Consider the following 55,730-nt stretch of genomic DNA (forward strand, 5'->3'; position numbering starts at 1 on the left):
GTAGGACCCCAGGCCGCCGGATGCGCCCCAGACCAGAACGTTCTGACCGGGCTTCAGCTCATGCGGGTGGTGGCCGAACAGCATCCGGTAGGCGGTGGCCAGCGTCAGCGTGTAGCATGCGCTCTCTTCCCAGGTCAGGTGCTTGGGGCGCGGCATCAGCTGCTGCGCCTGCACATTGGTGAACTGCGCGAAGGAGCCATCGGGCGTCTCATAGCCCCAGATCCGCTGCGAGGTGGAGAACATCGGGTCGCCGCCGTTGCATTCCTCATCGTCGCCATCGTCCTGGTTGCAGTGGATCACGACCTCGTCGCCCACTTTCCAGCGGGTGACCTTGTCGCCCACGGCCCAGACAATGCCCGACGCATCGGACCCCGCGATGTGATAGGGCGCGCCATGTCCGTCGAAGGGGCTGATCGGAACGCCGAGACCCGCCCAGACCCCGTTGTAGTTTACGCCTGCGGCCATCACCAGAACCAGCACTTCCTGGCTGTCGAGCTTGGGCACATCGACGATCTCGACCTCAAAGGCCTTGTCCGGCTCGCCATGACGTTCCCGCCGGATGGTCCAGGCGTACATTTTCTTCGGTACGAACCCCATCGGGGGGATTTCGCCCATCTCGTACAGGTCTTTTTCGGGCGCGTCGTAGCTGGCGATCGCGGGGTTGCTGTCCAAGGCCATCAGCTCCTCCAGGATGTTTTTTCTGCGGCGCGGAATCATTCCGTGCTCATGCAGAAAGTCCTAATAAGGCCCGCGCAACTATGCAACCCGAAATTGGGGTGTTTGTGAAATATTATGTCGCGGAGGATTTTTGGGGCAGGATTTCCCCAGGAAACTCCCCCAGGATTGGGCTGACAGACCGCGCATAGAACGCCACCAACCGCTCGCCCTCGTCGGTCAGGGCAAAGCTGTCTCCCTGCAACTGCAGCACGCGACGCCCCTGAAGGGTCTTCAACGCCGCCTCGATCGTGTAGGGAAGATCGCGTTTCGGAAGGAACACCGGCGCCCCCGCGGCCAGCGCCCTTTCGAAGCGCTCCTCTATGGCCGGCAACAGCGCCTCCTGGCTGCGAATGCCGCTGGCCATGGCATGGGCGATCACCGGGAAGGGCACGACCGGCATCACCGACCCGATCCGGTCCATCAGATCCTGCCCAAGCGTTTCCGCATGACCTTCGTGGTCCTTAATGAACTGCGCAAGGCTCATCGGTTCGCCAAAGCTGACCGCCGCCATGCCGAAGCGGCTGGCCTGCCGGGTCAGTCTTTGCCAGATCAGCAGGCGCAGATAGCGAAAGATCGGCTTCAGCGAGAAACGGAAGCCGCGACCGCCCTCGGCATGGATCAGATTGCGGTCTTCCATGACGCGATCATAATTGATCGCCACCGGCACAAAGACCACATCGCGGCTTTCACCGGGGCGGAACCCGTCTATGATGTAGGACAAAAGACCCAGCTTGGGGTCGCGCAGCGCGCCGGTCCGGGTCAACCCGCCTTCGGGGAACACCGCCTGCGTCACCCCCGCCTCTGTCGCCATCTGGACATAGCGCGCCAGCACCTTGCGATAGAGCGGGTTGTTGTGACGGCGGCGAATGAAGTAGCCGCCAAGCATTCGGATCAGCGGCTGCAGGGGCCAGACCCGCGCCCATTCGCCTACGGCATAAGCCAGGGCGCTGCGGTCGGCGGCCAGCCATGTGACCAGCACGTAATCCATGTTCGACCGGTGATTCATCACGAAGATCACCGTCTTGTCCTTGCCGATCCCTTCCAGCGCGGCGGCATTCGCCGCCCCCACCCGCACCCGATACAGGGACCGGGACAGGAAACGCGCGGCGCGAATGGCGAAGGCGAAATAGGTGAAGGCCGAGAACGACGGCACAATCTCGCGCGCATAGCGTTCTGCGGTCTGTGCAGCCACGTCTTCGCGAATGCCCCTTTCCCGCGCATAGGCCAGCACCGCCTTGGCGACCTCCGGGTCATAACGCAGTCGCAGGATCGTGTCGCGGCGGCGGGCCAGCTTGAACGGTTGGATGGGATAGGACAGTTTCTGGTTCAGCCGTTCTACCGCGCGTTCCAGTCGGCGGCGCAGATACCAGCGAACCGATGGCATCAGGATCCGGTCCAACGCCGTGACCGCCGCAAAAAGCAGCACCAGAATCAGCAGCCACGCCGGAACTTGGATCATGTTCGTCATCAGGGGGACGGTGGCAGGAAACGCGGAGCGCTTCAATCGGGCTTGTGCAGGTCAGGGGGTTGACCGTGGCCCCGCGCCCTCAGCTAGACTGCCCTTGATCAGGAGGACAGATATGCCCAAACCCGACCTCGACAGCGCCTATGAGCTTGGTGGCAAGGAAGAGACCCGCGAATTCTACAAGGAATGGGCGGACAGCTATGATCAGACCTTCGCCGAGGACCGCGGCTATCGATCCCCGGGCGAGGTTGCGCGCCGGTTTCTTGCATCGGCAAAGGGGAATGAACCGGTGCTGGATGTGGGCGCGGGCACTGGTCTGATCGGTGAGGCCATGGCGGGTGTGCAGATCGACGCGCTGGATCTGTCGCCGGACATGCTGGCGGTTGCGGGCCGCAAGGGCGTCTATCGCAACCTGATCACCGCCGATCTGACCGGGCCGCTGGATATCGAGACTGCCAGCTATGGCGGCATCGTATCGTCCGGCACATTCACCCATGGCCATGTTGGGCCCGTCTGCCTGCCGGAACTGATGCGCATTGCGCGGCCCGGCGCGCTGTTCGTCTGCACCGTGATCCCTGAAGTCTATGACAGCGCCGGGTTCGGGTCCGCATTGGCTCAGCTTGTGGCGAATGGGCAAATCACGCCGATCCGCTTTCATGACTTCAGGATCTACGACAAGGCCGATGATGCCCATGGCGATGAACACGGGCTGATCATGGAGTTTCACCGGCTCTGACCAACCAATGCAGATGCAGAATAGCAGCGCAGCATCTTTTCCGGTCTCGCCGCAATGCAGCGAGTTGACGGCGCATTAAAATTCCCGATATACCCGGCCTGACGAAATAAGATTACCGATCCGGATTCGGAGGCCGCTCATGACCGCGACGCAAAAAGACCGCCCCTGGCTCATTCGCACCTATGCGGGCCACTCGACTGCCAAGGCCTCGAACGCGCTTTATCGCGGCAACCTTGCCAAGGGGCAGACGGGCCTGTCGGTGGCCTTCGACCTGCCCACCCAAACGGGGTATGACAGCGACCACGAACTGGCGCGCGGCGAGGTCGGCAAGGTCGGCGTTCCGGTCTGCCATCTGGGCGACATGCGGGCGCTCTTCGACCAGATCCCGCTGGAACAGATGAACACCTCGATGACGATCAACGCCACCGCGCCGTGGCTCTTGTCGCTCTATATCGCGGTGGCCGAGGAACAGGGCGCGGACATCTCTAAGCTTCAGGGCACCGTGCAGAACGACCTGATCAAGGAATACCTCAGCCGCGGCACCTATGTCTGCCCGCCTGCGCCAAGTCTGAAGATGATCGCGGATGTGGCGGAATACTGCTACACCAACGTGCCGAAATGGAACCCGATGAACGTGTGTTCCTATCACCTGCAGGAGGCCGGGGCGACGCCCGAGCAGGAGCTGGCCTTTGCGCTGGCGACCGGCATCGCGGTTTTGGACGCGCTGCAACCCCGTGTCCCAGCCGAAGATTTCCCGGCGCTCTGCGGGCGGATTTCCTTCTTCGTGAATGCGGGCATCCGCTTCGTGACCGAGATGTGCAAGATGCGCGCCTTCGTGGACCTGTGGGACGAGATTCTGCTGGAGCGCTATGGCGTCGAGGACGCCAAGTTCCGCCGCTTCCGCTATGGGGTGCAGGTGAACTCCCTCGGCCTGACCGAGCAACAGCCGGAAAACAACGTCTACCGTATTCTCATCGAGATGCTGGCAGTCACGCTGTCGAAAAAGGCCCGCGCCCGTGCTGTGCAGCTCCCTGCCTGGAACGAGGCGCTTGGCCTGCCGCGCCCTTGGGACCAGCAATGGTCGATGCGGATGCAGCAGATCATGGCGTTTGAAACCGACCTTTTGGAATATGGCGATCTGTTCGACGGCAACCCCGTGGTGGATGCCAAGGTCGAGGCTCTGAAAGACGGCGCGCGGGCGGAACTGGCCAATCTGGACAGCATGGGCGGGGCAATTGCCGCCATCGACTACATGAAGGGCCGGTTGGTCGAATCCAATGCCGATCGGGTGAACGGGATCGAGCGGGGAGATACCGTTGTTATCGGTGTGAATAAGTACACGGAAACCGAGCCGTCGCCGCTCATGGACGCGGATGGCGGGATCATGACCGTCGATCCCGGCGTGGAGGCCGACCAGATCGACCGCCTGAACGACTGGCGCTCCGACCGGGACAATGAGGCTGTCAACTCGGCACTGGACGCCCTACGGGCCGCCGCCTCTGCCGGAGACAACATCATGCCCGCCTCCATCGCCGCGGCAAAAGCCGGGGCCACCACCGGCGAATGGGCCGGCGTCATGCGCGTCGTCCATGGCGAATATCGCGGGCCCACAGGCGTATCCCGCGCCGTGTCGAACAAGACGGAAGGGCTGGAGGATATCCGCGATGCGGTGGATGCGGTTTCGGACAGCCTCGGGCGTCGTCTGAAATTCCTTGTCGGCAAACCGGGCCTCGATGGCCATTCCAATGGCGCGGAACAAATCGCATTCCGCGCCCGCGATTGCGGGATGGATATTTCTTACGAAGGCATTCGCCTGTCGCCGCAACAGATCGTGGATGCCGCCAAGGCCGAAGATCCGCATGTGATCGGTCTGTCGATCCTGTCGGGCAGCCATATTCCGCTGATCAGGGATGTGATGGCCAGATTGCAGGCCGAGGGGCTCGGGCATATTCCGGTAATGGTGGGCGGCATCATTCCGGAAGAGGATGAAAAGGCCCTGCTTTCCAGCGGCGTGGCACGGGTTTACACGCCCAAGGATTTCGAGCTGAACCGCATCATGATGGATATCGTACAGCTCGTCGCGCCCCCTGTTGCCGCTGCGGAATAAGCAGACCTGTCCAATTGGACAGTATGGCCTGCCCATTCAAAGGAATGGTTATTAACTATTGCCCCAGGGGCACCTGTACTTTTGGACAGGTGCCCCTATTTTATATTGAATACGCAGTTTCAGGTAATTAACACGGTAATTAGTCACACTCGGGAGAACTTAAAAATGGCAATCGACCTCGATTCGATGTCCAAAGAAGAATTGCAATCGCTCAAAAAGAATGTCGACAAGGCTCTGGCAAGCTTTGAAAAGCGGCAACGGGAAGCAGCCCTTGCCGCCGCCCAGAAAGCCGCGCAGGAACATGGCTTTTCGCTGGACGAGATCCTTGGCAAGAAAGCCGCCGGGAAAACCTCCGTCCCGAAATACCGCAACCCCGATGACGCATCCCAAACCTGGAGCGGCCGTGGACGCCAGCCGGCCTGGTACAAAAGCGCCATCAATGCTGGCACCGATCCGTCCGATCTGGAAATCTGAGTCACGGATCATTCCTGATTGATCAACACCCCGGGCCTTTCAATGAATTGGCCCGGGGTGTTGCGTTTCCAAGCCTGCGGAAAATGATCTTTCATCTTTCCTCACCCCTGGACCTCGGGCAAAGTGGCGTCAGTCACATACAGGGTTTCCAATGACCATTCATATCAGCGCCGCCCCCGGAGAGATCGCAGAAACCGTCCTGATGCCAGGGGACCCCTTGCGCGCCAAATGGGCAGCAGAAACATTTCTGGACGATCCGGTCTGCGTGAACGAAACGCGCGGGATGCTTGGCTTTACCGGTTATTGGAATGGCAACCGTGTCACCATTCAGGGATCAGGCATGGGCATGCCGAGCCTGTCGATCTACGCCAATGAACTGATCCGAGACTATGGGGCCAGGACGCTCATCCGGATCGGATCCGCAGGCGGAATGCAACCGCAGGTGAAACTGCGCGATGTTGTTCTTGCAATGACAAGCTCATCGCTTTCCACACCGTCACGCGGCATCTTCAAGGAATTGAACTACGCCCCCTGCGCGGATTACGGGCTGCTTCAGGCGGCCTATGCCGCCGCCCAGAAGCTGGATTGCGGGGTGCATGTGGGCGGGATCTATTCGTCGGATGTATTTTATGATGAACGGCCCGACCTGAACGAACAGATGACCCGCCACGGAATTCTGGCGGTCGAGATGGAAGCGGCGGAACTCTACGTGCTGGCTGCCCGCTACGGCTGCCGGGCGCTTGCGGTTCTGACGATTTCGGACCACCTGCAAACGCATGAGGCCCTGCCGGCGTCAGACCGGCAGTCGAGCTTTGCGGATATGGTGCAGATCGCTCTGGAAGCGGCCTTTGCCTGACGCACGAAGGCTTTCTTGACAAAAGCCTTCGGGTCCGGCGCGGACGGGGGCCGTGTTCACAACCCCCTGCCCGCGCTGATCAGATCACGACCACGTCGAGCGGCGGGAAGCCGTTGAAGCCGATCGAGGCGTAGGTCGAGGTATAGGCCCCACAATTGCGGATCACGATCCGGTCGCCCGATTGCAGGCTGAGCGGCAGGAAGACCGGGCGCTTTTCGTAAAGCACATCGGCGCTGTCACAGGAGGGGCCTGCCAGAATGCAGGGGCCCATGGCGTCATCGCCATCCCGTTCGGTGATGAACTGGTAGCGGATCGCTTCATCCATGGTCTCGGCAAGGCCCGAGAACTTGCCAATGTCGAGAAACACCCAACGGTGCAGGTCCGTGCGCGCCTTGCGCGACACCAGCAGCACTTCGGCCGCGATGGCACCGGCCTCGGCCACGAGACCGCGGCCCGGCTCCGCCATGATCTGAGCGACATCGCCGAAGCGGTCGGCAATCAGGCGGCGCACTTCTGCGCCATAGACTTCCGGCCCATCCACTTCTTCACCATAAAAGGCCGGGAAACCGCCGCCGATGTTCAGCACACGGGGCGAGAACCCGGCCTTCTGCAACGCGCGCCAGCTGCCAGCGACCTCATCGAGGATACCCGCCCACATAGAGGCCCGGCGGGTCTGGGACCCCACATGGAAGGACAGGCCAACCGGGTCGAGCCCCAGCATCACGGCATGTTGGAACAGATGCAGCAGGTTGGTCCGGGCACAGCCGAACTTGCGGGTCAGCGGCCAGTCGGCTTCGGAAAATTCAACGATCAGGCGGATATAGACCTGCGCGCCGGGGGCGTGGGCCGCGATCTTTTCCAGCTCTTCTTCCGCATCGGCTGCGAACAGGCGAATGCCCTGCGCGTAGGCATAGGCGATGTCGGCGGGTTTCTTGACGGTGTTACCGAAAGAGATGTGGTCCGGCGATGCCCCCTGGTCCAGGCACAGCTCCACCTCGGCGCGGCTTGCAGCATCAAAGCCAGAGCCAAGCGACACGAGACGCGCAATGATTTCCGGGGCCGGGTTGGCCTTTACAGCGTAGTGAATATGCGCATCGCCAAGCCCACGGGACAGGGCAGCATAGCGATCGGCCACCGCCTCGGTGTCGATCACGAGGGTCGGGCGCTCGAAGCGGTTCGCTGCAATGAAGGTCTCGGCACGGGATCGTGCGGCGACGGCAATAGAATCCGAGAAATCGGTCAACATAGCGGTCATGGTCATCTCCAACAGACCTGGCCCATCAAAGGGCGGCAAAGTTCCAGTTCGGAGACGTTACCGTCGCTACGTAACTGCGGCGGTCGAAACCACCCATGACAGAGGCGCGTGCGTTGGCGTCTTGTGACGGCGCATTTGGGGCTTTTGCCGAGTCATTGCAAGAAATTTATTGGTCACGGCAGAAGTTTTTTCGGCGCAGATCCGACGCAGTTTTGATCAAGTTTTCAAGGGCAGGCCGATCTCAGACCCCATGGCTTCGATCATAGCCGTTCACAGGCGGCGACACCCAATCGTCGGTCGCGTCCGTATCGAAGACCTCCACCAGCAGCGGATAACACGCCGCCGTGTCTGAAGAATGCTCCGAACTGCAATCGCCCCCCGGGCAGGCAGACAGCCCGCCAAGCAGGTCGATCTCTGCCACGAAGTCCAGATGATCGCCGGGGCGCACGGGGCTGGCCTTCATGAAGTACTGCCCGGTGTCGCGGGTGAAGCCAGTACACATGAAAACGTTTAAGACATCGTGAACAAGCGGCTCGGCCTCCGCCACGGTCATCCCGGTTTCGGCAGCCAAAGCCCGGGTCAGGTTGGAATGGCAGCAATGGTGATACTGCCCGCCCGCCAGCAGGTTATGCGTATAGGGATCGCAGCGGGTGCCGATCACGTCATGGACGGACCCGCCATAGGCATCCATGCCGTACCAGTTCAGGCTGTCTTCCAGGATCGTCGCCATCGGCCGAAGCCCCGGAAAAGACGACCAGAGCCGATCCCCCGTCGTCACATGCGTGCCATGCAAGGCCCTTGTTTTCCCTGAATAAAATCGCTCCGTCAGATCATGCATATTCCACAGGTTCAAATCCCCCACCTGCGGACCCTCGACCGAGGAAATCCGGAACGCCTGCCCCGCCTTCACCCGAAAACAGGCCCCGTCGCGCGGCGGCGTCAGAACCTCAGCCACTTTCTTCCAGCCCTGGGTCGCGCGGGTCGCCACAGCCGGGTCAAGACGGGGAAGGGTGTCATTGGGGTAGCAGATCACCGGGGCAATGGCCTTGCGGGCGTCGGCATCGGCGGGTGCGCTCATGGGTCTCTCCTGATCGTCGAAAACAGGGGGGTGCCCCCTGTACACCCTGCGTACACCCCCCGTGCACCCCCTGTACAGCCGCGACGCCCCGATCCGGACCGCGCCCGCTCTTTCATCTTGGCCCAAATACCTCGGGGGAGTCGCCGCAGGCGGCGGGGGCGGAGCCCCCATTCGCGGCCCGCAAGGGCCGCGCGGGTCGACGCCGAAGGCGGCGAAATCCCGGTCACGTCACAGCGCCTCGCCCACAACCTTGCCCGAAAAGATGCAGCCGCCCAGAAACGTCCCTTCCAGCGCGTTGTAGCCGTGATAGCCGCCACCGCCGAAGCCTGCCACCTCCCCCGCCGACCACAATCCCGGCAGCACCGTGCCATCGCTGCGCAGCACCCGGCCTGCAAGGTCGGTGTGAATCCCGCCAAGCGATTTCCGCGTCAGCACATTCAGCCGCACCCCGATCAGCGGCCCGGCTTTGGGGTCGAGGATGCGGTGCGGCTTTGCCGTGCGGATCAGCCTGTCGCCCAGATAACCGCGCGCGCCCCGGATCGCGGTCACCTGCGCATCCTTTGCGACCTTGTTCGCAATCTGCCGATCACGGTCCTCGATCTGCCTGCGAATATGATCAAACGACAACTCCGGGCCGGGATTGATGCGGTTCATCCCCGCCACCAGATCCTCCAACCCGCCCGCCACGACGAAATCTTCGCCCTTGTCCTTGAACGCCTCGACCGCCTGCGTCGCGCCTTTGCCGAGTCGTTCCCTTAAGACCGCCCGCCAACGGCCCGATGTCAGGTCGGGGTTCTGTTCCGACCCCGACAGGGCAAACTCCTTTTCGATGATCTTCTGGGTCAGGATGAACCAGCTATGGGACTGCCCCGTGGACAGGATGCGTTTCAGGGTGCCGAGCGTGTCGAAGCCGGGGAAGAATGGCGCCTGCATCCGGTCGCCATTGGCATCGAACCAGAGCGAGGAGGGCCCGGGCAGGATGCGGATGCCGTGGTTCGGCCAGATCGGATCCCAGTTTCGCAGCCCCTCGCAATAGTGCCACATGCGGTCCTTGTTGATGACGGCCGCGCCCGCGCGCTCGGCCACCAGTTGCATCTGCCCGTCCACGTAGTCCGGCACGCCGGACACCATCTGCTCGGGCGGCATCCCCAACCGGTCACGGGGCCAGTAATCCCGCACCAATTCGTGATTGCCGCCAATGCCGCCACTGGTCAGCACCACGGCCCCGGCGCGCAGGGTGAACTCTCCCTCCACCTGGCGATTGGTCGGGGCGCCGCGCGGGGCGTTGTCTTCAGCCAGCGTGACGCCATGAACGCCCTGTACCTCGTCGCCCTCGATGATCAGCCCGGTCACCCGGTGGCGGAACTGCAGCTTGATCCTGTCATGGGCGCGGATGCGGTCCGCGTAGGGCCTGACCACGCCCGTTCCCGTGCCCCATGTGATGTGAAACCGCGGAATGGAATTGCCATGCCCGCCCGCCAGCGCGCCGCCGCGTTCGGCCCATCCCACCACGGGAAACCAGCGCATCCCAAGCCCGTGCAGGTAAGACCGCATCGGGCCAGCGGCGAAATCCAGATAGGCCTCGGCCCATTGACGCGGCATGTCATCCACTGCCCGATCAAACTGCGCGGATCCCATCCAGTCGGCGCGGGCCAGATCGCGGCTGTCCCTCAGGCCAAGCCGGCGCTGTTCGGGGGTGTTCACCATGAAGAGCCCGCCAAGGCTCCACCAGGCCTGCCCGCCGAGCGATTGCGGCCCCTCCTGATCGAGCAGGATCACGCTGCGCCCACGCTCCGCCGCGTGCCAGGCCGCGACCATGCCAGCCAGCCCGCCGCCCACGACGATCACATCTGCGTCCATTCCCCGTCCTCCCGTCCGACACGCTACCCCGGACCTGCGGTTTCGCAAATCGCCAAGTTGCGTCAGGTTCGGTGCAGAACCTCCAGCCCCAGAACCGTGGGCAGGTGGCGGGCGATCTCGGACCAGGTTGCACCTTCGTCGAAACTGGCGAAGACGGACCCGGTATTGGTGCCGAAATAGACGCCTGCGGGATCGGCCCGGTCGGTGGACATGGACTGGCGCAGGACGGTGAAGAAACAGGCGGTTTGCGGCAGGCCCGCACGCATCGCCTGCCAACTGTCGCCCCCGTCGGAGGACCGCCATACAGCGGCGGCGGCATCGGGCGGGAAACGGCCCGCCATGTCGCCATTCAAGGGGATCGTCCAGATCATCGCCGGATCATGGGGATTGACGGCAATCGGAAAGCCGAAGGTCGAGGGCAGCCCTTCGGTGATATCGTCCCAGGATCGGCCCTCGTCCCGGCTGCGGAACACGCCGTGGTGGTTTTGCTGGTAGAGCGTCCCGTCACTGGCGCGTTGCATATTGTGAACACAATACCCGGTCTGCCCGTCACGCGGCGCGGCGGGGTGGTCGTGATGGCCGCAGCTTTCCGCGTTGGACAGGCGATTGCGCCGGTCCCAGCTTTGGCCGCCATCCTCGCTGACGAAGACCCCGGCGGCGGAAATGGCGATCCACAGCTTTGACGGATCCGTCGGATGCGAGACGATTGTGTGCAGCGTCAGCCCGGCTGCTCCCGGCCCCCAGCCTTCGCGGCTTTCGTGACTGGCGAGGCCTTCGTTCCGGGTCCAGCTCTGCCCGCCATCGCGGCTTTCCAGCAGGGTGCCGGGCTTCACGCCCGCAGAAAGCACCCCATGGGCCTGATGCAGCGACCAGACCGAGTGCAGATCCTTGCCGAAAGGCGGCGGCGTATCCGTCCAGCCGATAATCGCGGCGAATTCGGCGTCGTTGGCGGCCCATTCGTCCATCTGACCAGAGGACAGCTTGGCCAGGTCCCATGTCTCGCCCCCATCCTCCGACCGCCAGACGCCCGCTCCATGCCAGTCGCCGCCGCCGCCCGCCCAGATTGTGCCGGTGTCGGGATCGCCCACCATGTGGTTGATCGGCCAGCCGCCGCAATGGGGGCCGCTGACCTGCCAGCCGCTGCGATCTTCGCCGCCCGTGATCAGGAACGCACCCTTGGTGGTGCCGACGAGAACGGTAATGGATTGAGGCATGGGAAGACTCGCGCTTGGGTGGTGTATTCCAACAGAATAGCAGCTATTGCGCGAGTCCCCCAAGCCCCTTGGGGTCAGGCCGCGACGGGCAAGTCCTCGTAGTCCTGTGCAGTGGCTTTCGGAACCGGGATCGGGGTGAAGTAGGACAGGGACTCTTCCAACAGGCGCAAGGCCGTATCAGGGTCGAGTGTTTGGGTGGTTTCAGATTTGGACATATCGGGCCTCTTTGGCTTTGGATGTCCTCCCTGCGGATCAGAATAGGGTCTGTCATGCGCAGGCACATCTGCCAATTCGGCATAGGGAGATTGCGGTTTTCGCATATGGGGCAAGGGCTTACCCAAGGTCACCCGGTCATCAGCTGCCCCGCCAGCCCCAAAAGGAACCCGGCCACCGCCCCAAGCGGCGGGGCATGGCGATTGCGCAGGGCGGCTTGCGGGGCGATATCTTCGAAGATCAGATAGAGGATGCCACCCGCCGCAAAGAGCATGATCCCGCCAAGCACCGCGGGTGCGTCGGACAGAACGATGTGACCAGCGGCGGCGGAGGCGGGGCCAACCAGCACCAATGCACAGAAGAGCATCAGAACCCGGCCCGGAGCCATGCGCCCTTTGTGGATCAGCTCTCGGTAGGCGTTGAACCCCTCCGGGACGTTTTGCAGAAAGATGATCCCCGCCAGCAGCCACGCGGTCTGCGACCCGCTGGCCATCAGTGCCCCGAGGGCGAGCGACTCTGGCAGGAAGTCGAGCAGCATCGCCACCAGCTGCGGGCCGCCGCCGCCCTTGCGGTCCAGCTGGCTGTCGACCCAGGCAAAGGCCAGTCCACCAAGCGCAAAGAGCAGGATCGCCACTGGTGCGGCCACATGGGCCGTGCCTTCGGGCACCAGCACCAGAGCAACGGCAGAGAGCAGCGCCCCGCCGCCGAAGGCGATGACCGTGTGGCGCAGTTCGGTTTCCAGCCAACGGGGGCGGATATGTTCCATGCGGGCCAGCAGCCCGCCAAGCGGGATGGCCAGCCCGGCCAGTGTGGACAGGATAAGCGCGAGGATCAGGCTATCTGCGATCTGGGGCATGGGCGCGGCTACGGGTTGCGCATGCAGTATTGCGGGGGATGGGCGCCTTCTGTGAACTCCACCCCGCCGCAAGCGGCGCATCGCCAGCGGGCGCGACCCCAGGGGGCGGGGCGCGCGTCGGGTTCCCAGAGACAGTCGCGCGTGGGGCTGTCGGACTCGGGTGGGTGCCCGACATGTGTGCCTTTGCGTCTTGCACGCGCCATGCCCATCAGCAACGCCCCAATCCTGAGCCACAGGAAGATGGCCAGCAGCGTCAGCCCCGCCACCAGACCCGGATGGTCCTGAGGCAGATATTCGCGCAGCCAGGGCGGCAGGATGGCATCGAGATCGGTCATGTCCCGGTCAGGATAGCCCCGCCCGCCGTGGGGGCAAGGGGCGACGAACGTTGCAGCTGAGATTGACGGGTCGAACGGTCAAACCGGGTCGCCCGTCTGTCACCCCACCATGGGCCTGCGATCGGGGTAGATCACCTCGGACACGCCCTGTTCCTCAAGATCGAGACTGAACGTGTCGAGCCCGACATCGGCCTTGTGCTCCAACTCTGCCGGATAGAGATAGACCAGCCCCAGGATGGTCACCTTGTCCCCGTTCGGCAGATCAAAGCGCACGGCCTCGTCCGGCAGGATCGTCGGATAGCTGACCATGGCGGCACTCATCCCCGTATCGCCGGAATAGGGCGCCCCGTCCGGGGAGGACAGCGTGTGACCATCCGCCAAGAACGCCCCGGCGCTGTGCGGATAGCGGGCGTAGTGCTTGAGATACTTGATCGGCCACCAAGTCGCGGCATCGTCGTTCCAGCGCTGCTGCATGATCTCGACCACCTCGTCGCCCCAGTCTGCATGCAGCCCGATCATCAGCTCGGCCCGGCCCCAAATCGCGGGGTCGCCATTGTCCGGCACGGCCATGCGTTCGTTGCTCATGCCCAGGGTCACGAAGACCCAGTGGTCGCGGGTGCCTGTGGGGGCAAAGCACAGGATGTCGATCGGCACGACATCCGACACCAGTTCATGAAAGAGGATCGGCTGAACGCCAAACGCTTCGGCCAGCCTGTCCCGGATCACCTCATGACCTGGCAGGGCAAGGGGCTCAGGCCCGTGCGACGCGGAGGCGGTGTCTTTCGTCCGTGCGGGCTTTTGCGCGCCGCCGAAAATCTTCTTCAGGAATTTCATCGGGATGGAACCTTTCTTGGTGCAGAGGGGGCGAGGGTTTAGGCTCGTGCCGTCCGCGAGCGAAATTGCTCTCACGAGATCTTGAATGATGCGGCCCGACGGGGCTGCGGTTTGAAATGGCATTGGTCGGAGGGACGCGTGAAATGACGCTTGTCCGGGGGTGATCAGGCTGGCGAGCCGCGTCATGCATGGGCGAAACGGTCGGGGAGACAGGGATATGCCCCGCGCTCTTTCCGCCGTCCTTACCCTCGTTACGCAACATCAGAACCGATACTCGTGAACCCGATCGGCTGGATGGTCCTGCATTCGCGGGGCGGAGTAAACCCCCCTGACGAGAGTCGAAAAAGAAACGGGCCGGCGACGGGGATGTCACCGGCCCGAACTCGGAATGTCTTACGGATCAGAGCTGCCGCTCGACCATCATCTTCTTGATCGACGCGATGGCCTTGGCCGGGTTCAGGCCCTTGGGGCAGGTCTTGGTGCAGTTCATGATGGTGTGGCAGCGGTAGAGCTTGAAGGGATCCTCCAGCTCGTCCAGGCGCTCGCCCGTCGCCTCGTCGCGGCTGTCGATGATCCAGCGATAGGCATGGAGCAGCGCGGCGGGGCCAAGGTAGCGATCGCCGTTCCACCAATAGCTTGGGCAGGAGGTGGAGCAGCTGGCGCACATCACGCATTCATAAAGACCGTCGAGCTTCTTGCGGTCCTCGATGGACTGGCGCCACTCTTTCTCGGGCCGCTGCGTCTTGGTTTCCAGCCACGGCATGATGCTGGCATGCTGCGCGTAGAAATGCGTCAGGTCCGGGATCAGGTCCTTGACCACCGGCATATGCGGCAGCGGGTAGATCTTCACGTCGCCCTTGATCTCGTCCATGCCGTAGATACAGGCCAGCGTGTTGATCCCGTCGATATTCATCGCGCAGGATCCGCAGATGCCTTCGCGGCAGGAGCGACGGAAGGTCAGGGTCGGGTCGATCTCGTTCTTGATCTTGATCAGCGCGTCCAGAACCATCGGGCCGCAGGTGTCCATGTCGACGAAATAGGTGTCGACCTGCGGGTTTTTGCCGTCATCGGGGTTCCAGCGATAGATCTGGAACTTGCGGATATTGGTGCCGCCCGTGGGCTTGGGCCAGGTTTTGCCCGTGATGATCTTGGAGTTACGGGGAAGCGTGAATTGAACCATGTCCTCGTCTCCTTAGAAGGTCCGCGCCTTGGGCGCGATTTTCTTGAGCGAAATGCCGCCCTCGGTTTCGGTGGTCAGCGGGTCGGTGATGACCGGGCGGTAGTCCAGCGCGACGCTGTTGCCCTCGACACGGGACACCGTATGGACGCGCCATTTCTTGTCGTCGCGCTCGGGGAAATCCTCATGCGCATGGGCGCCACGGCTTTCCTGACGGGCCTCTGCGCCGACGATGGTGGCCAGGGCGTTCGGCATCAGGTTGGTCAGTTCCAGCGTTTCCATCAGGTCGCTGTTCCAGACCATGCTGCGGTCGGTGACTTTCAGATCGCCCATCTTGCCAGCGATGGCGGTCATTTTCTCGACGCCTTCGGACAATGTCTTGGAGGTGCGGAAGACGGCGGCGTCGGCCTGCATGGTCTTCTGCATCTCCAACCGCAGCTCGGCGGTCGGGGTGTCGCCATTGGCGTAGCGCAGCCCGTCGAAGCGGCCGATGGCCTTGTCGACGGAGGCCTGGTTCAACGCCTGCATCGTGGACTCGGGATCGACGACCTGACCGGCGCGGATCGCGGCGGCGCGGCCGAAGACCACGAGGTCGATGAGCGAGTTGGAACCAAGGCGGTTCGCCCCGTGAACGGAGGCGCAGCCCGCCTCGCCCACGGCCATCAGGCCGGGCACAATCGCCGTCGGATCCTTCTTGGTCGGGTTCAGAACCTCGCCCCAGTAGTTCGTGGGAATGCCGCCCATGTTGTAATGCACCGTCGGGATGACCGGGATCGGTTCCTTGGTGACGTCGACACCGGCGAAGATCTTGGCGCTTTCCGAGATGCCGGGCAGGCGTTCGGCCAGTGCCTCGGCAGGCAGGTGGGAAAGGTTCAGGTGGATATGGTCGCCCTCTGCGCCCACGCCACGGCCTTCACGGATTTCCATGGTCATGGAGCGGCTGACGTAATCGCGCGGGGCGAGGTCCTTGTACTGCGGCGCGTAGCGTTCCATGAACCGCTCGCCCTCGCTGTTGGTCAGGTAACCGCCTTCGCCGCGGGCACCTTCGGTGATCAGGCAGCCGGAGCCATAGATGCCGGTCGGGTGGAACTGCACGAATTCCATGTCTTGCAGCGGCAGGCCCGCGCGGGCCACCATGCCGCCGCCGTCGCCGGTGCAGGTATGGGCAGACGTGGCGGAGAAATAGGCACGGCCATAGCCGCCCGTTGCCAGCACCACCATCTTGGCGTTGAAGACATGCATGGTGCCGTCGTCGAGCTTCCAGGCCACGACGCCCTGACACTGCCCGTCCTCGGACATGATCAGGTCGGTTGCGAAATACTCGATATAGAATTCCGCATTGTGCTTCAGCGACTGACCGTAAAGCGTGTGCAGGATGGCGTGGCCGGTGCGGTCGGCGGCGGCGCAGGTACGCTGCACGGCGGGGCCTTCACCGAATTCGGTCGTGTGGCCGCCGAAGGGACGCTGGTAGATCTTGCCTTCCTCGGTGCGGCTGAACGGAACGCCGTAATGTTCTAGCTCATAGACCGCCTTGGGGGCTTCCCGCGCGAGGTATTCCATCGCGTCGGTATCGCCGAGCCAGTCGGAGCCCTTGACGGTGTCATACATGTGCCACTGCCAGTGGTCGGGGCCCATGTTGGAGAGCGACGCGGCGATGCCGCCCTGTGCCGCCACGGTGTGGCTGCGGGTCGGGAACACCTTGGACACGCAGGCGGTCTTCAGCCCCTGTTCGGCCATGCCGAGCGTTGCGCGCAGGCCGGAGCCCCCGGCACCGACGACAACGACGTCATAGGAGTGGTGATGGATTTCGTAGGACGCGGTCATTTTTCTTGATCTCCTGTCCCTGGATTACAGCGCAATCTGGGCGAGCGAAACGAGGCCGAAGGCCATCAGCCCGTAGCTGATGCAGGCCGAGACGATAATGGCGACTTTGCGGGCGAGGCCCTGCATGTAGTCTTCGATCACCATCTGGATCCCAAGGCGGAAGTGGTAGAAGCCGACGATCAGCATCAGGGCAGCCGATACGGCGGGGAAGGGGCGCGACAGGGCGGCCTGCACATCGGCATAGGGCTCCCCCAACAGCGGGCCGAAGCTGAACAGGAACATCGGTGTGATGATCAGCAGCGCCACGGCGGTTACGGTGGTCTTCCAGAAATGATCGGTGCCCGATTTGGCCGAGCCGAGGCCAATCACGCGTTTGCGGTCGGTCATAAGTGCCATGGATCAGCCCCTCAGATTGCGATGATTGTCAGGAAGGTCAGCGCGACGCTGCCGATGATCATGCCCCAGCCCATCTTGTCGCTGTCATCGGGATCAAGGCCATAGCCCATGTCCCAGACCAGATGGCGGACGCCGGCCAGCGCGTGATACCACAGCGCCAGAACGCAAAGCGTCATGAGGATGTCACCGAAGATGCAGGTCAGCAGCCCGTCCACAAACTCGAAATAGGCTTCGCTGGTTGCGGCGGCCATCAGCCACCAGACGACCAGAACCGCCCCGCCAAGAAGCGCGACACCGGTAATCCGGTTCAGGATCGAGGTCGCGGAGTTGAGTTGCTTGCGGTAGATCTGCAAGTGCGGGGACAGCGGACGGTTGCCGCGATTGACGTCAGCCATGGCGAACACCCTTTCAGGTTGTGCTAGGTGATTGCTTGTTCCCCTTATGCATAACGCCTTTTTTCAAGGAGTCACCTATCCGCGCGCAGATTTGCCCCGGTTTTTTTGCAGATTTTTGTGTCTTATCGCCGCAGAGCGGCATTTTGTGATCACGTCCTCAAATAGTGTGATCACAAAAAGGAAAGACCGAAGCCACCCATCAGCACGGCCAACAGAACCATAGAGACTCGCCAAGGCGTCTGCACGCCGGTCCTCTCTTCCAGCTGACGTGTATAGACCGTGATTGGCATGCCGATGATCAGGCCGACCAGCACCGGACGCAGCCGGATGATGAAGTTCGAGTCCGCCTCGATCATGTCCGCGAACAGGTAGATCGACACGCCCGAGGCCAGCAGCGCCGCCCCGAGCGCACGGCCATGAGACAGCAGGATCGTCTCCAGGATCTCGCTCATCTCGCCGCCCGCTTTTTCGACCATGTCCCGATGGTATTGCGTCGGCAGGCTGCCGAAGAGATAGCGCGCGGCCATGAAGATGGTGCCCAGTGAAGCGAGGTAATAAAGCGCGATAGCCAGCGAATGCATGAAGATCCCTTTCAGACCTGTCCTTTTGGGCAGGTTAACCGAAAGTTAACGTCAGAAATAGGGCATTGTCGCGCCGCAAACCGTGCAAAACTCGCACTTTTAAGGGGTTTACCGGATTTATCGGGGTTTATCGCGGGATTGTGCCTCAGACGGGAACAAGAACCCAATAATCCAGATCCAGTAGCACTTCGGGCAGGTATTTCCCGTCTTCACCCTTCAATTCCCCTGCCTGACCGCCCTTGGTTGCCACAAGCCGCAGCCGCAGCGCGCCGACGCCGGGGGCGGCGGTCTCTGCCCTGTCCAGCACCTCTGTCCAGGCTTTTACCGTATCGCCCGCGAAACAGGGGTTGGCATGGGCGCCCGCGTTGATGCCCGCGATCAGCTGCGCATTGGCCAGCCCGTTGAAACTGAGCGCGCGGGCCATCGAAATCACATGCCCGCCATAGATCAGCCGCTGACCATCCGGGCGGAACGTGGCGTCGAAATGCACCTTGGCGGTGTTCTGCCACAGGCGCGTGGCGATCATGTGCTCGGCTTCCTCGATGGTCACGCCATCAACATGGTCGATGATTTCACCGACCTCATAGTCGCCCCACCGATGCGGCTCACCTGCGAGGGTGAAGTCGTACCTGCTGAAATCCAGCCCCTCGGGGATGATCAGGCTATCGGCAGGAACCACCTTGGCCAGATCGGGGATCACCGTTTCCGGCGCGGGCGCGTCCAGATCGTTTTTACGCACCATGACCCAACGGACATAGTCCAGAACGACCTCGTCCCGCTGATTGAGCCCTTCCGTGCGCACATAGACCACGCCCGACTTGCCATTGGAGTTCTGCTTGAGCCCGATGACTTCAGAGACCGAGCGCAGCGTATCGCCGGGGTAAACCGGCTTTCTGAAACGCCCCTCGGCATAGCCAAGGTTCGCCACGGCGTTCAGTGAGACATCCGGCACGGTCTTGCCAAAGACCACATGAAACGCGGCCAGATCATCCAGCGGCGAGGCCGGCAACCCGCAGGCGCGCGCGAATTCATCGGAGGAATGCAGCGCGTGCCGGGCGGGATAGAGCGCGTGGTAAAGCGCCCGCTCACCCCCCGACACGGTGCGTGGCACCGCGTGGTGGATACGCTGGCCAAGCCTGTAATCCTCGAAGAAATTGCCGGGGTTCGTCTTGGCCATGTGCCTGTGTCTCTCTTATTATCGGGGCCTAGCCGAAGGGCCAGTATCCCAGCCAGAAGTGAATGTAGCCGATCACGCCCATCAGGATGACCGAAGCCACAAGGAACATGCCGTCCTTGGCGTAGGTTCCGGTCTGTGTGGGGTGCCAGCGGGGCTCTGCCCGGTTGATCACGACGACCTCGACAATGGCCCAGATCAGCAACCCGCCGAACAGGATCACCGACGCCAGATCGCCATTGACCAGCAGATGCGCCACGGCCCAGAGGCCGAAGCCCGTCAGCATCGGGTGGCGCATGTTGTTGAGCAGCTTGCCCTTCCGTGGGGCCGGGCTCATCATGAAGATCGCAATCAGCACCAGCAGGTTGTTTACATGCGTGGCCCAGACCGGCGGATACCAGACCTGCCCCACCTCTGCCCCGCGAAAGCCGATCACCATCAACACGATGCTGGCCAGAAGCGCCAGAGCAATCGGGCCCCTGCCCTTGTCGCCCATATTGGCGCGGGCAGCGGGGGCTGCGCGTTTGAACAGATGGGCACCGGCCCAAAGGACGATCCCGAGGATCATGAGGATGAGGTACATGTGCGTCTCCCGCTGGCTGACTGGTTTGTTGCGTCAGCCCGCCTGCATCGCAGCAATCGCTTCCGCCTTTGCCAAGGTGGCCTTGGCGGTGGCGACATGCAAGTTCTCGACGATCTTTCCGTCGACAACGGCCACACCCTGTCCGCTGGCCTCGGCCTCCTCAAAGGCCGCGATCTGGCGGCGGGCGAGGTCAACCTCGGCCTCGGAGGGCGCAAAGGCGGCGTTGGCGATATCGACCTGTGCGGGATGGATCAGCGTCTTGCCGTCAAAGCCCATGTCACGACCCTGGTCGCATTCGGCGCGCAGCCCCTCGTCATCCTTGAAGGCATTGTAGACCCCGTCGACAATCACGATCCCCTCGGCCTTGGCGGCCAGCAGGCTGAGGCTGAGCCCCGCCATCATCGGCAAGCGGTCGGCGCGAAAGCGGGTGTTCATTTCCTTGGCCAAGTCGTTGGTGCCCATGACGAAGCCCTGCATCTGCGGATGGGCGGCAATCTCGGGCGCATTGATCATGCCCCTTGGCGTTTCCATCATCGCCCAGATGGGTTTGTCACCGACAAGGGCGGCCAGCGCATCGACCTGCGCCGCGCTTTCCACCTTGGGCAGCAGCACCGCGTCGCAATCCATGGCGGCGGCGGCCTTGGCATCGGCCTCCCCCCACCCGGTATCGAGCCCGTTGATCCGCACGATCCGCATCCGGTTGCCATAGCCACCAGCGGCCAGGGCATTAGCCAGCGTGGCGCGGGCATTGACCTTTTCCTCGACCGCGACCGCGTCTTCCAGATCGAAGATGATCGCGTCTACAGGCAGGGTCTTGGCCTTCTCCAACGCCCGCTCTTTCGAGCCGGGGATATAGAGAACAGAGCGGAAGGGGCGTGCGGTCTGGGTCATGAAAACCGTCCTTTCGGGCAAGATCGGCGGCACAAAACACAAAGAATGCTGCGAATGCAAGTTGCTTTATGCCGCAACGTAGCGAAATTTTCTTTCGCGGCGCGACAGCTTGGATTAACCGAATCTTCGCGTTTCTGCGGCAGGCTTTCCCGATCTTTGAATGGGAGCTTCGGGCGGAACCGTCGCTTTCCCTGCATCTCTGCCCGTTCCCGCAACGAAAGGCAGACAGGATGACCCGCCTCGCTTCTCTCTTTATCGCGCCCTTCGCGCTGCTGGTGCTGCCCGCCATGGCAGACGCGCAAACCGCCCGGACGATCTGTGCCGAACGCGACCAGATCGTCGGCACCCTGACCGGCTATTTCGGCGAAACCGCCCGCAGTTGGGGCATGGGCCCGGCAGGCCGCATCGTCGAAATCTTCGCGTCTGACGAAACCGGCACCTGGACGATCACCGTCACCGCCCCCGATGGCACCACCTGCCTGGTCGCATCCGGGAATTCATGGGAGGATCTGGCCCGGGGTCCGGCTGGCGAGGCGACCTGAACGCAGGCACCTTTCCCGCCAAAATGCGGTTAATAGCCTCCCATTTCACATTGTGGCATACATTTGCATACATTTTGACCAGCCCGAGAACATGGATTTTTATTTTGATTCCAGCGCGTTATCCGCCTCATTCGCCGCAGTGCGGCAAGATGGGGCTTTCCGCCGCGCCGCAAGGCCCTTGCGCGACTCCCCTAGTGCGGCTAGGCCACTTGGCAACTTCAACTGAGCTCGGAGACGAATTCTCATGGCCAGACCCAAGATTGCCCTTATCGGCGCAGGCCAGATCGGCGGCACCCTTGCCCATCTCGCAGCAATCAAGGAACTCGGTGACGTCGTTCTGTTCGACATCGCCGACGGCGTGCCGCAGGGCAAGGCACTCGACATCGCGGAATCCGGCCCCTCGGAAGGGTTCGATGCCGCCATGTCCGGCACCACATCCTATGCCGACATTGCCGGTGCCGATGTCATCATCGTCACCGCAGGCGTGCCCCGTAAACCGGGCATGAGCCGCGACGACCTTCTGGGGATCAACCTCAAGGTCATGAAATCCGTAGGCGAGGGCATTCGCGACAATGCCCCCGACGCCTTCGTGATCTGCATCACCAACCCGCTGGATGCGATGGTCTGGGCGCTGCAGCAGTTCTCGGGCCTGCCCGCGAACAAGGTTGTCGGCATGGCAGGCGTGCTCGACTCCGCCCGCTTCCGCCATTTCCTGTCGGTGGAATTCGGCGTGTCCATGCGCGACGTCACCGCTTTCGTTCTGGGCGGCCACGGCGACACCATGGTGCCGTCGGTCCGCTACTCCACCGTTGGCGGCATCCCGCTGCCCGACCTGGTGGAGATGGGCTGGACCACGCAGGAGAAGCTGGACGCCATCGTGCAGCGCACCCGTGACGGCGGCGCGGAAATCGTCGGCCTGCTGAAAACCGGATCTGCCTATTACGCCCCCGCCACCTCGGCCATCGAAATGGCAGAGGCCTACCTGAAAGACCAGAATCGCCTGCTGCCCTGCGCGGCCTATTGCGACGGCGAATTTGGTTTGAACGGCATGTATGTGGGCGTGCCCACCATCATCGGCGCCGGCGGCATTGAAAAGATCGTGGACATCAAGCTGTCGAAGGACGAGCAAGCGATGTTCACCAAATCGGTCGATGCGGTCAAAGGTCTGGTCGAGGCCTGCAAGGCGATCGACGAAAGCCTCGCCTGAGCGAGTCCGATACGGTAAGCAAAGGGCAGCCTTCGGGCTGCCTTTTTCGTTTCGGGATCAGTAGGGGCCAGCACAGCATGTTCAAACCCGCCACCGGCATGCATTACCACCGGTTCCTGAGGAACCTGCACGAAACCACGCTGCTGGACTGGTACATGGAAATCGGCTGCCGGGACGGATCTTCCTTTGCGCCGGTCCGATCGAAAACCATCGCGGTTGACCCCTTCTTCCGGGTGGAGCGCAACGCGATCGGAGCCAAGCCCGCGCTGCATATCTTCCAGCAGACCAGCGACGATTTCTTCGCCAGCGGATTTCTGGACGCGCTCGACATTCGGCTGAGCCTGAGCTTTCTCGACGGGATGCACCTGTTCGAGTACCTGCTGCGCGATGTCATCGAGACCGAAAAGCGGTCACGCCCCGAAGGCGTGATCATGATGCATGATTGCTGCCCCTTCGATCACGAGATGACCACGCGCGATCTGGACAATATCCCCAAAGCGGCCTGGACCGGCGATGTGTGGAAACTGCTGCCGATCCTCCAGCAGTATCGCCCCGATCTGAAGATTGACGTGCTGGACTGCAAACCCACGGGCCTTGTGATGCTGTCCAACCTGGACCCGGACAATGCCGCCTTGTCGGAGGCCTATGATCAGATCCTCGCGGACTGGACGGATGTCACGCTGAAGGACCATGGCGCGGACCGCTTCTACGACAGTTTCGAGTATGTCAGCGCCCGCCGTCAGGCACGCGCTGGCCATCCGCTGTTGTCTGCGGTCAGACTGGATGACAGTGCCGGCTTTACCCCCGTCATGATGTCTTCCTGAGCGATCCCGATTGCCACCAATCCTGAGATATCAGTGATTCGTCGCAGCCAGCCCCTTGAGAACAAGGGACTTCCCATTTGTGATCACACCTTTTCCGACTGTGATCACAAATCCGGCTTTTTTCGGCAAATGCCCGCCGAAACGGCAAAATGGCGTTTCTTTGCACGCATGACTTGTGCTTAGACGGACGGGACCAAGTAGCAACATGGGACAGTTTCATGAACATTCATGAATACCAGGCGAAGGCTTTGCTTCGCAATTACGGCGCCCCGGTCAGCGATGGCCGCGTGGTCCTGAGAGCTGAAGACGCCAAAACCGCAGCCGGTGAACTCGATGGCCCGCTTTGGGTGGTCAAGGCACAGATCCACGCGGGCGGCCGCGGCAAGGGTTCGTTCAAGGAAGCCGATGCAGGCGAAAAGGGCGGCGTGCGTCTGGCCAAATCGGTGGAAGAAGCCGCCGATGAAGCCAAAAGGATGCTGGGCCGCACCCTTGTGACCCACCAGACCGGCCCCGCCGGGAAGCAGGTCAACCGCATCTATATCGAAGACGGATCGGGCATCGAGACCGAGATGTATCTGGCCCTGCTGGTGGACCGCCAGACCAGCCGCATTTCCTTCGTCTGCTCGACCGAGGGCGGCATGGATATCGAAGAGGTCGCCGCCGCGACGCCTGAAAAGATCCTGTCCTTCTCCGTCGATCCCGCAACCGGATATCAGCCGTTCCACGGCCGCCGCGTTGCCTTCTCTCTCGGGCTGAAGGGCCCGCAGGTCAAGCAGTGCGTGGCGCTGATGGGGCTGCTCTACAAGGCCTTCACCGAGAAGGACATGGAGATGCTGGAGATCAACCCGCTGATCGTGACCGACAAGGGTGATCTGAAGGTGCTGGACGCCAAGGTCGGTTTCGACGGCAACGCCATCTACCGCCACCGTGACATCGCCGAACTGCGCGACGAGACCGAGGAAGACCCCAAGGAACTCGCCGCCTCCAAGTATGACCTGAACTACATCGCGCTCGACGGCGAGATCGGCTGCATGGTGAACGGCGCGGGCCTCGCCATGGCGACGATGGACATCATCAAGCTCTACGGCTCGGAGCCTGCCAACTTCCTCGACGTGGGCGGCGGTGCGACCAAGGAAAAGGTGACCGAAGCCTTCAAGATCATCACCTCGGACCCCAACGTGAAGGGCATCCTGGTGAACATCTTCGGCGGCATCATGCGCTGTGACATCATCGCCGAGGGCGTGGTGTCGGCCGTGAAGGAAGTGGGCCTTCAGGTTCCGCTGGTCGTCCGACTGGAAGGCACCAATGTCGAAAAGGGCAAAGAGATCATCAACACCTCCGGCCTCAACGTGATCGCTGCCGACGACCTGAAGGACGGCGCGCAGAAGATCGTGGCGGCGGTCAAGGGGTGATCGCCCTGCGCGGCATAAACCGGGCTTCGGCCTCTTTGGCGTTGGTGGCGGTCTGTGCCGCCGCCGATGCCAAGGCTGATGGTGCGGTTGCGGACCGCGCCATCGCGGGCTTTGCCGCGCATTGCTTCGATCCCCGCCTCACGGCGGACCGGGTGTCAGACCTGCTTCACCCGACCGGAGCGCGGGTTGATTTCTATGACCTAGACCCATTCCTGACGGTTCCGGCCTCTCCGGTCATGGGACGCGCTGCGACAGAGGGCACCGACCGGCGCTGCGAGCTTGCCTTCGACGGCGACCATGCGGACCGTGCCGCCGAAGCCGCGCTTGCGGCACTGGCGGCGGAAGGCATCGACACCCCGGCAGATATCCCCGCCAGCCATGGCGCAACGCCCGGCACCGTCCTTCTGGGCGCACGCCAGCTGAACCCTGTCCGCGTGGCGGTTGTTCATGTGGGCACGCGCCCCGGCCCGAACGGGATCGAGACATTCCTGAACGTGGAGCGGCTGATGCCGTCCGCGAACTGAGGAAGGGGGAGCAGACGTGACCGATCAGCGGCCCATCTCCCATCCTTCGGGAAAGCGCGAGCGCTGTATCGTGCATATGGGCCTGAACAAGACCGGATCCACCACCTTGCAGGGCTGGTTGCAGATCAACCGGGCAGCGCTGCGCGATCAGGGCATCTGGTATGACAGCCTTGAACCCCATGGCGGCCCGCATCTGTCGACCGCCGTTGGTTGGACGATCTATGCCCATTCGCAACGCACCAACTACGTCCCGGGTGGCTGGCAGGCGCAGTCATACCGAATTCGGAGCCGCGCTGACCTGCAGGAACGGCTGGACCAGTTCCTAACCGGTGTCGAAGCCACCTTTCCTCCGCACGGCGAAGGCACTTATCTGACCTCGTCCGAACATATCGGGGCAGGTATTAAGAATGTGCCTGAGATGGAGAAGCTGCACAATTGGTTTGCCACACGCTTTAGTGAGGTGCGCTATGTGGTCTATATCCGCGAGCAGACCGATTGGGTTGCGAGCGCCTATGTGCAGGCGGTCAGGTCTGGCACGACGGACAGCCTTGATGCCTATATCGAACGCTTCGGGTTAAACGATTATCACGCGCTGATCAAAAAATGGCGCGGCGTCGCGGGGGACGAGAATGTCGATGTGCGGCTCTTCGACCGGGCGGCTTTCGAAGGCGGCGACCTGATTGACGATTTCGCCCATGCCATCGGCGCCGATGCCAGCCAGACCCGTCGCCCTTCGCGGCTCAACGACTCCATGCCGCTCTATCAGCTTCACCTGCTGCTCTGGACCAGCCGCCTTTTCGGTAAAGCCATCGAAAAGCTGGGACTGATCCGCGCCCAGCGCCGCTTCTACAGCCGCAACATGCCTTTCCTTTTCGGCAGCAAGCGCCTGCGTCTCAGCCCGGAACAGGCGGCGCGCGTGCGGGCGATGAATGCCGACAGCAACGAAGCGCTTCGCGCGCTTGCCTTTCCCGCAGCGGACAGCCTGTTTCCGGGCGCCTCTGCATCTCAATCACCCCGGTCCGCGCCAGGCGCGGCCGCAGCAATCCCGCAAGTGACAGGACAATAAAATGGCCGTACTCGTAGATGAAAACACCAAGGTGATCTGTCAGGGCTTTACCGGCTCGCAAGGCACCTTCCACTCTGAACAGGCCATCGCCTATGGCACCAAGATGGTCGGCGGCGTGACGCCCGGCAAAGGTGGCATGACCCATCTGGACCTGCCCGTGTTCGACAGCGTTCACGAAGCCAAGCATGTGACCGAGGCCAACGCGTCGGTGATCTACGTGCCGCCGCCCTTCGCCGCCGATTCGATCCTCGAAGCCATCGACGCCGAGATGGAGCTGATCATCTGCATCACCGAAGGCATCCCGGTTCTGGACATGATGCGCGTCAAGCGCGCGCTGGAAGGCTCCTCCTCCAAGCTGATCGGCCCCAACTGCCCCGGCATCATTACCCCCGACGCCTGCAAGATCGGCATCATGCCCGGCCATATCCACAAGCGTGGCTCCGTCGGTGTCGTGTCCCGCTCGGGCACCCTGACCTATGAGGCCGTGAAGCAGACCACCGATGTGGGTCTGGGCCAGTCCACCTGTGTGGGCATCGGCGGCGACCCGATCAAGGGGACCGAGCATATCGACGTGCTGGAATGGTTCCTGGCCGATGACGAGACCGAGTCGATCATCATGATCGGGGAAATCGGTGGCTCGGCCGAAGAAGACGCCGCCCAGTTCCTCGCCGATGAGAAGAAGCGCGGCCGCTGGAAGCCGACCGCAGGCTTCATCGCAGGCCGCACCGCGCCTCCGGGCCGCCGCATGGGCCATGCCGGCGCCATCGTCGCCGGTGGCAAGGGCGGCGCCGAAGACAAGATCGAAGCCATGCAGTCCGCCGGTATCGTCGTGGCCGAAAGCCCCGCCGGTCTGGGTGAGGCTGTGCTGAAGGCGATTGGATAAACACACTTTCGCGCAGGGCGGGGATGGCCCGCCTTGCGCCCGACCCACGGACAGCATGTTGAGATTTCCAGACAGCTACAATCCCGGTTTTTTCAAGGCGCCCTTTTCCAAGGGGCGGGCGTCATCGGTCTTGTATTGGCTGCGTCATCCGGCTGGTCACGCGCACCCGAATAGCGCCGCATGGGGGCACCGATGACCCCTGTCCAAGCCACAAAAACCTGCCTGCAAACCCCTTTCAGACTGACGGGCCGCGCCGCGCGGTCCGAGTTCTGGGGTTTCATGCTGATCCTTGTGGGGATGGGGGTGCTGGCCGTCGCCCTTGACCGGCTGTTCTTTACCCGTGTGCTGATCGACACCGTCAGCGATACCCGCCTGGGCACCACCAGCCGTCACCCGGTCCTGAAGCTCTGGTCGCTGGTGGCTTTGGTGCTGATGATCCCGGCCGCAGTGCGCCGCCTGCACGACATCGACTATCGCGGCTGGTGGCTGATGATGACCCCGCCGGTGTTTCTGGTGCTGGGAGTCACCTTCATTCTCGCCGTTTCCTCGGCGATGTCGACGATGCCCCGCTCTGCGGCCGCACGAATGGCCGAAACCCTGTTTCCGATTGCCGCAGCGGCCTTCCTCTTCGTCATTGCGCTGACCATCTTTCTGCTGGCCCGCAAGTCGACACCCGGCCCCAACCGCTTTGGCCCCAACCAGAAAGAGCGTGTCCAATGACTCCATTTCGCTCCGGCATTAAGACTCACGCGCCGCGCGCCGCTACCACTGGGTTTAGCCTGCTGCGCAGCGCCGTCGCGGCTTGGGCCATGCTGTGCTTTGCAAGCGCTGCGGCCGTGGCAGCGCCAGCAGAAACCGACCCGATCTACGCCCCTTGCCTGACAGGCCATACGGATATAGACGCCTATGCCGCCGAAATGGAGGGGCATGGCTGGGAACAGCTGGCAGCGGACAGCCCGGAAAGAGCCGAGGCTGTCGCAACGGTGGCCCAACCCGGACTTGCGGTGGCAAGGCTGACCCGCGCATTTGAAGGCATGGGCGATGTCAGCGTCTTCCTGGACCGGGCCGCAAGATGGGGCGCGCTCCAGTACCGGGCCCCGGCGCACGTGTTCCGTCGCGACGGCGTGTCGGCGAGTGTTCTTCTTCTGCCTGACAGCACAAATTCGGTCAGATTGTCGTGCGTTTTTGCGGCACCAAACCTGCCTGAAGCCACTGAAATTCTTGGCGACCGTGACGCGCTGCCCGGTTTCGCCTTCTCATCCGCACTCGTCGAACCGGACGGCACCGACGAGACTGACGGCCCTCGCGTCGCCGCCTTGCGGTTCGAAGGTCCAGCGCTTCTGACCGCCTTGCTGACCGGTCGGCACGCCATATTCGTAGATTGGAGCATTGAGGTATCCGAATGACACATCGCTTCCGTCCGCTCCCCTATTTCACCGCCGATTGAGGTTCAAATCTGATGACCGAGCAAAGCCCCAACGACCTATTCCAGGCCTCCAGCTTCATGCAGGGCCACAACGCGGAATATCTGGAACAGCTCTATGCCCAGTATGCCAACGATCCCAATGCGGTCGATGCGGCGTGGCAGGAGTTCTTCCGCGCCCTTGGCGATGCGGAACCCGATGTGAAGGCAGAGGCCGCTGGCCCCTCCTGGGCGCGCGCCGACTGGCCGCCTGCGCCCAATGATGATCTGACCGGGGCGCTGACCGGCGAATGGCCTGCACAGGCCGAGGCAAAGGGTGCCGAGAAGAAGATCCGCGAAAAGGCGGCGGAAAAGGGCATTGAGGTGACTGATGAGGTCATCAAGCGCGCGGTTCTGGATTCGATCCGCGCCCTGATGATCATCCGCGCCTACCGGATCCGGGGCCATCTGGTGGCCGATCTCGATCCGCTCGGCATGCGCAGCCAGACCCCGCACCCGGAACTGGACCCGAAATCCTACGGCTTCACCGAAGGTGACATGGATCGCCCGATCTTCATCGACAATGTGCTTGGCCTGCAGGTCGCGTCGATGCGCCAGATCGTGGACATCGTGAAGCGCACCTATTGCGGCACCTTCGCGCTGCAATACATGCATATCTCAAACCCCGAAGAAGCCGGCTGGCTGAAGGAGCGGATCGAGGGGTTCGGCAAGGAAATCGCCTTCACCCGCGAGGGCCGCAAGGCGATCCTGAACAAGCTGGTCGAGGCCGAGGGCTTCGAGAAATTCCTGCATGTCAAATACATGGGCACCAAGCGTTTCGGCCTTGATGGCGGCGAGGCGCTGATCCCCGCGATGGAACAGATCATCAAGCGCGGCGGCAATCTCGGACTGAAGGAAATCGTCATCGGCATGCCCCACCGCGGCCGTCTGTCGGTTCTGGCCAATGTGATGGGCAAGCCCTACCGCGCGATCTTCAACGAGTTTCAGGGCGGCAGCTTCAAGCCCGAGGACGTGGATGGCTCTGGCGATGTGAAATATCACCTCGGGGCCTCCAGCGACCGGACCTTCGACGACAATTCCGTGCACCTCAGCCTGACCGCCAACCCCTCGCACCTGGAGGCGGTGAACCCCGTGGTTCTGGGCAAGGTCCGCGCCAAGCAGGATCAGCTGAACGACGAGGAACGCCGCGCGGTTCTGCCGGTGCTGTTGCATGGCGATGCGGCCTTTGCAGGTCAGGGCGTGGTGGCCGAGGGCTTTGGCCTCTCCGGCCTCAAGGGTCACAAGACCGGCGGCACCATGCATATCGTGGTGAACAACCAGATCGGCTTTACCACCGCGCCGCATTTCAGCCGCTCCAGCCCCTATCCCACGGATATCGCGTTGATGGTGGAAGCCCCGATCTTCCACGTGAATGGCGACGATCCCGAGGCCGTGGTGCATGCCGCCAAGGTCGCCACCGAGTTCCGCCAGAAGTTCGGCAAGGACGTGGTGCTGGATATCTTCTGTTATCGCCGGTTCGGTCATAACGAGGGCGACGAGCCCATGTTCACCAACCCGATCATGTACAAGAAGATCAAGAGCCATAAGACCACCCTTCAGCTCTACACAGAACGGCTGGTCAAGGACGGGTTGATCCCCGAGGGCGAGATCGAGGACATGAAGGCCGCGTTCCAAGCCTATCTGAACGAGGAGTTCGAGGCCGGCAAGGAATTCAAGCCCAACAAGGCCGACTGGCTGGACGGGCGCTGGTCGCATCTGGACAAGAAGGGCGAGGAATACCAGCGCGGCGAGACCGCCATCGCGCCGGAAACCTTCGCGGAAATCGGCCGCGCGCTGACCACCGCGCCGGACGGCTTCAACCTGCACCGGACCGTGGGCCGCCTTCTGGAAACCAAGAAGCAGATGTTCGAGACCGGCGAAGGCTTTGACTGGGCCACCGCCGAGGCGCTGGCCTTCGGCTCGCTTCTGACCGAGGGTTACCCGGTTCGCCTTGCCGGGCAGGACGCCACGCGCGGCACCTTCTCGCAACGCCATTCCGGTCTGATCGACCAGGACAGCGAAGACCGCTACTATCCCTTGAACCACATCCGCGAAGGGCAGGCGCAATACGACGTCATCGACTCGATGCTGTCGGAATACGCGGTGCTTGGCTTCGAATACGGCTATTCGCTGGCCGAACCCAATGCGCTGGTCCTTTGGGAAGCGCAGTTCGGCGACTTCGCCAATGGCGCGCAGATCATGTTCGACCAGTTCATCAGCTCGGGCGAACGCAAATGGCTGCGCATGTCAGGCCTTGTCATGCTGCTGCCCCATGGCTTCGAAGGCCAGGGGCCGGAACACAGCTCCGCCCGGCTGGAACGCTTCCTGCAAATGTGCGCCGAGGATAACTGGATCGTGGCGAACTGCACGACGCCCGCGAACTACTTCCACATCCTGCGCCGCCAGATCCACCGCGACTACCGCAAGCCGCTGGTGCTGATGACGCCGAAATCGCTGCTGCGCCACAAGCTGGCGGTGTCCAAGACCGAGGAAATGACCACCGGGTCCAGCTTCCACCGCGTATTGTGGGACGATGCCCAGTACGGCAATTCCGATACGCAATTGGTGGCCGACGACAAGATCAAGCGCGTGGTGATGTGTTCGGGCAAGGTCTATTTCGACCTGCTGGAAGAACGCGATGCGCGGGGCCTCGACGATGTCTACCTGATGCGTCTGGAACAGTTCTATCCCTTCCCGGCGCTCAGCCTGATGAAGGAACTGGAACGCTTCAAGCAGGCCGAAATGGTCTGGTGTCAGGAAGAGCCAAAGAACCAGGGTGCCTGGAGCTTCGTGGAACCCAATATCGAATGGGTCCTCAGCCGCATCGGCGCCAAACACACACGGCCCGCCTATGCCGGCCGCAACGCCTCTGCCTCGCCCGCCACGGGCCTGGCCAGCCAGCACAAAGCACAGCAAGCCGCGCTCGTGAACGACGCGCTTACCATCGAGGGGAAATAAGATGTCCGTAGAAGTCCGTGTGCCCACTCTGGGCGAGAGTGTGACCGAGGCAACGGTCGCCACCTGGTTCAAGAAGCCCGGCGATACCGTCGCGGTGGATGAAATGCTGTGCGAGCTGGAAACCGACAAGGTGACGGTCGAGGTGCCCTCGCCCTCCGCAGGCACCCTGGCCGAGATCGTGGCCGCCGAAGGCGAAACCGTTGGCGTCAATGCCCTGCTGGCGACGCTCTCTGCCGGGGATGGCGCAGCCCCCGCCCCGGCTGCCGACGCCGCCCCCGCCGCCGACGCCCCTGCGGCCTCTGGCGGTGACGCCGTCGACGTCATGGTGCCGACGCTTGGCGAAAGCGTGACCGAGGCCACCGTCTCGACCTGGTTCAAGAAGGTGGGCGACACAGTCGCTCAGGACGAAATGCTGTGCGAGCTGGAAACCGACAAAGTGTCGGTCGAGGTGCCCGCGCCAGCCTCCGGCGTGCTGTCGGAAATCGTTGCGCCGGAAGGCTCGACCGTCAACGCCTCTGCCAAGCTGGCCGTGATCGGCGGCGCGTCCGCTGCGGCGTCCGCCCCTGCCGCCGCTCCGGCCGAGGCCCCCGCCGCCTCCGCTGCAAGCGCCGACGTCAAGAACGCGCCATCCGCTGAAAAGCTGATGGCGGAAAAGGGTCTGTCGCCCGATAACGTGCAGGGCACCGGACGCGACGGGCGCATCATGAAGGAAGACGTGATGAAAGCCGTCGTCGCCCCGGCCCCGGCCCCCGCAGCTGCCGCCCCTGCCCCCGTGGCCGCCCCGCGCGCCCCGGTCAGCGCCGATGACGCCGCGCGCGAGGAACGGGTCAAGATGACCCGCCTGCGCCAGACCATCGCCCGCCGCCTCAAGGACGCGCAGAACACCGCCGCGATCCTGACCACCTATAACGAGGTGGACATGACCGAGGTCATGGCGCTGCGCAACCAGTACAAGGACCAGTTCGAGAAGAAGCACGGCGTGCGCTTGGGCTTCATGTCCTTCTTCACCAAGGCCTGCTGTCACGCGCTGAAAGAGGTGCCCGAGGTCAATGCCGAAATCGACGGCACCGACATCGTCTACAAGAACTTCGTCCATATGGGCGTCGCCGCAGGCACCCCGCAGGGTCTTGTTGTTCCGGTCATCCGCGACGCCGACCAGATGAGCTTTGCCGAGATCGAGAAGGCCATCGCCGAAAAGGGCAAGCGCGCCCGTGACGGCAAGCTCTCCATGGCGGAAATGCAGGGCGGCACCTTCACCATCTCGAACGGCGGCGTCTACGGCTCGCTCATGTCCTCGCCGATCCTGAACCCCCCGCAGTCGGGCATCCTCGGCATGCACAAGATCCAGGATCGGCCCATGGTCATCAATGGCGAGATCAAGATCCGCCCGATGATGTATCTCGCCCTGTCCTACGATCACCGCATCGTCGACGGCAAAGGCGCGGTGACCTTCCTGGTGCGGGTCAAAGAAGCGCTGGAGGATCCCCGGCGGTTGCTGATGGATCTGTGAGAGAAGGGTGGACTGTCATCATCCTTTATCTATCTATTGCAAGGGCGGGGGTTTCCCCGCCCTCCTTTGTTGATAGGCACCGTCATGACCCCCGAACTTACATATCTCGCCTACTCGGTCGTTCTGTTGATTGCCCATGTCCTTGTGCAGGCTACTTTTTCGGACCTGTCCAAGGGGATCGGATGGGCGCTTGGCCCTCGCGATGAGGATCGCGAACAAAACCCTTTGGCGGAACGCCTCCAAAAGGCGCTGCGAAACTATCTGGAAACCTATGTCGCCTTCGTTGCCCTTGCCCTGGCCGTGACCGTCGCAGATGCAGGAAATGAAACGACGGCGCTTGGCGCGGCGGTTTGGTTCTGGGCGCGCGTTGTCTATGTCCCGGTCTATGTTTCGGGTGTTCCTCTGATCAGATCTGTCGTTTTCTTTGTCTCTCTGGCGGGCCTCGGGCTTATGCTCATTCAGTTGCTATGACCCCCGAACTCACCACCCTCGCCCTCGCCGCCCTCTGGCAAGTCGTGCAGATCGCCCTCATGGCGATCCCCGCGAATCTGGAGCTTGGCACCGCAAAGACTCTCTCCCCCCGCGACCCGGACCGCCTGCAAAAACCGCTGATGGAACAGGTCAGCCTCCGCACGGGCCGCCTGCACCGGGCCATGACCAACCATTTTGAGGGGCTCATCCTCTTCACCATCGCCGTGGTCGTGGTGACATTGGCCGAAGCCTCCTCCCCCCTCACCACCGCCTGCGCCTGGACCTACCTTGCCGCGCGCATCCTCTACGTGCCCGCCTATGCCTTTGGCTGGGTGCCGTGGCGGTCGGCTTTCTGGACCGTGGGGCTTGGGGCCACGGTCGTCATGCTGGTGGCGGCTCTGATCTAGGAGAACAGAAAGAATTTTCTGGAAAATTCTTCAGGGGCCTTCCGAAAAATCTTCCTGAAGATTTTTCCTGCCCGCCTCCGCCGCGACCGCTTTCATTTGCCCTTTCTCCCTGCGCGCGGCATACTCTGCCCAAACGCGCCATCAGAGCGCCGGAACGAGCCGTCACACGAAGGGCCAAGCCGATGAGCAGCCGCTTTGGAACCCGCACCGTCCTGTCCTGCATGAAGAACGAGGGGATCTTCCTGCTCGAATGGGTGGCCTATTACCGCCTTCTCGGGGCCGATCATATCGTCGTCATCAGCAATGACTGCGCCGATGGAACCGATATGATGTTGGACCGGTTGCAGGAATTGGAGCAGGTCAAGCACATCCGCAATCGCGGCTACGAGGCCGACAGCCCGCAAATCCACGGCCTGCGCATGGCCAAGGACGAGATCGAGGAAGTGGCCGAGGCGGACTGGCTGCTGCATGTGGACAGCGACGAATTTCTGAACGTCTTTCATGGGGATCACAGGCTGGATGACCTGATCGACGTGGTGCAGGGCTTCGACGCCTGCGCCATCGCCTGGCGGCCCTTCGGCGATGGCGGCCACAAGACCTGGCCCGGCGGCAATGTGCTGGAACAGTTCACCCACTGCGACAAGAAACCCTTCTGGTCCACCGCCTTCCACAAGGCCCTGTTCCAGCCGAAGAAGTTCCAGACCATGACCGTGCACATGCCCAAGCACCCGCTGCGCCCCGATGCCAGCCATTGCAACGCCATGGGAGAGGCCATCGACACCACCGCGCTCTATACCATGGCCCATGAACGCCACCGCGGCATGGACCGCGAGAAACTCACCTGGGACGGGGCCTGCATCAACCACTACACGATCAAGTCCGAGGATCTCTTTCTGCTGAAGAACGACCGCGGCGACGGGGCCGACCGGGGCGGCACCAAGCGTTACCTCAACTCCACCTTCCACCGCCGCTACAACACGAACCGGCGCGAGGATACGTCGATCCTGCGTCACCTGCCGGAGCTGCAGGACCGGATCAACGCGCTGCGCGCCGACCCCCTGCTGGCCACGCTGGAACAGGCCTCCAACATCTGGTGGGACAACCGCCGAAAGCGCGTCCTGACGCCGGAGCGCATCGCCGAATGGACCCTGCCCGCGGACGAGGAGAAAGCCGCATGACCAGCCGTCACGGGGACAAGGTCGTTCTGTCCTGCATGCGCAACGAGGGCATGTTCCTCTTGGAATGGATCGCCTATTACCGCGTGATCGGCTTCGACAAGGCGGTGATCGTCACCAACAACTGTACCGACGGCACCGACCTGATGCTCGACCGGTTGCAGCAGATGGGCTACGTCCGCCACCTCAGAAACGACTGGCGCGGCGCGGGTCGCCCGCAGATGGAAAGCCTCCGCATCGCGCGCGAGGATGTCGATGATCTGGTGCTGGCCGAATGGTGCCTGCATGTGGACAGCGACGAGTTTCTCAACGTGACCTGCGGCAATGGCCATGTGGATGACCTGCTCGACCTGATGCCGCCCACGGAATCCATCGCCATCGCCTGGCGGCTCTTCGGCAATTCCGGTCATGAAACCTGGCCCGGCGGGCTGGTGACGGAAAATTTCACCATGGCCAAGGCGGAACCGGCCTGGAACTCCTGCCTGCACAAGGCGATGTTCAAGGCGCGCAAGTTCTCCGCCGTTTCGATCCACATGCCGAAACACCCGACCCATCCGAAGGTGCGCAACCACAACACGCGCGGGGTGCAGATCACATCCGACTCGCTCTTCAAGCCGCCCCATGAACGCCACCGCAAGATGGACCGGGCGGAACTGACCTGGGACAATGCCCAGATCAACCACTACGCCATCCGGTCCGACGACACCTACCTGATGAAGAACGACCGGGGCGCGGCGAACACGCAAGGTCTGGGAAAATACTTCAAGGATTCAATATTTTACCAACGCTGCAACCGCAACGAGGTCGAGGATAGCTCGATCCACCGCCTGCTGCCGAAGGTAAAGGAGGAGCTGGAGGAACTGCGTGAAGACCTGATCCTCTACCACCTCGAACAGGCCGCCCTGCATTGGTTCCATGAACGCCGCGACCGGATCCTGACGCCCGAGAAGATCGCGGAATGGACCGCACCGCCGATGGATCCGGCCTTGCTGGACGCAGCGGAATAGCCGCCAGGCCCGTTTGTGATCACAAAAATGAGGACTCCGAAAAACGGAGTCAAAAAATCACCCCCATTTTTGTGGTGATTTTCCATTTGCGGTTGACGCAAGGGGATTCGGACCCGCATACCCCTGTGAAACATGCCCGGAACGACGACCAAGGAGGTCAAAATGGCAAGCTATGACGTCATCATCATCGGCGGTGGCCCCGGCGGCTACGTTTCCGCCATCCGCTGTGCGCAACTGGGTCTCAAGACCGCCTGCGTCGAAGGCCGCGAGGCCCTTGGCGGCACCTGTCTGAACGTCGGCTGCATCCCCTCCAAGGCGCTGCTCCATGCCAGCCACATGCTGCACGAGGCCGAACACAACTTCACCAAGATGGGCCTCAAGGGCAAATCGCCCTCCGTCGACTGGCCGCAGATGCTGGCCTACAAGGATGACGTGATCGGCCAGAACACCAAGGGCATCGAGTTCCTGTTCAAGAAGAACAAGGTCGACTGGATCAAGGGGTGGGCCACCATCCCCGAGGCCGGCAAGGTCAAGGTCGGTGACGACATCCACGAGGCCAAGAACATCGTCATCGCCTCGGGGTCAGAGCCCTCCACCCTGCCCGGCGTCGAGGTCGACGAGAAGATCGTCGTCACCTCCACAGGCGCGCTGGCCCTGCCCAAGACGCCCAAGAAGATGGTTGTCATCGGCGCGGGCGTGATCGGTCTGGAACTGGGCTCGGTCTATGCGCGCCTTGGCGCCGAGGTCACGGTGATCGAATTCCTCGACCAGATCACCCCCGGCATGGATGGCAAGGTCGCCAAGACCTTCCAGCGCATCCTGAAGAAACAGGGCCTGAATTTCGTCATGGGCGCGGCCGTGCAGTCGGTGGAAACGCTCAAGACCAAGGCCAAGGTCAACTACAAGCTGCGCAAGGATGACAGCGAACATCAGGTCGATGCCGACGTGGTGCTGGTTGCCACCGGCCGCCGCCCCTATACCGAGGGTCTCGGCCTCGACAAACTGGGCGTCAAGATGACCGAGCGCGGCCAGATCGCCACCGACGCCCACTGGGCCACCAACATCCCCGGCATCTACGCCATCGGCGACGTCATTGAAGGCCCGATGCTCGCGCACAAGGCCGAGGATGAGGGCATGGCCGTGGCCGAACAGATCGCGGGCAAGCATGGCCATGTGAACTATTCCGTCATTCCCGGCGTGATCTACACTGCGCCGGAAGTGGCCGCTGTCGGTCAGACCGAGGAAGAGGTCAAGGCCTCGGGCCGCGCCTACAAGGTCGGCGAGTTCTCCTTCATGGGCAATGGCCGCGCCAAGGCCGTGTTCCAGGGCGAAGGCTTCGTCAAGATGATCGTCGACAAGGAAACCGACCGCATTCTCGGTTGCCACATCATCGGCCCGGCGGCGGGCGACCTCATCCACGAGATCTGCGTGGCGATGGAATTCGGCGCCTCGGCGCAGGACGTGGCGCTCACCTGCCACGCGCATCCCACCTTCTCCGAAGCGGTACGCGAGGCGGCACTGGCCTGCGGCGATGGCGCCATCCACGCCTGAGACCCCCCGGTTGCGCGCCCTCAAACCCTGGCGCGCAACCTATGACCCCGCGCTCGCCGTCGCGGCGGGCGACCGTGTCACCCCCGGCCAGATCGACGACGCCTATCCCGGCTGGCAATGGGTGGTGAACAGCGGCGGCCTCGGCGGCTGGATCCCCGCCGCAATCCTGGAAGGCGACCGCACCACGATCGCCTTCGATACCACTGAGCTGACCGTCGCAATGGGCGACAGGCTCAAGCCGCTGGACCATCGCCTCGGCTGGACCCTCTGCCAGACGCAGGATGGCCAAACAGGCTGGGTGCCCGATCACTGCCTTGGCACAGATTGACCACGCACCTCTTTCATCTTGGCCCAAATACCTCCGCCGGAGGCGTCCCGCACTCTCCAGGCACACAGCCGCCTGACCCGATACACCGCCCCCCGCCACAGCTCCCGTGGCAACGCGGCCCTTTGAGGCTTCCGGCGCAAGCCGGAGGGTGAGAAGGGCCGCTCGCGGGTCGACGCCGGCAGGCGGCGAAATTCGGGCTCACAGGCACAAGGCCGTCACCGGCATGTGCGAACGAAATATCTCGACACGGGCTGAACAGGCTTTACCCCCGTCCCGATTGAACTGGCCCGCCCGGTGATCCGACCTATCGGTGACATCCCTGACCCGGAAATCCCCATGCGCCTCCTCCTAGTTCTGTCCCTGCTCGCCCTTCCCACCTTGGCCGAGGCCCGCGGCCTCCCCCTTGGCCGGATCGAGGATTTGCATTTCGTCAGCGCAACCTCGCTGACCACGGCGCAGGGGGCTCCGCTGGCGCTCTGCCATCGCTCCTTGCGCTATCATCTGCTGCTGCTCGGCATCTGGCGGCAAAGCCTGGGCTACAGCCTGGCCACAGATGCCTGCGACAGCCGCCAGCACACGCCGATCGCCGATGCCGAGGCGCAGCGGCTGCGCGATCAATATGTCACCGCGCAGCACATCCCGGTTCCCGCCCGGTTCAGCGCAACCGCCCTTGCGACCGGCTTCGGCTGGTGGCCCATCATCCTGATCCTCGGCCTTGCGATCTGGCGCAAACAGCGGCGGGACCGGCCCGCGCCCTGATCCCAAGGCACCTGCCATCCCAGCCCGGGCTGATTTGCACGCCGCCCCCACAACACTCCCGTGGCAACGCGGCCCGTCGAGGCCTCCCGCGCAAGCGGGGGGTTGAGACGGGCCGCTCCCGGGTCGGTGCCGGAGGCGGCGAAACCGCCATTTCGTCTGCACGGGGGGTGTACGAGGGGTGTACAGGGGGTGCACGGGCGGCACCCCCCGTTTTCAGCCTGCGATCAGGCGTAGCCCTTGCGTCACATCAGCCCGCACCGCCAAGCGCAAACCGGGCTCATCGCCTGCCTTCAGCGCCGCGATGATCAGCTTGTGATGGCGCGGTGGATCGGTGCGTCTCAGCCGTCCATAGAGCGCCCGCATGGTCGGCCCAAGCTGCAGCCAAACGGTTTCGGCCAGCGCCAGCATCGCAGGCGCCTGCGCGCGCAGGTATAGCGTCCGGTGAAACTCCAGATTCGCCCGGATATAGGCCACCGGATCGCGATGCGCGACGGCCTCGGCAACAGTACCGTTGATCACCTCCATCCGGTCGATCAGCGCCGGATGGGCGCGCGGCAGGGCACGGGCAGACAATTCCGGCTCCAGCAGCGCCCGGATTGCGGCAAGCTCCTCGATCCGGTCATTGGACAGCTCCGGCGTGGAAACCCGGCCAGAGGAAGACAGCGACAGCGCGCCTTCGCTGACCAGCCGCCGCAGCGCCTCTCGCGCAGGGGTCATCGACACGTCGAATTCCTTGGCCAGCCCGCGCAGCGTCAACGCCTCGCCTGGCAGCATCTGCCCATGCATGATCCGTGTGCGCACCGTGCGGTAGATGCGGTCATGGGCGGCCGATGTCGGCGCTTCGGAGGGGCGTTGCGTCAGAAGCATGGTGTCACCGGATCACAAGCCCCGGCTCAGGGCAAGCGGTCAAAGCGCCATGCCAGCAGCTCCGCCCCGTTCCTGCGCAGCCAGTCCCGGTGCGGCTGGTAATCGGGGCAAAGCCGTTCGCACACGGCCCAGAAGGCGGGAGAGTGGTTCATCTCGGCCAGATGCGCGACCTCGTGCGCGGCGACATAGTCCAGCACGGCGGGTGGGGCCATGATCAGCCGCCAGCAATACATCAGATCCCCCTTGGAGGAACAGCTGCCCCACCGGCTGCGCGTGTCCCGCAGGGTGATCCGGCCAAAGTTGCGCCCCAGCCGGCCAGCATGGAAGCGCGACCGCTCCACCAGCCGGTCCCGCGCCATCTGCTTGAGCAGCGCCGCCATGCGCGGCCCCTCCTGCCCCTCCGGCAGTTCCACCCGCCCCTCGATCAGGCGCGCGGACCGGCCCGTGCCCGGCACGATCTGCCGCATCCGGCCTTCGACGGGAATCACCCCGCCGATCTCCGGCCGCGCCGGGGCCGGACTGGCGGCCAGATGCTTGCGGACCCACCCCTCTCGCGCATCCAGGAAAGCAAGTGCCTCGGCCTGCCGCGCGCCATGCGGCATCGACAGCGTCACCTGCCCGCTGGACCGCGAGACACGCAAGGTGAAACGCCGCGCGCGCCGGGATCGCTTCAGCAGCACCTCGACCGGTGGCTCGCCCCCGAGAATGTGGATTTCGTTCCCCATATGCGCGATGCAACCCGGCTTTGTACGATTGGCCCGATGAAAGGCTTTACAGCCCCCCGACATTGTGGCAGGTGACCGCAATTCCTCGATAGCGATGATTGAAGGGGGTGTCATGCCCAAAGAAGAATGGGGCGTCAAACGTGTCTGCCCAACCACCGGCAAACGCTTCTATGACCTGAACAAGACCCCGATCGTCAGCCCGTATACGGGCGAAACGGTCGTGATCGAAACAGGCAAGGCATCGCGCACGCTGGTGGCCGACAAGGCCGACAAGGCGCAAGCCAAGGATACGGATGACGCTGAAGTGCTGGACGATGACGCCGCAGCACTGCTGGACGATGACAGCGATGACATCGATCTGGACGATGACCTGCTGGAAGACGACGAGGATGACGACAGCGTCCCCCTCGACGATCTGGCGGATGTCGCTTCGGACGACGACGACAGCTAAGTCCACAACCCTCCCCGAAAGGGGCGGGGTTGCCAACAGTACGAACAATCTCTGGCATCCCTCCGGGCACTGGCCCGTGAGGGATGTCCTTGTTCAGGTTATACTGATCGCGTGACAGCCACGACCACCGTCACAACCGTCATTGCTCTGCGGGGAAGCGGATGCGCGATTCCCCGCAACAGGCGCGTTTTTTCGCTTGAACATCACCGCGCTCTTTCATAAACCCCGCCTACCGTCGAAACGAAGACGTCGAGATGGGGCCTTAGCTCAGCTGGGAGAGCGCTTGCATGGCATGCAAGAGGTCAGGGGTTCGATCCCCCTAGGCTCCACCAATTCCTCCTCCTCCCTTAGATGTACCGTGACTGCCCGAAGGCTGCGTCCTGCCGGATCTTCGGTGCATGCGGGCTTCTGTTTGGCCCGTTCTCGGCCATCCCACCCCCGAGGCAATGGATATCGGCATTGCAATCAAAGGGGAATTGTCGAAGAACGGGGCAGCACCGAAACAGATCAAGGATCGGGGTTGCGACGTGCAGGTTGACCAAACACCTCTTCCGGGACTTCTGATCCTGACCCCCCGTCGATTTGGCGATTCCCGCGGATTTTTCAGCGAGAGCTGGAACAAGCGGCAGATGGCGGACCGGGGGCTCAATTACGATTTCGTGCAGGACAACCATTCGCTCTCAGCGCAGGTCGGCACGGTGCGTGGTCTGCATTTTCAGGCACCGCCCCATGCGCAGGCGAAACTGGTGCGGTGCGGGCGCGGGCGGCTCTTTGATGTGGCGGTGGACATCCGCAAGGGCTCCCCCACTTTCGGGCAGTGGTTCGGCATCGAACTGAGCTTCGAGAACGGCAAGCAGCTGATGATCCCGGCGGGGTTCCTGCACGGGTTCGTGACGCGAGCGCCGGATACCGAGATCATCTACAAATGCACCGATTACTACGCCCCCGAAGCAGATGGCGCGGTGCGCTTCGACGATCCGGATATCGGCATCGACTGGGGTCTGGAGGGTGCAGAGGCAGTTCTGTCGGACAAGGATGCCGCTGCGCCCTTGCTGAAGGATCTGGACAATCCCTTTGTCTGGGAGGGCGTTTGACATGAAGCTTCTGGTCACCGGCGGGGCCGGGTTCATCGGGTCTGCCGTTGTGCGATTGGCGGTGGCGCGGGGCCACGAAGTTGTCAATCTCGACGCGCTGACCTATGCCGCCTGCCTCGACAATGTGGCGCAGGTGGCGGACAGCCCGCGTTATGCCTTCGAGCATGCCGATATTCGCGACCGCGCCGCGCTGGACCGGGTCTTCGCGGTCCACAAGCCCGACGCGATCATGCATCTGGCTGCGGAATCCCATGTGGACCGGTCCATCGACGGGCCCGGCGATTTCATCGAGACCAATATCACCGGCACCTTCAACATGCTGGAAGCAGCGCGGAAATACTGGGGTGCACAAGGCAAGCCCGACGGGTTTCGCTTTCACCATATTTCAACGGACGAGGTGTTCGGGTCCCTGCCCGCTGACCCTTCGGAACAGTTCACCGAAGAGACGCCCTACGACCCGCGCAGCCCCTATTCCGCCTCCAAGGCCGCGTCCGACCATCTGGTGCGCGCCTGGCATGAGACCTATGGACTGCCCGTGGTGCTGACCAATTGTTCCAACAATTACGGGCCTTATCATTTCCCCGAGAAACTGATCCCGGTCATCATCCTGAATGCTCTGGCGGGCAAACCGCTGCCGATCTACGGGGATGGGTCGAATATCCGTGACTGGCTGTATGTCGAGGACCATGCCGACGCGCTGCTGCTGGTGGTGGAGAAAGGCGCGCCAGGCCGGTCCTACAATATCGGCGGCGAGAACGAGCGCAGCAATCTGGATCTGGTGAAGACTCTCTGCGCTATTCTGGATGGCTTGCGCCCGAAAGCAGACGGGTCTTACGCCGACCAGATCACCTTCGTGACCGACCGTCCCGGACACGATGCGCGCTACGCCATTGACCCCACCCGAATCCGGGACGAACTGGGCTGGCGCCCGTCGGTGACCGTGGAGGAGGGTCTGCGCCGCACCGTCCTGTGGTATCTCGACAATGAACCCTGGTGGCGCGCCTTGCAGGGCCGCGAGGGTGTGGGCGAGCGGCTTGGGGTCAGGGCATGACGGTCCTCGTCTTCGGCAAGACCGGTCAAGTCGCGACCGAGTTGCAGCGTCAGGCAAAAGTGCGCGCATTGAACCGCACCAAGGCCGACCTGACCGATCCCGCAGCCTGCGCCGAGGCGATCCTGCGTCACCGACCCGATGCCGTCATCAACGCCGCCGCCTACACGGCCGTCGATCAGGCCGAAAGTGACGAGGGCACTGCAACGCTGGTCAACGGGGGCGCCCCCGGGGCGATGGCCGGGGCCTGTGCCGATCTGGGCATTCCCTTTATCCATCTCTCCACAGATTACGTCTTTGATGGCTCTGGCACCGCGCCATGGTCGGTCGACGCCCCCACCGGGCCGCTCGGGGCCTATGGGCGCAGCAAGTTGGCCGGTGAAGCGGCGATACAGGCGGCGGGCGGCACGTCGGTGATTCTGCGCACCTCTTGGGTGGTCTCTGCCCATGGCAGCAACTTCGTCAAGACGATGCTGCGCCTCGGGGCCGAGCGTGACCGCCTGACGATTGTCGCGGATCAGGTGGGCGGCCCCACCCCTGCACAGGACATCGCCGCGGCTTGCCTGTCCATCGCGGCGCAACTGCGCGCGCACCCGTCCAAATCCGGCACCTACCACTTTTCCGGCGCGCCGGACGTGTCCTGGGCCGATTTCGCGCGGGAGATTTTCCGTCAGGCGGGCATAACCTGCGAGGTTGTCGATATCCCCACCAGCGCGTTCCCCACCCCGGCAAAGCGGCCTTCGAATTCGCGCATGGATTGTTCCAACACGACCGAGCGTTTCGGCATTTCCCGCCCCGACTGGCGCAGCGCCCTTTCCCAGATCATCCAAGAGATTCAGGATCAGACCCCATGACCAATCGCAAAGGCATTATCCTCGCAGGCGGCTCGGGCACCCGGCTTTATCCGATCACCATCGGCGTGTCGAAACAGCTGCTGCCGATCTATGACAAGCCGATGATCTACTACCCGCTCAGCGTTCTGATGCTGGCAGGCATCCGGAACATCGCAATGATCACGACACCCGTGGATCAGGACCAGTTCAGGCGCACCCTCGGCGATGGCAGCCAGTGGGGCATCAACCTGACCTATATCGAACAGCCGTCGCCCGACGGGCTGGCACAGGCCTATATCCTCGCCGAGGCGTTTCTGGACGGCGCGCCCTCCGCCATGGTTCTGGGCGACAACATCTTCTTTGGCCATGGCCTGCCTGAGATCATGGCCGACGCCGACGCCCGGGAAACCGGCGGCACTGTCTTCGGCTATCACGTGTCCGACCCGGAACGCTATGGCGTGGTGTCCTATAACGGCGCGGGCGATGTGACAGGGATCATCGAGAAACCCGAAGTGCCGCCGTCAAAATACGCCGTGACCGGGCTTTACTTCCTCGACGGCACCGCGCCGGAACGGGCCCGGCAGGTCAAACCCTCCGCCCGCAATGAGCTCGAGATCACCACCTTGCTGGAATCCTACCTGGCCGACGGCCTGCTGAATGTAAAACGCATGGGGCGCGGCTATGCATGGCTCGATACCGGCACCCATGGCAGCCTGCTAGATGCGGGCAACTTCGTGCGAACGCTGGAAAAGCGGCAAGGTTTGCAGACCGGCTGCCTTGACGAGATCGCCTATGAGAAGGGCTGGATCACCCGAGACGCACTGGCCGAGCGCGCCGAGATGTTCAAAAAGAACAGCTACGGCACCTATCTGGCAACGCTGCTTTAAGGAAAACCTTGCACCAAGGGGCGGGGACGTTAGCGTAACGGTCCCGCCCTTTCGCGTTCAGATCACGGCCTGCTTATGAAACTGCTGTTCATCCACCAGAACTATCCCGGCCAATATCGCCAGTTGGTGGACTGGCTGGCCGCGCAGGGCGGGCATGAGATCGTGTTCCTGACCCAGAGAAAGGGCGTCACCTCTCCCCCCGGTATTCGCGTCGTTCAATACGCACCGCATCATGCCCCCGCCAAGGACGCCTACGGCCTGTCGCGTTACTGGGAACAATGCACCGGGGCGGGATATGGCGCGGCGCTGGCCTGCCAGAAGCTGCAGGGCGAAGGGTTCACGCCTGATGTGATCCTTGGTCATGTAGGATGGGGCGAGCTGACCTTTACCAAGATCGTCTGGCCCGATGTGCCGGTGCTTGGCTATTTCGAGTATTACTTCCTCGCCAAGGGCGGTTCTGTCGGGTTCGACCCGGAATTTCCATCGAACCCCGCCACGCCCTACATCATGCACGCCCGCAATGCGGTCAACTTCGCCAATCTGCAAACCGTGGATCTGGGTCAGTCGCCGACCCAGTGGCAAAAACGGACCTACCCTGACAGCTTTCAGGACAAGATATATACCTGCCATGACGGCATTCGCACGGACCGGCTGTTGCCCAACCCGAATGCCGCCGTGCGACTGGACCGGCTCGGGCGGTCTGTCACCCGAGAAGATGAGATCTTCACCTACATGGCGCGCAACATGGAACCCACGCGCGGCTTTCACACCTTCATGCGCGCCCTGCCCCATATCCTCGACGCCCGCCCAAATGCCCGCGCCCTGATCGTTGGCGGCAACGAGGTGTCCTATGGTAAGGAAAGCCAGCAGGCCGGGGGCTACCGCGCCGAGATGGAGCGTGAGGTGGGCGACCGCGTGGACTGGAGCCGGGTGCATTTCCTGGGCCGCATCCCCTATTCCGACTACCAGACGGTCATGCAGCTGTCGCGCTGCCACATCTACCTGACGGTGCCGTTCGTGCTGTCATGGTCGCTCTTGGAAACCATGTCGATGGAAACGACCATCGTCGCCTCGGACGTGCCCCCGGTGCGCGAGGCGATGCGACACGGGGAAACCGGTTTGCTGGTCGACTTCTTCCAGCCAGAGGCCCTGGCCCGGCAGGTGGTCGAGGTGCTGTCAGCGCCGGGCGACTATGCCCATCTGGGCCGTGCTGCCCGCGCCCATGTGGTCGAGCATTACGACTTCCTGACCCGCTGTCTGCCGGTGCATATCGACCGGATCAACGGGCTCGCGCCCAAGGCGCGGCCCATTGCCCTGCCGTGAGCCGACTTAGTTGGTGACCGCGTTGACCAGGCCGAAGGCGCTGCCAAAGAGGCTGAACACCGTCTGGACCGAGCTGACGGGGCTTTCCGTTGCCAGCACCAGATCCCCCGACTGAATACGGAAATTCCGTGCCGAGAAAAGACCATCGGATGTCGTCAGGTCCAGCGTGAACACAACCCGTTCCTGACGCGGGCCACGCTGGCCGGTGCGCAGGGCCGACGCCGGGTACTCACGCAGGATCAGGATGCCCTCCGGATCGGCGCGGCTGGAGGACACCCCCCCGATGATCGACATCGCATCAAGCGCGGTCACGACATCCTGCGGGAAGGCGTGCTGATCCTGAATGCCTGCCGCACCGAGCGACAGGAAATAGCGGCGGTCTTCCTCGACAATCACGCGGTCACCGCCAACAAGGCGAGTGTCCAGATGCGGTTCGGAATAGAGCCGGGCGATGGAGGTGCCATAAAGCTGGCCATGACGCATAAGGCGAATCTGCGGGTTGCGCAGGGCACCGGACACGCCGCCACCCTGAGAAATCAGGCTGAGCACGGAATAGGACTGGTCGGGCATCGGGTAGGTTCCCGGCGCGTTGACGCCCCCCACCAGATCGACAGAGCTATGCATGCCAGCCGCCATGGCAAGCTGCACCTGAGCGGAGGGCACGATGGCCTCAAGCTCGGACTGCAGGCGCGCTCGCGCCGCCTGCGGGGTCAGGCCGGAAATACGGGTATCGCCGATATAAGGCATGAAGATCGTGCCATTGGCCGCAACCCGCATCTCTTCGAGGTTCACTGCCCGCTGGCCCGGAGCGGCCAGAAGCGAGTTGTCGTTGCTGTCCCAGATCGTGATGGCAACCACATCGCCGGGATTGATGATCTGCGTGCGGGCCCCGGCACTGGCGGTGATCCAGTTCAGTTCGGGCTCGCCCACCACCGGCCACTCCGCCAAGGTCGGCAAGAAGTCCCTGGTCACCGGATACATGGCGAAATCGGCATCGGCATCATTTGCACCGGCCGTGATTTCCTGTTCGATTCCAGCGCCACGCGGCAAGGAGCAAGCCGTCAACAGCAGGCACATTGCAAAAACGCCAACTGTTCGAAGAGAAAGTTTCATGCCTGGTCCCACTGCAAATTGCCGGTTTGTATTGATACGCAACTTCTGGGCAAAATACGACCTGCATCCCGGGGGTCAACGGTTTCAGACAGGAAAGGTGATTTTATGCGCGTTTTGGTACTTGGTGCCACAGGTCGGCTCGGCCGGATGCTGCAATGGGGCTGGCGGCAGGAAACGCGATTTGTGCCCGCCTGGCATGGTCGCAGGGCCGGACCTTCCAATGATATCAATACGTTCGATATCCTGTCGCAACCAAAGGCTCTGCAAGACTCCGTCTCCGAATGCGATGTTGTCTTGTGCCTTGCGGGCGTCACCCCGGCCTCGGGCGCGGACCTGGCGCTCAATCGAAAGATCGCGCTGGCCGTCCGGGCCGCATCGGGCAACATCCCCCTGCTTGTCGCCTCCTCCGCCGCGGTCTACGGGCGGGCTGACGGGCTTTGCCGCGAGGACGACCCGGCATGTCCAATGGCCCCCTACGGCGTTGCCAAGCTGGAGATGGAGCAGGCGTTGACCCGGGCGGGGGGGCCTGTGACCAGCCTCAGAATCGGCAATGTCGCGGGCGCCGATCAGATTCTGGGCCGCCTGCCCACCAAGGACCCGTTCACGCTGGATCGCTTTTCTGACGGCCGCACCCCTTGCCGCAGTTATGTGGGCCCGGCCACGCTGGCGCGGATGCTCGCCGATCTTTGCGTGGCGGCGGGTGCGGGGCGCGCTTTGCCGGCGCTGATGAACGTCGCTTGTCCCGGTGGGGTCGAAATGGGGGCGTTGCTGGATGCAGTGCCGCATCGCTGGTCGGCACGAACCGCCCCGGACACCGCCATCCCCAAAGTTGTGCTGGACACAGACACGCTAGGACGGTTTACCGCGCTGGACGAGCGGGCCGGGCACGCCGACAGGCTGGTGGCGGAATGGCGCGCGTTCATTGATCAGTGGGAGCAGCGGCGGTGACCTTGCGCAAGCGTATCTTCGACCTCTTCTTTGCAAGCCTGCTGGTCATCATCCTTGGCCCGATCATTCTGTGGCTGATCTGGAAGATATGGCGCGAACAGGGGGGGCCGATCTTCTACGCCGCCGAACGCATGAAGACGCCCGACCAGAGCTTTCGCCTTTGGAAATTCCGCACCATGACGGTGGTCGAGGATGACAGCGGCGTATCCGGGGCGCATAAGGCAGCCCGGATCACCCCTACCGGGGCCTGGCTGCGCCGCAAGCGGCTGGACGAATTTCCGCAGCTTTGGAACATCCTGCGCGGCGACCTCAGCTTCGTCGGCCCTCGACCGCCCCTGCGCGAGTATGTCGAGCGATTCCCGGAGATCTATGGCGAGGTCCTGAAAAGCCGCCCCGGCGTGACCGGGCTGGCCACCATCACCTATCACAAGCATGAGGAACGCCTTCTGGGGCGCTGCACAACCCCGGAGGAAACAGACGACATTTATTGTCGCCTGTGCATCCCCATGAAGGCCCGGCTTGACCTGATCTATCAACGCAACCAGAGCACCTGCTACGATTTCGACCTTGTGTTTCAAACCATTGGCAATCTCTTTCGGCGCAAGCCATGACGTTTTCCACGATCTGCCGGGCTCGTGTGGACAGACCTATGACCAGCGGTTAAACAAACCGCCATTGGCCCGCCGTGCGGGCATGTAAAAAAATGTCGCTCGGACCGCCGGGGTTTTCGCGGCAAGTGCAGGGATTGACTGTGTTCAACCGACTCCGTGGATTGTTCGCCCGATACGCTGACCGGCATTTGGCGATCACAGGCAAAGGGATGGCTCTGCCCGAGGTCGATGGCGCTCGTTTGGGCTATGTCGAGAGCACGGTAATCCACGGCAACCGCATACAGTTCAACGGATGGACGACAGCAGATCAGATCGTTCTGTCCTGGCATAGCGGGCAGCTTGTTCAGCGGCCGCATTTGAACCGTGCCGATGTGGCGACGGCGCTCGGGGTCGACCCCGAGGTCGGCTTCTCGGTCGGAGCACCGCTGTCCTTGGGTCCGTTCGAGCTGACGCTTCGACAAGGGAACGCCGAATACCAATGCCGCCTCAGGGCGCCATCCGCCGGCAAGCAGGTACTGACCCGGATGTGGCTAGGCCTGCGGTTTACCTCAGTGCTGCTACGTGCCAGCCCGTCAATTCTGAAATGGCTGGCCACCAAAGACCCGCTGCACCGGGCGCGGGTCAAGGCGATCCTTGATCTTGATGCCCATCCGGTTGCAGGACCGATGCACACCAACTTGTTCGATGATGGCTATGCCCCGCCTGCTGGCCTCAGGGAAACCCCCATCACCATCGTGCTGCCGGTGTACAATGCGTTTGACCTTCTGCCGGATGTGCTGGACCGGGTCGAACGACATACCGATCTGTCATGGCAACTGGCGGTTATCGAAGACAAATCCCCCGACCCGCGCGTCCGTCCCTTCCTGCGTGACTGGGCCAGTTCCCGCAGTGACCGCGTTCACCTGATCGAGAATGACGCCAATCTCGGGTTTATCAAAAGCGTCAACAAGGGCTTGGAATATGCGCTTGAGCGGGGCGCCCATGTCGTGTTGCTGAATTCGGACGCGCTGTTGCCCGAGGCATGGGCAAGCCGCCTGATTGCCCCTCTCCTGGCTCAGCCCAATGTCGCAACGGTTACCCCGATGTCCAACGATGCCGAGATATTCTCTGTTCCGGCCATTTGCACGAAGACCGACCTGAAACCCGGAGAGGCTGATGCGATCGACGCGCTCGCCCGGCAGTTTCACCCGCAAGCGGACCTTGAGCAGGTGCCGACAGGGGTCGGCTTCTGCATGGCGATGAACATCGCCTTTTTGCGTCGCCTTCCCACGCTCGATACGGCCTTCGGACGCGGATACGGCGAGGAGGTGGACTGGTGCCGGAAAGCCCACGCCTTGGGGGGGCTGCATCTTGGGCTTGCGGGATTGTTCGTCGAGCACAAAGGCGGCGAAAGCTTCGGCTCGGTTGAAAAGCAGGCCCTTGTCCAGAAGAACAACGAACTCGTCGCCAGCCGCTATCCGACCTATGACCGGGAGGTTCAGGAATTCATTCAGGCTGATCCGATGATCACCGCGCGAATTGCCTTGGCCATGGCCTTCGTGGCGGCGCGGTCATCCGGTCCGGTTCCCGTCTACCTCGCGCATTCGCTTGGGGGCGGGGCCGAGCACTATTTGCTGAACAGAATTCACAACGAGTTGCGGCAGGGCCAATCCTCGATTGTCGTCAGGGTTGGCGGGCCTCAGCGCTTTCAGGTCGAGGTTCGGACCCCCGATGGCGAAAGCACCGGAACAACCGATGACTTCGGCTTTCTGGAGCGGCTTCTCGATGTGCTGCCGCAAAGGCGGATCATCTATTCCTGTGGGGTTGGCGATGCTGATCCGATCGAACTGCCCGCCCTTCTGCGACGGCTTGCGCGCCGTACCGGCGACAGGCAAGACGCGCTGGAAGTTCTGGTGCATGACTACTTTCCGATCTCGCCCTCCTACTGCCTGCTCGATTCCGACGGCATCTATCGTGGTCCTGTTCTGCCGGATCGCAGCGACCGGGCACATATGGCGCGGCGTCCGGATCGCACGCGAGCCACTTTGGCCGACTGGCAGAAGGAATGGGGACAGCTGATCGACGCCGCTGATCAGGTCACGGTGTTTTCCGAAAGCAGCCGCAGCCTCGTTCTTGCGACCTATCCTATGGCAGAGCCCGTGCTACGCGTCGTTCCGCATAGCTTGGCGCAGCCCGTGCCGCTTATCGAGACGGGCAACGCAGACGTAGACGTCATTGGCATCCTCGGAAATATCGGCATTCAGAAAGGGGCCGCCGTGGCACAGGATCTTGCCAGAATGGCAGAAGCGCGTGGCGACTTCCGGCTCGTGCTGATCGGGAACATCGACCCGGCATTCAGCTTGCCCCGGTCGGTTCCGGTACATGGCAACTATCATGTCACCGAGCTCGATTCCCTTGCCGCAAAATATGGAATAACCTGCTGGCTGATACCGTCGATCTGGCCCGAGACCTTTTCCTACACCACGCATGAATGCATCGCGACGGGGCTGCCAGTCTATGCGTTCAACATCGGCGCCCAAGGGGATGCTGTGCGGGATGCGGCGAATGGGCATGTGATCGAATTTTCTGCCGAAGGCAATCTGGCGCAAAACATCTTGAGACAGGCACTCGACAGGGAGTGAGCAGGGAGTGACGACAAAATGAGCATGATCTCGGTTCCGATCGAAACGCTGAAAAGAAAAGGCATTGAAGTGTTGCCTCGTGGCCCCGACGCGAATGTCAATCTGCCACGTGACAGCAGGATCGAGGCACCGTCGAGCCTCAAATGGACCCAGTACGAGCATTCCATTCACCTTGGCGCATTCTCCTACCAGGTTTCCGGATATTGTTTTGCAGCCCGCATCGGCCGCTATTGTTCCTTCGGGGAAAACGTTCAGATCGGACGGCAAAACCACCCGCTTCACTGGGTCTCGACCAGCCCCGCCTTCTATCTGGGTGACCGCCTGTATGGTCTCGGGAATGACTTTCGAGATGCCGCAGCCTATCACAGCTACAAGTTCAGCTACCAAGGACCGGCAACCAAGGCAAAGATCACGACGATTGGAAACGATGTCTGGATCGGACATGGTGCCTATATCGGGGCGGGTGTCACGATCGGCGATGGCGCCATTGTTGCCGCACACGCGGTTGTATCCAAGGATGTGCCTCCTTTCGCGGTCGTTGCCGGCAATCCCGCTACGATCAAGAAATATCGGCTGCCCATGCAGCAAGCGGCACCAATACTGCGATCACGCTGGTGGCGCTTCGCGCCGTGGCAGCTACAGCATCTCGACCCGTCCAACCCCACGGCTTTCGCGGCTGCCGTCAATCGGATGACGGATGAGCCGGAGTTTTCACCCGAGACGTTCATCGCAGAGGACTACAGGCCCTAGCACCGGGCAGGCAACGCGCCTTCCTGTCCCGACGAAACGGCAAGTCCCATAGGCATTGTGCGAGCCGGCCGAAGATGGTTCTTCTTGGTCCAATCGTCAGGGCAGCTTTCACGCGCGTCAGGAATAGAGGATGTCCCGGTGATAACGACGCAGGAACAGAAGGCCGAAGGCGCTTGTCACCAAGGCAATGGTAAAAACATAACCCGGAGACACATAGTCAGCGTCATAGTTGACGTAGAACGCGCTCCGCATCTCTCCTGCGATATGCATCAGAGGATTGTACCACAGGTAAGACCGATACGGTTCCGGTATGCTATCATACATGAAGAAGATCCCCGAAATAAGGAACATCGGCCTCATAAGAATACTCCAGACCTGCTGCCAGACACGGAACTGAGACATCAAGAAGCAGTTCAGTACGCCGATCCCAAAGCTGAGCGACCCGACCATTGCATAAGCCAGAGCAATCTTGCCCATCTCAAGAGTGGTTCTTGTCTCAAAGAGCATGATGATAAATGCAAGCATAAGGTAGTTGACTAGGAGCTGAGTCAAAAAGTTGAGTATGAACCTCGCAATGATGGCATCCATGAACGAGATCCTGGGGTAAGCTAGGAATGGCTTGGAGTAGTTCAGCGACTGCCCAATCTTTCCTGCAACATCCATGAACGCCATGAACGGCAGCAGTCCGGTCGCGTAGAACATTGCGAAATTGGTACCCAGAGGAGGTGACCGGAATCCCACCGAGAAAACTGCAACCATAATCGCAATGCCTGCCGCGGGCTGGAGCACTGCCCAGATATATCCACCTGGGTTTCGGCCGTAGCTCGTGTTCATCTCCCTTAAAATAAGGGCCCCAATGGTGCGAACCGACGTAAAACGAGGAACCCGCCGAACGGATTTCGACGGTTTGCCGGCGGCCGGCTCGATTACGGAAGACATGTGAAGCCCGTGGAATGGATGCTGGAAAAAGCTGCTGTCATTGGTTAGCAAGAAGTCACAGTAATCCCCACCTTGCAAGGTCTTCCTGTTCATGGCCAATCCCCAAATGTCTGAAAACGCAAAAGGCGAAAAGCCGGTAACGCCTTTGTCTGCTGCGTCTCCTCAGGCCGCGACAAACCCTGCGGCGAAAAAGGAGGCACCTGGCGAAAATCAGACTGGCCCCAAGCGTGCAGCAACACCAGTTGCAGCGACCGCGAGATGGAGGTTACGGCACTGGGGACTTGTGCTTTCCCTACTGATCATGGTCGTCTTGCCGACGGGAATCTCGGCCTACTACCTGTGGTTCCGCGCTGCTGACCAGTACATTTCCCGAGTAGGATTCTCGGTGCGCACCGAGGATTCCAGTTCTGCGATCGAACTGTTGGGCGGTATCACGAACCTGTCCGGGTCAAGCTCTTCCGACACGGATATCCTCTATGAATTCCTGCAAAGTCAGGAGCTCGTCGCCAGAATCGACACCGAGCTCGATCTCAGGTCGATCTGGTCGCGCGTAGACCCTGCCGACGATCCGGTTTTCGCCTACCACCCACCTGGCACCATCGAGGACCTGCTCGATCACTGGGACCGCCAGGTGCGCATCTACTATGCCAGCGGCACAGGCTTGATCGACCTTGAAGTTCTGGCCTTCACACCCCAGGACGCACGGTCGATTGCTCAGCTGATTTTCGAAGAAAGCAGCGCCATGATCAACCAACTCTCGGCAATCGCCCGAGAGGATGCAATCAGCTACGCCCGCGATGAGCTGGATCAAGCAGAGGAGCGCCTCGCGCGCGCGCGGATTGCCCTCGCTGAATGGCGCAACGAAAACCAGACTGTTGATCCCACGGCTGACACGGCTGGCCAGATGGGTCTGGTGACAAACCTGCAGGCTCAATTGGCCGAAGCGCTGATCGAACTGGATATTCTTCGGGACACAACCACGCGGGATGATGATCCAAGGATTACCCAGGCCGAGCGCCGTATCACGTTTATCGAAAACCGCATCGAAGCAGAACGCGCGGTGCTTGGCACCAGTGGGGCGGGGCGTGTGGCCTTTGCCGATCTCGTCGGAGAATACGAGCGCCTGCAGGTCGACCGCGAATTTGCCGAACAGGCCTACACCACCGCCCTGGCGGCCTTCGATGGTGCCCGGAACGAGGCTCGACGGCAGAGCCGCTATCTCGCGGCCCATGTGCGACCGACCTTGGCGGAAAGCTCCGGGTTTCCGGATCGCCCGGTAAAGCTGGTGACGATCTCCATCTTTGCCTTCCTGATCTGGACAGTTGTGATTCTCGTGGCATACAGCCTGAGAGACAGACGGTGACGAGACCGCAAAGATGATCGAGTTTCGAAACCTGCGAAAAGTGTTCGTGCTGAACGGGCGACGTAGGGTCGTGATCGACAACCTGAACATTTCCCTGCCGACCAACAGTTCGGTGGCTCTTCTTGGGCGCAATGGAGCTGGGAAGTCGACACTTCTGCAACTGATCTCGGGCGCGATGGACCCAACCTCCGGCGAGATCCGGTCCAGCGGCTCGATCTCCTGGCCGGTTGGCTTCGCAGGATCGTTTCACCCAGATCTGACGGGCTTCCAGAACACCAAGTTCATCGCCCGTGTCTACGGGGTCGATACGGAAGAACTCGCTGCCTTTGTCGAAGAGTTCGCAGAGCTTGGACAGCATTATTACCTGCCGTTCAGATCCTATTCTTCCGGCATGCGATCTCGCCTGTCTTTCGGGGTGTCCATGGGAATCCCGTTCGATACGTATTTGGTGGACGAAGTAACCTCGGTCGGCGACATGGCTTTTCGCGAGAAAAGTCAGACCTTGTTCCTGGAGCGCATGGAAACAGCCGGCGCGTTCATGGTGAGCCACAATACAGAGCAGCTACGTGCCATGTGCGACGTAGGTGTGGTTCTCGAAGGGGGGCGCGCCATCTACTACGAAGACCTTGATGAAGCCATCGACCATCACAACCGCAACATGAAGGGCGTTTGAAGGAAGGGAAGAATCCGCTGCATTTCTCCTCAACCAGAATTCGCTGGCGCCAATCCGCGTTGGTGTGCCCGGCAAGCGTACGGGAAAAGGCTCGGATCCTCGCCTTTCACGGCGGCGGTGGCGTGGATGGACGACCGGAGATGTTGATCCCCTTCTGCAAGGAACTTGCAAAGGATCACCCGGAACTCACCATTGTCGCTGCTGAATACCGAACGCTGAACCGCAACAAGGCAACAGTGACGCAGATGCTGGCGGACGCCGCTCATGCACTGAACTGGAGCCGCCGAAAGGCGCCTGCCGAGTCGAGGTTGTTCGTCATGGGCGCGTCGTTTGGTGGCCTTCTGGCGCTGGACGCGGTGTTTGCTGCGCCCGACCGG

57 protein-coding genes and 1 tRNA gene (2 of these 58 running past the window's edge) are annotated in these 55,730 nt (G+C 62.3%); 36 read left to right on the forward strand and 22 right to left on the reverse strand.

Annotated elements, in window-relative coordinates; all coding sequences use genetic code 11:
• Together ccrA and EP237_RS15495 are read right to left on the reverse strand one after the other, a co-directional pair.
• On the reverse strand, window positions 1-678 hold the 5' portion of the coding sequence (gene ccrA / locus EP237_RS15490; protein ID WP_127561812.1) for a crotonyl-CoA carboxylase/reductase. The gene continues 615 nt to the left of window position 1, outside the view; the window shows 678 of its 1,293 coding nt (coding positions 1-678); the start codon lies at window positions 676-678; the stop codon falls past the left edge of the window.
• A 112-nt stretch (window positions 679-790) separates the two neighbouring features.
• Window positions 791-2,185, reverse strand: coding sequence for a 1-acyl-sn-glycerol-3-phosphate acyltransferase (locus EP237_RS15495; RefSeq protein WP_127561813.1), 1,395 nt, complete (start codon window positions 2,183-2,185; stop codon window positions 791-793).
• 112 nt (window positions 2,186-2,297) lie between these two features.
• Here EP237_RS15495 and EP237_RS15500 point away from each other — a divergent pair, with 112 nt between their 5' ends.
• The 4 genes from EP237_RS15500 to deoD all read left to right on the forward strand — a co-directional run bounded on the left by EP237_RS15500 (window position 2,298) and on the right by deoD (window position 6,355).
• Entirely contained in the window at window positions 2,298-2,918 is a 621-nt protein-coding gene (locus tag EP237_RS15500; RefSeq protein ID WP_164744724.1) for a class I SAM-dependent DNA methyltransferase, read from the forward strand.
• Between the two features lie 139 nt (window positions 2,919-3,057).
• Entirely contained in the window at window positions 3,058-5,025 is a 1,968-nt protein-coding gene (locus tag EP237_RS15505) for a protein meaA (RefSeq protein WP_127561815.1), read from the forward strand.
• Window positions 5,026-5,190: 165 nt separating this feature from the next.
• Window positions 5,191-5,499: an H-NS histone family protein gene (locus tag EP237_RS15510; protein WP_127561816.1), complete on the forward strand. Its 309-nt coding sequence runs from the start codon at window positions 5,191-5,193 to the stop codon at window positions 5,497-5,499.
• A gap of 151 nt (window positions 5,500-5,650) precedes the next feature.
• Window positions 5,651-6,355: a purine-nucleoside phosphorylase gene (gene deoD, locus EP237_RS15515; protein WP_127561817.1), complete on the forward strand. Its 705-nt coding sequence runs from the start codon at window positions 5,651-5,653 to the stop codon at window positions 6,353-6,355.
• A 79-nt stretch (window positions 6,356-6,434) separates the two neighbouring features.
• Here the strand turns inward: deoD and EP237_RS15520 are convergent, their stop codons facing one another.
• The 16 genes from EP237_RS15520 to EP237_RS15590 form a co-directional block, all read right to left on the reverse strand.
• Window positions 6,435-7,610, reverse strand: coding sequence for a type III PLP-dependent enzyme (locus tag EP237_RS15520; RefSeq protein ID WP_127561818.1), 1,176 nt, complete (start codon window positions 7,608-7,610; stop codon window positions 6,435-6,437).
• A 241-nt stretch (window positions 7,611-7,851) separates the two neighbouring features.
• Window positions 7,852-8,688: an urea carboxylase-associated family protein gene (locus EP237_RS15525; protein ID WP_127561819.1), complete on the reverse strand. Its 837-nt coding sequence runs from the start codon at window positions 8,686-8,688 to the stop codon at window positions 7,852-7,854.
• 228 nt (window positions 8,689-8,916) lie between these two features.
• On the reverse strand, window positions 8,917-10,548 hold the full coding sequence (locus tag EP237_RS15530; RefSeq protein WP_127561820.1) for an FAD-binding dehydrogenase: 1,632 nt from the start codon (window positions 10,546-10,548) through the stop codon (window positions 8,917-8,919).
• A gap of 62 nt (window positions 10,549-10,610) precedes the next feature.
• A complete protein-coding gene (locus EP237_RS15535; protein ID WP_127561821.1) occupies window positions 10,611-11,762 on the reverse strand; it encodes a sialidase family protein in 1,152 nt (383 codons plus the stop codon).
• A 74-nt stretch (window positions 11,763-11,836) separates the two neighbouring features.
• Complete coding sequence (locus tag EP237_RS23165) at window positions 11,837-11,977, reverse strand: hypothetical protein (protein WP_164744725.1); 141 nt, start codon at window positions 11,975-11,977, stop codon at window positions 11,837-11,839.
• A 128-nt stretch (window positions 11,978-12,105) separates the two neighbouring features.
• Window positions 12,106-12,831, reverse strand: coding sequence for a ZIP family metal transporter (locus EP237_RS15540; protein ID WP_127561822.1), 726 nt, complete (start codon window positions 12,829-12,831; stop codon window positions 12,106-12,108).
• Window positions 12,832-12,839: 8 nt separating this feature from the next.
• On the reverse strand, window positions 12,840-13,166 hold the full coding sequence (locus EP237_RS15545) for a hypothetical protein (RefSeq protein ID WP_127561823.1): 327 nt from the start codon (window positions 13,164-13,166) through the stop codon (window positions 12,840-12,842).
• 99 nt (window positions 13,167-13,265) lie between these two features.
• Entirely contained in the window at window positions 13,266-14,000 is a 735-nt protein-coding gene (locus EP237_RS15550; RefSeq protein WP_164744726.1) for a suppressor of fused domain protein, read from the reverse strand.
• Window positions 14,001-14,400: 400 nt separating this feature from the next.
• Window positions 14,401-15,180 (reverse strand): succinate dehydrogenase iron-sulfur subunit, encoded by a 780-nt coding sequence (locus EP237_RS15555; protein ID WP_127561825.1) that lies wholly within the window; start codon window positions 15,178-15,180, stop codon window positions 14,401-14,403.
• A gap of 12 nt (window positions 15,181-15,192) precedes the next feature.
• Window positions 15,193-17,001: a succinate dehydrogenase flavoprotein subunit gene (gene sdhA / locus EP237_RS15560; RefSeq protein ID WP_127561826.1), complete on the reverse strand. Its 1,809-nt coding sequence runs from the start codon at window positions 16,999-17,001 to the stop codon at window positions 15,193-15,195.
• 24 nt (window positions 17,002-17,025) lie between these two features.
• Window positions 17,026-17,397: a succinate dehydrogenase, hydrophobic membrane anchor protein gene (gene sdhD, locus EP237_RS15565; protein WP_127561827.1), complete on the reverse strand. Its 372-nt coding sequence runs from the start codon at window positions 17,395-17,397 to the stop codon at window positions 17,026-17,028.
• Window positions 17,398-17,408: 11 nt separating this feature from the next.
• Window positions 17,409-17,792 (reverse strand): succinate dehydrogenase, cytochrome b556 subunit, encoded by a 384-nt coding sequence (sdhC, locus tag EP237_RS15570; RefSeq protein ID WP_127561828.1) that lies wholly within the window; start codon window positions 17,790-17,792, stop codon window positions 17,409-17,411.
• Between the two features lie 170 nt (window positions 17,793-17,962).
• Window positions 17,963-18,373, reverse strand: a complete 411-nt coding sequence (locus EP237_RS15575) for a hypothetical protein (protein ID WP_127561829.1) — start codon at window positions 18,371-18,373, stop codon at window positions 17,963-17,965.
• A gap of 145 nt (window positions 18,374-18,518) precedes the next feature.
• Entirely contained in the window at window positions 18,519-19,550 is a 1,032-nt protein-coding gene (locus tag EP237_RS15580; protein WP_127561830.1) for a MaoC family dehydratase, read from the reverse strand.
• Between the two features lie 28 nt (window positions 19,551-19,578).
• Window positions 19,579-20,130: an NnrU family protein gene (locus tag EP237_RS15585; RefSeq protein WP_127561831.1), complete on the reverse strand. Its 552-nt coding sequence runs from the start codon at window positions 20,128-20,130 to the stop codon at window positions 19,579-19,581.
• Between the two features lie 33 nt (window positions 20,131-20,163).
• Window positions 20,164-21,021 carry an HpcH/HpaI aldolase/citrate lyase family protein gene (locus tag EP237_RS15590; RefSeq protein ID WP_127561832.1) on the reverse strand — a complete coding sequence of 286 codons (858 nt, stop codon included), beginning with the start codon at window positions 21,019-21,021 and terminating at the stop codon, window positions 20,164-20,166.
• A gap of 230 nt (window positions 21,022-21,251) precedes the next feature.
• Between EP237_RS15590 and EP237_RS15595 the strand changes: the two genes are divergently transcribed.
• From EP237_RS15595 to EP237_RS15680, 18 genes are all read left to right on the forward strand, one after another.
• On the forward strand, window positions 21,252-21,563 hold the full coding sequence (locus EP237_RS15595; RefSeq protein ID WP_127561833.1) for a hypothetical protein: 312 nt from the start codon (window positions 21,252-21,254) through the stop codon (window positions 21,561-21,563).
• A gap of 244 nt (window positions 21,564-21,807) precedes the next feature.
• Window positions 21,808-22,770 (forward strand): malate dehydrogenase, encoded by a 963-nt coding sequence (gene mdh, locus EP237_RS15600; protein ID WP_127561834.1) that lies wholly within the window; start codon window positions 21,808-21,810, stop codon window positions 22,768-22,770.
• A gap of 77 nt (window positions 22,771-22,847) precedes the next feature.
• Window positions 22,848-23,594 carry a class I SAM-dependent methyltransferase gene (locus EP237_RS15605; RefSeq protein WP_127561835.1) on the forward strand — a complete coding sequence of 249 codons (747 nt, stop codon included), beginning with the start codon at window positions 22,848-22,850 and terminating at the stop codon, window positions 23,592-23,594.
• 218 nt (window positions 23,595-23,812) lie between these two features.
• Window positions 23,813-25,006 (forward strand): ADP-forming succinate--CoA ligase subunit beta, encoded by a 1,194-nt coding sequence (sucC, locus tag EP237_RS15610; RefSeq protein WP_127561836.1) that lies wholly within the window; start codon window positions 23,813-23,815, stop codon window positions 25,004-25,006.
• On the forward strand, window positions 25,003-25,530 hold the full coding sequence (locus EP237_RS15615; protein WP_240661663.1) for a succinyl-CoA synthetase subunit beta: 528 nt from the start codon (window positions 25,003-25,005) through the stop codon (window positions 25,528-25,530). Before sucC ends, EP237_RS15615 begins: the two co-directional genes overlap by 4 nt.
• 16 nt (window positions 25,531-25,546) lie before the next feature.
• Window positions 25,547-26,596 carry a hypothetical protein gene (locus tag EP237_RS15620; protein ID WP_127561837.1) on the forward strand — a complete coding sequence of 350 codons (1,050 nt, stop codon included), beginning with the start codon at window positions 25,547-25,549 and terminating at the stop codon, window positions 26,594-26,596.
• A gap of 1 nt (window position 26,597) precedes the next feature.
• A complete protein-coding gene (gene sucD, locus EP237_RS15625) occupies window positions 26,598-27,479 on the forward strand; it encodes a succinate--CoA ligase subunit alpha (protein WP_127561838.1) in 882 nt (293 codons plus the stop codon).
• Window positions 27,480-27,671: 192 nt separating this feature from the next.
• A complete protein-coding gene (locus tag EP237_RS15630) occupies window positions 27,672-28,199 on the forward strand; it encodes a DUF805 domain-containing protein (RefSeq protein WP_164744727.1) in 528 nt (175 codons plus the stop codon).
• Window positions 28,196-28,885, forward strand: coding sequence for a hypothetical protein (locus EP237_RS15635; protein ID WP_127561840.1), 690 nt, complete (start codon window positions 28,196-28,198; stop codon window positions 28,883-28,885). Before EP237_RS15630 ends, EP237_RS15635 begins: the two co-directional genes overlap by 4 nt.
• A gap of 53 nt (window positions 28,886-28,938) precedes the next feature.
• Window positions 28,939-31,899 carry a 2-oxoglutarate dehydrogenase E1 component gene (locus tag EP237_RS15640; protein ID WP_127561841.1) on the forward strand — a complete coding sequence of 987 codons (2,961 nt, stop codon included), beginning with the start codon at window positions 28,939-28,941 and terminating at the stop codon, window positions 31,897-31,899.
• Window position 31,900: 1 nt separating this feature from the next.
• A complete protein-coding gene (gene odhB, locus EP237_RS15645) occupies window positions 31,901-33,409 on the forward strand; it encodes a 2-oxoglutarate dehydrogenase complex dihydrolipoyllysine-residue succinyltransferase (RefSeq protein ID WP_127561842.1) in 1,509 nt (502 codons plus the stop codon).
• An 84-nt stretch (window positions 33,410-33,493) separates the two neighbouring features.
• Entirely contained in the window at window positions 33,494-33,880 is a 387-nt protein-coding gene (locus tag EP237_RS15650; RefSeq protein WP_127561843.1) for an MAPEG family protein, read from the forward strand.
• Window positions 33,877-34,287 carry an MAPEG family protein gene (locus EP237_RS15655; protein ID WP_127561844.1) on the forward strand — a complete coding sequence of 137 codons (411 nt, stop codon included), beginning with the start codon at window positions 33,877-33,879 and terminating at the stop codon, window positions 34,285-34,287. Before EP237_RS15650 ends, EP237_RS15655 begins: the two co-directional genes overlap by 4 nt.
• Window positions 34,288-34,469: 182 nt before the next feature.
• On the forward strand, window positions 34,470-35,465 hold the full coding sequence (locus EP237_RS15660; RefSeq protein WP_127561845.1) for a glycosyltransferase family 2 protein: 996 nt from the start codon (window positions 34,470-34,472) through the stop codon (window positions 35,463-35,465).
• Complete coding sequence (locus EP237_RS15665; RefSeq protein ID WP_164744728.1) at window positions 35,462-36,469, forward strand: glycosyltransferase family 2 protein; 1,008 nt, start codon at window positions 35,462-35,464, stop codon at window positions 36,467-36,469. Before EP237_RS15660 ends, EP237_RS15665 begins: the two co-directional genes overlap by 4 nt.
• A gap of 162 nt (window positions 36,470-36,631) precedes the next feature.
• Window positions 36,632-38,020 (forward strand): dihydrolipoyl dehydrogenase, encoded by a 1,389-nt coding sequence (lpdA, locus tag EP237_RS15670; protein ID WP_127561847.1) that lies wholly within the window; start codon window positions 36,632-36,634, stop codon window positions 38,018-38,020.
• Window positions 38,001-38,348, forward strand: coding sequence for an SH3 domain-containing protein (locus tag EP237_RS15675; RefSeq protein ID WP_164744729.1), 348 nt, complete (start codon window positions 38,001-38,003; stop codon window positions 38,346-38,348). Before lpdA ends, EP237_RS15675 begins: the two co-directional genes overlap by 20 nt.
• Window positions 38,349-38,684: 336 nt before the next feature.
• Window positions 38,685-39,107: a hypothetical protein gene (locus EP237_RS15680; protein WP_127561849.1), complete on the forward strand. Its 423-nt coding sequence runs from the start codon at window positions 38,685-38,687 to the stop codon at window positions 39,105-39,107.
• 213 nt (window positions 39,108-39,320) lie between these two features.
• Here the strand turns inward: EP237_RS15680 and EP237_RS15685 are convergent, their stop codons facing one another.
• Together EP237_RS15685 and EP237_RS15690 are read right to left on the reverse strand one after the other, a co-directional pair.
• On the reverse strand, window positions 39,321-39,974 hold the full coding sequence (locus EP237_RS15685) for a GntR family transcriptional regulator (RefSeq protein ID WP_127561850.1): 654 nt from the start codon (window positions 39,972-39,974) through the stop codon (window positions 39,321-39,323).
• Window positions 39,975-40,000: 26 nt separating this feature from the next.
• Window positions 40,001-40,699 (reverse strand): M48 family metallopeptidase, encoded by a 699-nt coding sequence (locus EP237_RS15690; RefSeq protein WP_127561851.1) that lies wholly within the window; start codon window positions 40,697-40,699, stop codon window positions 40,001-40,003.
• A 112-nt stretch (window positions 40,700-40,811) separates the two neighbouring features.
• Here EP237_RS15690 and EP237_RS15695 point away from each other — a divergent pair, with 112 nt between their 5' ends.
• The 7 genes from EP237_RS15695 to EP237_RS15725 all read left to right on the forward strand — a co-directional run bounded on the left by EP237_RS15695 (window position 40,812) and on the right by EP237_RS15725 (window position 46,335).
• Entirely contained in the window at window positions 40,812-41,150 is a 339-nt protein-coding gene (locus EP237_RS15695) for a TIGR02300 family protein (protein ID WP_127561852.1), read from the forward strand.
• A 256-nt stretch (window positions 41,151-41,406) separates the two neighbouring features.
• Window positions 41,407-41,482, forward strand: a tRNA-Ala gene (locus EP237_RS15700).
• A 195-nt stretch (window positions 41,483-41,677) separates the two neighbouring features.
• Window positions 41,678-42,244: a dTDP-4-dehydrorhamnose 3,5-epimerase gene (gene rfbC, locus EP237_RS15705; protein WP_240661669.1), complete on the forward strand. Its 567-nt coding sequence runs from the start codon at window positions 41,678-41,680 to the stop codon at window positions 42,242-42,244.
• Between the two features lies 1 nt (window position 42,245).
• Window positions 42,246-43,295, forward strand: coding sequence for a dTDP-glucose 4,6-dehydratase (rfbB, locus tag EP237_RS15710; protein WP_127561853.1), 1,050 nt, complete (start codon window positions 42,246-42,248; stop codon window positions 43,293-43,295).
• Window positions 43,292-44,146 carry a dTDP-4-dehydrorhamnose reductase gene (gene rfbD / locus EP237_RS15715; protein WP_127561854.1) on the forward strand — a complete coding sequence of 285 codons (855 nt, stop codon included), beginning with the start codon at window positions 43,292-43,294 and terminating at the stop codon, window positions 44,144-44,146. Before rfbB ends, rfbD begins: the two co-directional genes overlap by 4 nt.
• Window positions 44,143-45,012 carry a glucose-1-phosphate thymidylyltransferase RfbA gene (gene rfbA, locus EP237_RS15720; RefSeq protein WP_127561855.1) on the forward strand — a complete coding sequence of 290 codons (870 nt, stop codon included), beginning with the start codon at window positions 44,143-44,145 and terminating at the stop codon, window positions 45,010-45,012. The genes rfbD and rfbA overlap by 4 nt, the downstream gene beginning before the upstream one ends.
• Window positions 45,013-45,087: 75 nt before the next feature.
• Window positions 45,088-46,335, forward strand: a complete 1,248-nt coding sequence (locus tag EP237_RS15725; protein WP_127561856.1) for a glycosyltransferase family 4 protein — start codon at window positions 45,088-45,090, stop codon at window positions 46,333-46,335.
• 6 nt (window positions 46,336-46,341) lie between these two features.
• Here the strand turns inward: EP237_RS15725 and EP237_RS15730 are convergent, their stop codons facing one another.
• Window positions 46,342-47,448, reverse strand: coding sequence for a polysaccharide biosynthesis/export family protein (locus EP237_RS15730; RefSeq protein ID WP_127561857.1), 1,107 nt, complete (start codon window positions 47,446-47,448; stop codon window positions 46,342-46,344).
• Window positions 47,449-47,553: 105 nt separating this feature from the next.
• Here EP237_RS15730 and EP237_RS15735 point away from each other — a divergent pair, with 105 nt between their 5' ends.
• The 4 genes from EP237_RS15735 (at window position 47,554) to EP237_RS23705 (ending at window position 52,378) form a co-directional block, all read left to right on the forward strand.
• Window positions 47,554-48,396, forward strand: a complete 843-nt coding sequence (locus EP237_RS15735; RefSeq protein WP_127561858.1) for an NAD-dependent epimerase/dehydratase family protein — start codon at window positions 47,554-47,556, stop codon at window positions 48,394-48,396.
• Window positions 48,393-49,007, forward strand: coding sequence for a sugar transferase (locus EP237_RS15740; protein ID WP_127561859.1), 615 nt, complete (start codon window positions 48,393-48,395; stop codon window positions 49,005-49,007). Before EP237_RS15735 ends, EP237_RS15740 begins: the two co-directional genes overlap by 4 nt.
• A gap of 209 nt (window positions 49,008-49,216) precedes the next feature.
• A complete protein-coding gene (locus EP237_RS15745; protein ID WP_240661664.1) occupies window positions 49,217-51,628 on the forward strand; it encodes a glycosyltransferase in 2,412 nt (803 codons plus the stop codon).
• Window positions 51,629-51,646: 18 nt separating this feature from the next.
• Complete coding sequence (locus EP237_RS23705; protein ID WP_127561861.1) at window positions 51,647-52,378, forward strand: CatB-related O-acetyltransferase; 732 nt, start codon at window positions 51,647-51,649, stop codon at window positions 52,376-52,378.
• 117 nt (window positions 52,379-52,495) lie between these two features.
• Here the strand turns inward: EP237_RS23705 and EP237_RS15755 are convergent, their stop codons facing one another.
• Window positions 52,496-53,410: an ABC transporter permease gene (locus EP237_RS15755; protein WP_240661665.1), complete on the reverse strand. Its 915-nt coding sequence runs from the start codon at window positions 53,408-53,410 to the stop codon at window positions 52,496-52,498.
• Here EP237_RS15755 and EP237_RS15760 point away from each other — a divergent pair.
• The 3 genes in view from EP237_RS15760 to EP237_RS15770 are tightly spaced (at most 13 nt apart) and all read left to right on the forward strand, a layout consistent with a single transcriptional unit that may run on beyond the window.
• Window positions 53,409-54,680, forward strand: a complete 1,272-nt coding sequence (locus EP237_RS15760; protein WP_240661666.1) for a KpsE/RkpR family capsule polysaccharide export protein — start codon at window positions 53,409-53,411, stop codon at window positions 54,678-54,680. The genes EP237_RS15755 and EP237_RS15760 overlap by 2 nt on opposite strands.
• Window positions 54,681-54,693: 13 nt before the next feature.
• Window positions 54,694-55,353 (forward strand): ABC transporter ATP-binding protein, encoded by a 660-nt coding sequence (locus EP237_RS15765; RefSeq protein ID WP_127561862.1) that lies wholly within the window; start codon window positions 54,694-54,696, stop codon window positions 55,351-55,353.
• Window positions 55,350-55,730, forward strand: partial view of an alpha/beta hydrolase gene (locus EP237_RS15770; RefSeq protein ID WP_164744730.1) — the 5' portion only. The gene runs 342 nt beyond the window's last position; the window shows 381 of its 723 coding nt (coding positions 1-381); its start codon is at window positions 55,350-55,352; its stop codon lies off the right edge, out of view. The genes EP237_RS15765 and EP237_RS15770 overlap by 4 nt, the downstream gene beginning before the upstream one ends.

The organism is Nioella ostreopsis (assembly GCF_004000255.1).
Lineage (GTDB): Bacteria > Pseudomonadota > Alphaproteobacteria > Rhodobacterales > Rhodobacteraceae > Nioella > Nioella ostreopsis.

What these genes read in the sequence shown, in the direction of transcription:
- EP237_RS15675 (WP_164744729.1), top strand. Translation starts at nt 38,001, where the DNA reads ATGGCGCCATCCACGCCTGAGACCCCCCGGTTGCGCGCCCTCAAACCC.
- EP237_RS15640 (WP_127561841.1), top strand. Translation starts at nt 28,939, where the DNA reads ATGACCGAGCAAAGCCCCAACGACCTATTCCAGGCCTCCAGCTTCATG.
- mdh (WP_127561834.1), top strand. Translation starts at nt 21,808, where the DNA reads ATGGCCAGACCCAAGATTGCCCTTATCGGCGCAGGCCAGATCGGCGGC.
- EP237_RS15550 (WP_164744726.1), bottom strand. Translation starts at nt 14,000, where the DNA reads ATGAAATTCCTGAAGAAGATTTTCGGCGGCGCGCAAAAGCCCGCACGG.
- sdhA (WP_127561826.1), bottom strand. Translation starts at nt 17,001, where the DNA reads ATGACCGCGTCCTACGAAATCCATCACCACTCCTATGACGTCGTTGTC.
- EP237_RS23165 (WP_164744725.1), bottom strand. Translation starts at nt 11,977, where the DNA reads ATGTCCAAATCTGAAACCACCCAAACACTCGACCCTGATACGGCCTTG.
- EP237_RS15665 (WP_164744728.1), top strand. Translation starts at nt 35,462, where the DNA reads ATGACCAGCCGTCACGGGGACAAGGTCGTTCTGTCCTGCATGCGCAAC.
- sucD (WP_127561838.1), top strand. Translation starts at nt 26,598, where the DNA reads ATGGCCGTACTCGTAGATGAAAACACCAAGGTGATCTGTCAGGGCTTT.
- sdhC (WP_127561828.1), bottom strand. Translation starts at nt 17,792, where the DNA reads ATGGCTGACGTCAATCGCGGCAACCGTCCGCTGTCCCCGCACTTGCAG.
- EP237_RS15690 (WP_127561851.1), bottom strand. Translation starts at nt 40,699, where the DNA reads ATGGGGAACGAAATCCACATTCTCGGGGGCGAGCCACCGGTCGAGGTG.
- deoD (WP_127561817.1), top strand. Translation starts at nt 5,651, where the DNA reads ATGACCATTCATATCAGCGCCGCCCCCGGAGAGATCGCAGAAACCGTC.
- EP237_RS15635 (WP_127561840.1), top strand. Translation starts at nt 28,196, where the DNA reads ATGACTCCATTTCGCTCCGGCATTAAGACTCACGCGCCGCGCGCCGCT.
- EP237_RS15590 (WP_127561832.1), bottom strand. Translation starts at nt 21,021, where the DNA reads ATGACCCAGACCGCACGCCCCTTCCGCTCTGTTCTCTATATCCCCGGC.
- EP237_RS15510 (WP_127561816.1), top strand. Translation starts at nt 5,191, where the DNA reads ATGGCAATCGACCTCGATTCGATGTCCAAAGAAGAATTGCAATCGCTC.
- odhB (WP_127561842.1), top strand. Translation starts at nt 31,901, where the DNA reads ATGTCCGTAGAAGTCCGTGTGCCCACTCTGGGCGAGAGTGTGACCGAG.
- EP237_RS15495 (WP_127561813.1), bottom strand. Translation starts at nt 2,185, where the DNA reads ATGACGAACATGATCCAAGTTCCGGCGTGGCTGCTGATTCTGGTGCTG.
- EP237_RS15595 (WP_127561833.1), top strand. Translation starts at nt 21,252, where the DNA reads ATGACCCGCCTCGCTTCTCTCTTTATCGCGCCCTTCGCGCTGCTGGTG.
- EP237_RS15760 (WP_240661666.1), top strand. Translation starts at nt 53,409, where the DNA reads ATGGCCAATCCCCAAATGTCTGAAAACGCAAAAGGCGAAAAGCCGGTA.
- EP237_RS15505 (WP_127561815.1), top strand. Translation starts at nt 3,058, where the DNA reads ATGACCGCGACGCAAAAAGACCGCCCCTGGCTCATTCGCACCTATGCG.
- sdhD (WP_127561827.1), bottom strand. Translation starts at nt 17,397, where the DNA reads ATGGCACTTATGACCGACCGCAAACGCGTGATTGGCCTCGGCTCGGCC.
- EP237_RS15500 (WP_164744724.1), top strand. Translation starts at nt 2,298, where the DNA reads ATGCCCAAACCCGACCTCGACAGCGCCTATGAGCTTGGTGGCAAGGAA.
- EP237_RS15530 (WP_127561820.1), bottom strand. Translation starts at nt 10,548, where the DNA reads ATGGACGCAGATGTGATCGTCGTGGGCGGCGGGCTGGCTGGCATGGTC.
- EP237_RS15540 (WP_127561822.1), bottom strand. Translation starts at nt 12,831, where the DNA reads ATGCCCCAGATCGCAGATAGCCTGATCCTCGCGCTTATCCTGTCCACA.
- EP237_RS15555 (WP_127561825.1), bottom strand. Translation starts at nt 15,180, where the DNA reads ATGGTTCAATTCACGCTTCCCCGTAACTCCAAGATCATCACGGGCAAA.
- EP237_RS15695 (WP_127561852.1), top strand. Translation starts at nt 40,812, where the DNA reads ATGCCCAAAGAAGAATGGGGCGTCAAACGTGTCTGCCCAACCACCGGC.
- EP237_RS15520 (WP_127561818.1), bottom strand. Translation starts at nt 7,610, where the DNA reads ATGACCGCTATGTTGACCGATTTCTCGGATTCTATTGCCGTCGCCGCA.
- EP237_RS15525 (WP_127561819.1), bottom strand. Translation starts at nt 8,688, where the DNA reads ATGAGCGCACCCGCCGATGCCGACGCCCGCAAGGCCATTGCCCCGGTG.
- EP237_RS15605 (WP_127561835.1), top strand. Translation starts at nt 22,848, where the DNA reads ATGTTCAAACCCGCCACCGGCATGCATTACCACCGGTTCCTGAGGAAC.
- rfbD (WP_127561854.1), top strand. Translation starts at nt 43,292, where the DNA reads ATGACGGTCCTCGTCTTCGGCAAGACCGGTCAAGTCGCGACCGAGTTG.
- EP237_RS15585 (WP_127561831.1), bottom strand. Translation starts at nt 20,130, where the DNA reads ATGTACCTCATCCTCATGATCCTCGGGATCGTCCTTTGGGCCGGTGCC.
- sucC (WP_127561836.1), top strand. Translation starts at nt 23,813, where the DNA reads ATGAACATTCATGAATACCAGGCGAAGGCTTTGCTTCGCAATTACGGC.
- rfbB (WP_127561853.1), top strand. Translation starts at nt 42,246, where the DNA reads ATGAAGCTTCTGGTCACCGGCGGGGCCGGGTTCATCGGGTCTGCCGTT.
- EP237_RS15755 (WP_240661665.1), bottom strand. Translation starts at nt 53,410, where the DNA reads ATGAACAGGAAGACCTTGCAAGGTGGGGATTACTGTGACTTCTTGCTA.
- EP237_RS15630 (WP_164744727.1), top strand. Translation starts at nt 27,672, where the DNA reads ATGACCCCTGTCCAAGCCACAAAAACCTGCCTGCAAACCCCTTTCAGA.
- EP237_RS15730 (WP_127561857.1), bottom strand. Translation starts at nt 47,448, where the DNA reads ATGAAACTTTCTCTTCGAACAGTTGGCGTTTTTGCAATGTGCCTGCTG.
- EP237_RS15535 (WP_127561821.1), bottom strand. Translation starts at nt 11,762, where the DNA reads ATGCCTCAATCCATTACCGTTCTCGTCGGCACCACCAAGGGTGCGTTC.
- EP237_RS15545 (WP_127561823.1), bottom strand. Translation starts at nt 13,166, where the DNA reads ATGACCGATCTCGATGCCATCCTGCCGCCCTGGCTGCGCGAATATCTG.
- rfbA (WP_127561855.1), top strand. Translation starts at nt 44,143, where the DNA reads ATGACCAATCGCAAAGGCATTATCCTCGCAGGCGGCTCGGGCACCCGG.
- EP237_RS15745 (WP_240661664.1), top strand. Translation starts at nt 49,217, where the DNA reads ATGGCTCTGCCCGAGGTCGATGGCGCTCGTTTGGGCTATGTCGAGAGC.
- EP237_RS15580 (WP_127561830.1), bottom strand. Translation starts at nt 19,550, where the DNA reads ATGGCCAAGACGAACCCCGGCAATTTCTTCGAGGATTACAGGCTTGGC.
- EP237_RS15725 (WP_127561856.1), top strand. Translation starts at nt 45,088, where the DNA reads ATGAAACTGCTGTTCATCCACCAGAACTATCCCGGCCAATATCGCCAG.
- EP237_RS23705 (WP_127561861.1), top strand. Translation starts at nt 51,647, where the DNA reads ATGAGCATGATCTCGGTTCCGATCGAAACGCTGAAAAGAAAAGGCATT.
- EP237_RS15765 (WP_127561862.1), top strand. Translation starts at nt 54,694, where the DNA reads ATGATCGAGTTTCGAAACCTGCGAAAAGTGTTCGTGCTGAACGGGCGA.
- lpdA (WP_127561847.1), top strand. Translation starts at nt 36,632, where the DNA reads ATGGCAAGCTATGACGTCATCATCATCGGCGGTGGCCCCGGCGGCTAC.
- EP237_RS15660 (WP_127561845.1), top strand. Translation starts at nt 34,470, where the DNA reads ATGAGCAGCCGCTTTGGAACCCGCACCGTCCTGTCCTGCATGAAGAAC.
- EP237_RS15735 (WP_127561858.1), top strand. Translation starts at nt 47,554, where the DNA reads ATGCGCGTTTTGGTACTTGGTGCCACAGGTCGGCTCGGCCGGATGCTG.
- EP237_RS15680 (WP_127561849.1), top strand. Translation starts at nt 38,685, where the DNA reads ATGCGCCTCCTCCTAGTTCTGTCCCTGCTCGCCCTTCCCACCTTGGCC.
- EP237_RS15655 (WP_127561844.1), top strand. Translation starts at nt 33,877, where the DNA reads ATGACCCCCGAACTCACCACCCTCGCCCTCGCCGCCCTCTGGCAAGTC.
- EP237_RS15685 (WP_127561850.1), bottom strand. Translation starts at nt 39,974, where the DNA reads ATGCTTCTGACGCAACGCCCCTCCGAAGCGCCGACATCGGCCGCCCAT.
- EP237_RS15650 (WP_127561843.1), top strand. Translation starts at nt 33,494, where the DNA reads ATGACCCCCGAACTTACATATCTCGCCTACTCGGTCGTTCTGTTGATT.
- EP237_RS15575 (WP_127561829.1), bottom strand. Translation starts at nt 18,373, where the DNA reads ATGCATTCGCTGGCTATCGCGCTTTATTACCTCGCTTCACTGGGCACC.